56 protein-coding genes and 1 riboswitch (2 of these 57 only partly in view) are annotated in these 56,108 nt (G+C 57.7%); of the genes, 25 read left to right on the forward strand and 31 right to left on the reverse strand.

Translation table 11 applies throughout. The annotated features are described in order from the left end of the window. The 7 genes in view from ACN0RV_RS06740 to ACN0RV_RS06770 are tightly spaced (each overlapping or abutting the next) and all read left to right on the forward strand, a layout consistent with a single transcriptional unit that may run on beyond the window. A protein-coding gene (locus ACN0RV_RS06740; RefSeq protein ID WP_417346745.1) for a MerR family transcriptional regulator crosses the window boundary here: on the forward strand, positions 1 to 195 show its 3' end. It extends 612 nt beyond the left edge of the window; only the last 195 of its 807 coding nucleotides appear in the window; its start codon lies off the left edge, out of view; it ends in the stop codon at positions 193 to 195. Continuing rightward, the gene (gene phrB, locus ACN0RV_RS06745) at positions 188 to 1,579 is read left to right on the forward strand and encodes a deoxyribodipyrimidine photo-lyase (RefSeq protein ID WP_417346747.1); all 1,392 of its coding nucleotides are present in this window, start codon (positions 188 to 190) and stop codon (positions 1,577 to 1,579) included. The genes ACN0RV_RS06740 and phrB overlap by 8 nt, the downstream gene beginning before the upstream one ends. Then, positions 1,579 to 2,040: a nuclear transport factor 2 family protein gene (locus ACN0RV_RS06750; protein ID WP_417346748.1), complete on the forward strand. Its 462-nt coding sequence runs from the start codon at positions 1,579 to 1,581 to the stop codon at positions 2,038 to 2,040. The genes phrB and ACN0RV_RS06750 overlap by 1 nt, the downstream gene beginning before the upstream one ends. Next, positions 2,037 to 2,753: an SDR family NAD(P)-dependent oxidoreductase gene (locus ACN0RV_RS06755; protein ID WP_417346749.1), complete on the forward strand. Its 717-nt coding sequence runs from the start codon at positions 2,037 to 2,039 to the stop codon at positions 2,751 to 2,753. Before ACN0RV_RS06750 ends, ACN0RV_RS06755 begins: the two co-directional genes overlap by 4 nt. Next, positions 2,750 to 4,009, forward strand: coding sequence for an NAD(P)/FAD-dependent oxidoreductase (locus tag ACN0RV_RS06760; RefSeq protein ID WP_417346751.1), 1,260 nt, complete (start codon positions 2,750 to 2,752; stop codon positions 4,007 to 4,009). The genes ACN0RV_RS06755 and ACN0RV_RS06760 overlap by 4 nt, the downstream gene beginning before the upstream one ends. After that, a complete protein-coding gene (locus ACN0RV_RS06765) occupies positions 4,006 to 4,746 on the forward strand; it encodes a DUF1365 domain-containing protein (RefSeq protein ID WP_417346753.1) in 741 nt (246 codons plus the stop codon). Before ACN0RV_RS06760 ends, ACN0RV_RS06765 begins: the two co-directional genes overlap by 4 nt. After that, positions 4,739 to 5,965 carry a class I SAM-dependent methyltransferase gene (locus ACN0RV_RS06770; RefSeq protein ID WP_417346755.1) on the forward strand — a complete coding sequence of 409 codons (1,227 nt, stop codon included), beginning with the start codon at positions 4,739 to 4,741 and terminating at the stop codon, positions 5,963 to 5,965. Before ACN0RV_RS06765 ends, ACN0RV_RS06770 begins: the two co-directional genes overlap by 8 nt. An 18-nt stretch (positions 5,966 to 5,983) precedes the next feature. On the opposite strand, the gene ACN0RV_RS06775 is transcribed toward ACN0RV_RS06770, so the two are convergent. After that, a complete protein-coding gene (locus ACN0RV_RS06775; RefSeq protein WP_417346757.1) occupies positions 5,984 to 7,429 on the reverse strand; it encodes a hypothetical protein in 1,446 nt (481 codons plus the stop codon). A gap of 257 nt (positions 7,430 to 7,686) precedes the next feature. Further along, entirely contained in the window at positions 7,687 to 9,768 is a 2,082-nt protein-coding gene (locus tag ACN0RV_RS06780; RefSeq protein ID WP_417346759.1) for a hypothetical protein, read from the reverse strand. A 352-nt stretch (positions 9,769 to 10,120) separates the two neighbouring features. Here ACN0RV_RS06780 and ACN0RV_RS06785 point away from each other — a divergent pair, with 352 nt between their 5' ends. Further along, positions 10,121 to 10,744 (forward strand): Crp/Fnr family transcriptional regulator, encoded by a 624-nt coding sequence (locus ACN0RV_RS06785; protein ID WP_417346761.1) that lies wholly within the window; start codon positions 10,121 to 10,123, stop codon positions 10,742 to 10,744. Between the two features lie 38 nt (positions 10,745 to 10,782). Here ACN0RV_RS06785 and ACN0RV_RS06790 read toward each other — a convergent pair whose 3' ends face one another. The 6 genes from ACN0RV_RS06790 to ACN0RV_RS06815 form a co-directional block, all read right to left on the reverse strand. Further along, a complete protein-coding gene (locus tag ACN0RV_RS06790) occupies positions 10,783 to 11,247 on the reverse strand; it encodes a methyltransferase family protein (protein ID WP_417346763.1) in 465 nt (154 codons plus the stop codon). 132 nt (positions 11,248 to 11,379) lie between these two features. Beyond that, positions 11,380 to 11,709, reverse strand: coding sequence for a hypothetical protein (locus ACN0RV_RS06795; protein ID WP_417346765.1), 330 nt, complete (start codon positions 11,707 to 11,709; stop codon positions 11,380 to 11,382). Between the two features lie 171 nt (positions 11,710 to 11,880). Next, positions 11,881 to 12,723, reverse strand: a complete 843-nt coding sequence (locus ACN0RV_RS06800) for a mechanosensitive ion channel family protein (RefSeq protein WP_417346767.1) — start codon at positions 12,721 to 12,723, stop codon at positions 11,881 to 11,883. Positions 12,724 to 12,761: 38 nt separating this feature from the next. Continuing rightward, the gene (locus tag ACN0RV_RS06805; protein WP_417346769.1) at positions 12,762 to 16,472 is read right to left on the reverse strand and encodes an AAA family ATPase; all 3,711 of its coding nucleotides are present in this window, start codon (positions 16,470 to 16,472) and stop codon (positions 12,762 to 12,764) included. Next, a complete protein-coding gene (gene sbcD, locus ACN0RV_RS06810; protein ID WP_417346770.1) occupies positions 16,469 to 17,779 on the reverse strand; it encodes an exonuclease subunit SbcD in 1,311 nt (436 codons plus the stop codon). The genes ACN0RV_RS06805 and sbcD overlap by 4 nt, the downstream gene beginning before the upstream one ends. Positions 17,780 to 17,893: 114 nt before the next feature. Continuing rightward, positions 17,894 to 18,442, reverse strand: a complete 549-nt coding sequence (locus ACN0RV_RS06815; RefSeq protein ID WP_417346771.1) for an NAD(P)H nitroreductase — start codon at positions 18,440 to 18,442, stop codon at positions 17,894 to 17,896. A 149-nt stretch (positions 18,443 to 18,591) separates the two neighbouring features. Between ACN0RV_RS06815 and ACN0RV_RS06820 the strand changes: the two genes are divergently transcribed. Further along, positions 18,592 to 19,047, forward strand: coding sequence for a hypothetical protein (locus ACN0RV_RS06820; RefSeq protein ID WP_417346773.1), 456 nt, complete (start codon positions 18,592 to 18,594; stop codon positions 19,045 to 19,047). Positions 19,048 to 19,200: 153 nt separating this feature from the next. On the opposite strand, the gene ACN0RV_RS06825 is transcribed toward ACN0RV_RS06820, so the two are convergent. After that, on the reverse strand, positions 19,201 to 22,386 hold the full coding sequence (locus ACN0RV_RS06825; protein WP_417346775.1) for an HD domain-containing phosphohydrolase: 3,186 nt from the start codon (positions 22,384 to 22,386) through the stop codon (positions 19,201 to 19,203). 271 nt (positions 22,387 to 22,657) lie between these two features. Between ACN0RV_RS06825 and ACN0RV_RS06830 the strand changes: the two genes are divergently transcribed. Together ACN0RV_RS06830 and ACN0RV_RS06835 are read left to right on the forward strand one after the other, a co-directional pair. Continuing rightward, complete coding sequence (locus tag ACN0RV_RS06830; protein WP_417346777.1) at positions 22,658 to 23,020, forward strand: 5-carboxymethyl-2-hydroxymuconate Delta-isomerase; 363 nt, start codon at positions 22,658 to 22,660, stop codon at positions 23,018 to 23,020. Further along, positions 23,020 to 23,913: an NAD-dependent epimerase/dehydratase family protein gene (locus tag ACN0RV_RS06835; RefSeq protein WP_417346779.1), complete on the forward strand. Its 894-nt coding sequence runs from the start codon at positions 23,020 to 23,022 to the stop codon at positions 23,911 to 23,913. Before ACN0RV_RS06830 ends, ACN0RV_RS06835 begins: the two co-directional genes overlap by 1 nt. A gap of 69 nt (positions 23,914 to 23,982) precedes the next feature. Here the strand turns inward: ACN0RV_RS06835 and ACN0RV_RS06840 are convergent, their stop codons facing one another. From ACN0RV_RS06840 to ACN0RV_RS06885, 10 genes are all read right to left on the reverse strand, one after another. Beyond that, positions 23,983 to 24,576, reverse strand: a complete 594-nt coding sequence (locus ACN0RV_RS06840; protein WP_417346781.1) for a DoxX family protein — start codon at positions 24,574 to 24,576, stop codon at positions 23,983 to 23,985. A 68-nt stretch (positions 24,577 to 24,644) separates the two neighbouring features. After that, positions 24,645 to 25,484 (reverse strand): DUF6279 family lipoprotein, encoded by an 840-nt coding sequence (locus ACN0RV_RS06845; protein ID WP_417346783.1) that lies wholly within the window; start codon positions 25,482 to 25,484, stop codon positions 24,645 to 24,647. Positions 25,485 to 25,566: 82 nt separating this feature from the next. Continuing rightward, complete coding sequence (locus ACN0RV_RS06850; protein ID WP_417346785.1) at positions 25,567 to 26,355, reverse strand: phosphotransferase; 789 nt, start codon at positions 26,353 to 26,355, stop codon at positions 25,567 to 25,569. Then, on the reverse strand, positions 26,336 to 26,911 hold the full coding sequence (gene pnuC / locus ACN0RV_RS06855; RefSeq protein ID WP_417346955.1) for a nicotinamide riboside transporter PnuC: 576 nt from the start codon (positions 26,909 to 26,911) through the stop codon (positions 26,336 to 26,338). The genes ACN0RV_RS06850 and pnuC overlap by 20 nt, the downstream gene beginning before the upstream one ends. 34 nt (positions 26,912 to 26,945) lie before the next feature. Beyond that, on the reverse strand, positions 26,946 to 27,206 hold the full coding sequence (locus ACN0RV_RS06860) for a hypothetical protein (RefSeq protein ID WP_028109758.1): 261 nt from the start codon (positions 27,204 to 27,206) through the stop codon (positions 26,946 to 26,948). Between the two features lie 10 nt (positions 27,207 to 27,216). Further along, positions 27,217 to 29,334: a TonB-dependent receptor gene (locus tag ACN0RV_RS06865; RefSeq protein WP_417346788.1), complete on the reverse strand. Its 2,118-nt coding sequence runs from the start codon at positions 29,332 to 29,334 to the stop codon at positions 27,217 to 27,219. A 54-nt stretch (positions 29,335 to 29,388) separates the two neighbouring features. Then, positions 29,389 to 29,492: riboswitch (TPP riboswitch) on the reverse strand. Positions 29,493 to 29,636: 144 nt separating this feature from the next. Further along, positions 29,637 to 30,029, reverse strand: coding sequence for a YcfL family protein (locus ACN0RV_RS06870; RefSeq protein WP_417346789.1), 393 nt, complete (start codon positions 30,027 to 30,029; stop codon positions 29,637 to 29,639). An 11-nt stretch (positions 30,030 to 30,040) separates the two neighbouring features. Next, positions 30,041 to 30,472 (reverse strand): PaaI family thioesterase, encoded by a 432-nt coding sequence (locus ACN0RV_RS06875; RefSeq protein WP_417346792.1) that lies wholly within the window; start codon positions 30,470 to 30,472, stop codon positions 30,041 to 30,043. Further along, complete coding sequence (locus tag ACN0RV_RS06880) at positions 30,469 to 30,972, reverse strand: PaaI family thioesterase (protein WP_417346957.1); 504 nt, start codon at positions 30,970 to 30,972, stop codon at positions 30,469 to 30,471. Before ACN0RV_RS06880 ends, ACN0RV_RS06875 begins: the two co-directional genes overlap by 4 nt. A 174-nt stretch (positions 30,973 to 31,146) precedes the next feature. After that, on the reverse strand, positions 31,147 to 31,587 hold the full coding sequence (locus ACN0RV_RS06885) for a MarR family winged helix-turn-helix transcriptional regulator (RefSeq protein WP_417346793.1): 441 nt from the start codon (positions 31,585 to 31,587) through the stop codon (positions 31,147 to 31,149). A 103-nt stretch (positions 31,588 to 31,690) separates the two neighbouring features. Here ACN0RV_RS06885 and ACN0RV_RS06890 point away from each other — a divergent pair, with 103 nt between their 5' ends. From ACN0RV_RS06890 to ACN0RV_RS06900, 3 genes are all read left to right on the forward strand, one after another. Next, complete coding sequence (locus tag ACN0RV_RS06890) at positions 31,691 to 32,110, forward strand: MAPEG family protein (RefSeq protein WP_417346795.1); 420 nt, start codon at positions 31,691 to 31,693, stop codon at positions 32,108 to 32,110. Positions 32,111 to 32,278: 168 nt separating this feature from the next. Then, positions 32,279 to 33,199, forward strand: coding sequence for a glutathione S-transferase family protein (locus ACN0RV_RS06895; RefSeq protein WP_417346797.1), 921 nt, complete (start codon positions 32,279 to 32,281; stop codon positions 33,197 to 33,199). Between the two features lie 160 nt (positions 33,200 to 33,359). Then, positions 33,360 to 33,944, forward strand: a complete 585-nt coding sequence (locus tag ACN0RV_RS06900) for a hypothetical protein (RefSeq protein WP_417346798.1) — start codon at positions 33,360 to 33,362, stop codon at positions 33,942 to 33,944. Between the two features lie 53 nt (positions 33,945 to 33,997). On the opposite strand, the gene hinT is transcribed toward ACN0RV_RS06900, so the two are convergent. After that, complete coding sequence (gene hinT / locus ACN0RV_RS06905) at positions 33,998 to 34,348, reverse strand: purine nucleoside phosphoramidase (protein WP_417346800.1); 351 nt, start codon at positions 34,346 to 34,348, stop codon at positions 33,998 to 34,000. A gap of 184 nt (positions 34,349 to 34,532) precedes the next feature. On the opposite strand from hinT, the gene ACN0RV_RS06910 reads away from it, so the two are divergent. From ACN0RV_RS06910 to ACN0RV_RS06925, 4 genes are all read left to right on the forward strand, one after another. Continuing rightward, complete coding sequence (locus ACN0RV_RS06910) at positions 34,533 to 36,293, forward strand: M61 family metallopeptidase (protein WP_417346802.1); 1,761 nt, start codon at positions 34,533 to 34,535, stop codon at positions 36,291 to 36,293. A 19-nt stretch (positions 36,294 to 36,312) separates the two neighbouring features. Then, positions 36,313 to 36,876 (forward strand): Crp/Fnr family transcriptional regulator, encoded by a 564-nt coding sequence (locus tag ACN0RV_RS06915; RefSeq protein WP_417346803.1) that lies wholly within the window; start codon positions 36,313 to 36,315, stop codon positions 36,874 to 36,876. Positions 36,877 to 36,934: 58 nt separating this feature from the next. Continuing rightward, positions 36,935 to 37,462 (forward strand): YgjV family protein, encoded by a 528-nt coding sequence (locus ACN0RV_RS06920; RefSeq protein ID WP_417346805.1) that lies wholly within the window; start codon positions 36,935 to 36,937, stop codon positions 37,460 to 37,462. A 255-nt stretch (positions 37,463 to 37,717) separates the two neighbouring features. Then, the gene (locus ACN0RV_RS06925) at positions 37,718 to 37,891 is read left to right on the forward strand and encodes a hypothetical protein (protein WP_157509183.1); all 174 of its coding nucleotides are present in this window, start codon (positions 37,718 to 37,720) and stop codon (positions 37,889 to 37,891) included. A gap of 60 nt (positions 37,892 to 37,951) precedes the next feature. Here the strand turns inward: ACN0RV_RS06925 and ACN0RV_RS06930 are convergent, their stop codons facing one another. The 3 genes from ACN0RV_RS06930 to can all read right to left on the reverse strand — a co-directional run bounded on the left by ACN0RV_RS06930 (position 37,952) and on the right by can (position 39,654). Continuing rightward, entirely contained in the window at positions 37,952 to 38,446 is a 495-nt protein-coding gene (locus ACN0RV_RS06930; RefSeq protein WP_417346807.1) for a hypothetical protein, read from the reverse strand. Continuing rightward, entirely contained in the window at positions 38,446 to 38,913 is a 468-nt protein-coding gene (locus ACN0RV_RS06935; RefSeq protein WP_417346809.1) for a hypothetical protein, read from the reverse strand. Before ACN0RV_RS06935 ends, ACN0RV_RS06930 begins: the two co-directional genes overlap by 1 nt. Before the next feature lie 93 nt (positions 38,914 to 39,006). Continuing rightward, a complete protein-coding gene (can, locus tag ACN0RV_RS06940) occupies positions 39,007 to 39,654 on the reverse strand; it encodes a carbonate dehydratase (protein WP_417346811.1) in 648 nt (215 codons plus the stop codon). Positions 39,655 to 39,808: 154 nt separating this feature from the next. On the opposite strand from can, the gene ACN0RV_RS06945 reads away from it, so the two are divergent. Next, a complete protein-coding gene (locus ACN0RV_RS06945; protein WP_417346813.1) occupies positions 39,809 to 40,249 on the forward strand; it encodes a GNAT family N-acetyltransferase in 441 nt (146 codons plus the stop codon). Here the strand turns inward: ACN0RV_RS06945 and pdxH are convergent. Beyond that, entirely contained in the window at positions 40,246 to 40,884 is a 639-nt protein-coding gene (gene pdxH / locus ACN0RV_RS06950; protein ID WP_417346815.1) for a pyridoxamine 5'-phosphate oxidase, read from the reverse strand. The two genes, ACN0RV_RS06945 and pdxH, sit on opposite strands and share 4 nt — an antisense overlap. An 82-nt stretch (positions 40,885 to 40,966) precedes the next feature. Continuing rightward, positions 40,967 to 41,779, reverse strand: a complete 813-nt coding sequence (locus tag ACN0RV_RS06955; protein ID WP_417346817.1) for an AraC family transcriptional regulator — start codon at positions 41,777 to 41,779, stop codon at positions 40,967 to 40,969. A 136-nt stretch (positions 41,780 to 41,915) separates the two neighbouring features. Between ACN0RV_RS06955 and ACN0RV_RS06960 the strand changes: the two genes are divergently transcribed. Then, positions 41,916 to 42,827, forward strand: coding sequence for a DMT family transporter (locus tag ACN0RV_RS06960; RefSeq protein ID WP_417346819.1), 912 nt, complete (start codon positions 41,916 to 41,918; stop codon positions 42,825 to 42,827). 70 nt (positions 42,828 to 42,897) lie between these two features. Here the strand turns inward: ACN0RV_RS06960 and ACN0RV_RS06965 are convergent, their stop codons facing one another. The 6 genes from ACN0RV_RS06965 to ACN0RV_RS06990 all read right to left on the reverse strand — a co-directional run bounded on the left by ACN0RV_RS06965 (position 42,898) and on the right by ACN0RV_RS06990 (position 50,318). Continuing rightward, positions 42,898 to 44,088 (reverse strand): conjugal transfer protein TraF, encoded by a 1,191-nt coding sequence (locus tag ACN0RV_RS06965; protein WP_417346821.1) that lies wholly within the window; start codon positions 44,086 to 44,088, stop codon positions 42,898 to 42,900. A 245-nt stretch (positions 44,089 to 44,333) separates the two neighbouring features. Continuing rightward, a complete protein-coding gene (locus tag ACN0RV_RS06970; protein WP_417346822.1) occupies positions 44,334 to 46,397 on the reverse strand; it encodes a M13 family metallopeptidase in 2,064 nt (687 codons plus the stop codon). A 175-nt stretch (positions 46,398 to 46,572) separates the two neighbouring features. After that, entirely contained in the window at positions 46,573 to 47,109 is a 537-nt protein-coding gene (gene speG / locus ACN0RV_RS06975; RefSeq protein WP_417346824.1) for a spermidine N1-acetyltransferase, read from the reverse strand. 85 nt (positions 47,110 to 47,194) lie between these two features. Next, positions 47,195 to 48,415: a M24 family metallopeptidase gene (locus ACN0RV_RS06980; protein WP_417346826.1), complete on the reverse strand. Its 1,221-nt coding sequence runs from the start codon at positions 48,413 to 48,415 to the stop codon at positions 47,195 to 47,197. 69 nt (positions 48,416 to 48,484) lie between these two features. Continuing rightward, complete coding sequence (locus ACN0RV_RS06985; RefSeq protein WP_417346828.1) at positions 48,485 to 49,558, reverse strand: tetratricopeptide repeat protein; 1,074 nt, start codon at positions 49,556 to 49,558, stop codon at positions 48,485 to 48,487. A gap of 364 nt (positions 49,559 to 49,922) precedes the next feature. Continuing rightward, a complete protein-coding gene (locus ACN0RV_RS06990) occupies positions 49,923 to 50,318 on the reverse strand; it encodes a hypothetical protein (RefSeq protein WP_417346829.1) in 396 nt (131 codons plus the stop codon). A 932-nt stretch (positions 50,319 to 51,250) separates the two neighbouring features. Between ACN0RV_RS06990 and ACN0RV_RS06995 the strand changes: the two genes are divergently transcribed. The 5 genes in view from ACN0RV_RS06995 to ACN0RV_RS07015 are tightly spaced (at most 3 nt apart) and all read left to right on the forward strand, a layout consistent with a single transcriptional unit that may run on beyond the window. Further along, positions 51,251 to 51,994 (forward strand): outer membrane lipoprotein-sorting protein, encoded by a 744-nt coding sequence (locus tag ACN0RV_RS06995; protein WP_417346831.1) that lies wholly within the window; start codon positions 51,251 to 51,253, stop codon positions 51,992 to 51,994. A 3-nt stretch (positions 51,995 to 51,997) separates the two neighbouring features. Continuing rightward, a complete protein-coding gene (locus ACN0RV_RS07000) occupies positions 51,998 to 53,218 on the forward strand; it encodes an ABC transporter permease (RefSeq protein ID WP_417346833.1) in 1,221 nt (406 codons plus the stop codon). Continuing rightward, complete coding sequence (locus ACN0RV_RS07005; protein ID WP_417346835.1) at positions 53,208 to 54,440, forward strand: ABC transporter permease; 1,233 nt, start codon at positions 53,208 to 53,210, stop codon at positions 54,438 to 54,440. Before ACN0RV_RS07000 ends, ACN0RV_RS07005 begins: the two co-directional genes overlap by 11 nt. A gap of 2 nt (positions 54,441 to 54,442) precedes the next feature. Continuing rightward, positions 54,443 to 55,126, forward strand: coding sequence for an ABC transporter ATP-binding protein (locus tag ACN0RV_RS07010; RefSeq protein WP_417346836.1), 684 nt, complete (start codon positions 54,443 to 54,445; stop codon positions 55,124 to 55,126). Further along, positions 55,123 to 56,108: the 5' portion of a hypothetical protein gene (locus ACN0RV_RS07015; RefSeq protein ID WP_417346838.1), read on the forward strand. 169 nt of this gene lie beyond the right edge of the window; the window shows 986 of its 1,155 coding nt (coding positions 1-986); its start codon is at positions 55,123 to 55,125; the stop codon falls past the right edge of the window. Before ACN0RV_RS07010 ends, ACN0RV_RS07015 begins: the two co-directional genes overlap by 4 nt.

Here is a 56,108-nt window from a genome sequence, read left to right on the forward strand (position 1 = left end):
CCCACAGACACCCTGGATGGGTGCCAACTGCTGTCACCGAATCGGTTGATCCTGTGTCTGCCGGCGAAGCTGGCCGGTGACGAGCGACAACAGCTGTCAAAGCTCAAGGCGCGGGGCATCACCCTGAGGGTGGTGGGCCCCTTTGCTGCGCTGCACCGAGACGACCCCCTGTTCTGGGAGGCAGCTCATGGTTGATCTCATCTGGTTTCGAAAGGATCTGCGTGTCGAGGATAACCCGGCATTAACGGCCGCCTGCTCCGGCGACGCGCCCCCCGTGGCGCTGTTTATCAGTACTCCGGACCAGTGGCAGGAACACAACATGTCACCCATCCAGGTTGATCTGATGGAGCGTGCGGTCAATAGCCTGGCACAGCAATTGGCCGCATTGGGGATAGCCCTGCATCACCTGGCACTGTCGCGCTTCGATGAGATCCCCACGGCGTTGAGTCAATTCTGCCAACAGCATGGGATCAGCAGGATTCACGCCGGTGAGGAGCCGGAGTTCAATGAGAACAAACGAGACCGGGAAGTGGTTGCCGCAGGCCTGGAGCTCAAACTCCATCCGGGTCACTGCATCCTGCCGCCCGGGACGGTACTCAAGGCGGACGGGACGCCTTACCGGGTGTTCACTCCGTTCCGCCGTGCCTGGATGGCCAGATTGAGGGGACAGAATCTAGCCCCTGGGCAACCAACAACAGCCTGGCCCGCCCTGGCGGCTCCGGCCCCCATCGAATTTGACGCTCACAAGCTGTGCAGCGCCCACTGGCCAGTGGCCCCCGGAGAAGCTCATCGACGTCTGGAACACTTTGTCCATCAACGTATGAGTGACTATCACCTCAATCGCGACCGGCCGGACCTGAAAGCCACCAGCGTCCTCTCCCCCTACCTGGCTCTGGGGATGATCTCCCCCACTAGCTGCCTGCATGCCGCCCTCAGCCACGGGCCCGAAGCCTTGCAGGAACAGCCAGGAGGCGCGTTCGCCTGGGTGAGTGAACTGGCGTGGAGGGATTTTTACCGACACCTGCTCATTGGCTGGCCTAGACTGAGTAAAGGTATGAATTTCAATCCATTGGCAAATAAGGTCCAGTGGGAGAAAAACACAGCTGCCTTCGACACTTGGTGCCAGGGACAAACCGGCTTTCCTCTGGTGGATGCGGCCATGAGACAGCTAAAGCAGACGGGATGGATGCACAACAGGCTAAGGATGGTGACCGCCAGTTTTCTCACCAAGAACCTTCTCATTGACTGGCGCCTGGGCGAACGCTGGTTCAGCCAGCACCTTGTCGATGGTGATCTTGCCGCCAATAACGGAGGCTGGCAGTGGAGTGCCAGCACAGGCTGTGACGCACAGCCCTATTTCCGCATCTTCAATCCGGTGAGCCAGAGCAAAAAGTTCGATCCGGATGGCGCTTTTATCCGTAGATATTTGCCTGAACTGAATGACTTATCAGGCAAAGATATCCACCTGCCCCCTGCGTCGGTACGGCCTCCGGGCTATCCGGCCCCCATGGTTGACCTGGCAGACAGTCGACGCCGGGCATTGGAGCGCTTCGCCGTTATGAAGAGAGAGGTGTTCTGATGATTGGCTCATCCCCCACATCCGCCCAGGAGGGTACCGCCATCGAGTTGGTGGCACGCTTTGTGGCCCTTTACGAGGAGCTGGACCACCGCCAGCTGTATCGCTTGGGGGAGTTGTATCACCCACAGGCCTGTTTCATCGATCCGCTGCACCGGGTCGAAGGGCTGGATAACCTGACCCACTACTTTGAGGGCCTCTATCGAAATCTGCAGCAGTGCCGCATCACCATCCACGATCAGATGGTGTCCGACGACCAGGCCGCTCTCTACTGGACCATGGAACTCAATCATGCCCGCCTCAACGGGGGACGAACCGTCAGCCTGGATGGTCACAGTCATCTGAAATTCAACGCCCTGATCCACTACCACAGAGACTACTTCGACGCAGGCCAGATGCTCTATGAGCAGTTACCCCTGCTCGGCACCCTGATCAAAGCGGTAAAGAAGAAGGCGGCCCCATGAAGATACTCATCACCGGCGCGACCTCAGGCATCGGCAAACAACTGGCCCTGGATTACATCAGCGACGGCCATAGGGTGATTGGCTGTGGCCGTAATCAGGAGGCACTCGGGGAGCTGGCCGCAATGGGTGCCCTGTCACTGGGGTTCGATGCCGGCGATCGCGATCAGGTTATCGCCTCCCTCGGCGGCCTGGACGAACTTGATCTGGTGATTCTCAATGCCGGCACCTGCGAGTACATCAATCATCCTCGCCAGTTTGACGGACGCCTGCTGGCGCGGGTCATGCAAACCAACGTCATCGGCGTAGGGTACTGTCTGGAAGCGCTGTTGCCGCGGATGGAACGAGGCAGCCGGGTGGCGCTGATGGGCAGCATCGCCAACGCCCTGCCCCTGCCCAAGGCCGAGGCCTACGGCGCCTCCAAGGCGGCCGTCGAGTACCTGGCCAAAACCCTGGCCCTGGATCTGCGCCCTCACGGCATTGGCGTGAGTCTGATCCGCCCGGGTTTCGTGCGCACGCCACTCACCGACAAGAACGATTTTGCCATGCCCATGCGGGTGGAGGTATCCGAAGCCAGCCGGATCATCCGGCAAGAGCTGGCCAAGGGGGTCGAGGAGATCCACTTTCCAAAAGGGTTCACACGACTACTGAAACTTCTGGGGGGCCTGCCCGACAAGGCCTGGCAGCAGATTGCACTCAAGGGACTGAAACGATGAACAAACGCATCGCCATCATCGGCAGCGGCATCTCCGGGCTGACCTGCGCCCACCTGCTGTCCAGAAACAACGCCATCACCCTGTTTGAGGCGGGTGACACCCTAGGGGGGCACACCGCCACCATGGATGTGGAGATGGCGGGAAGGACCTGGGCCATAGACACCGGTTTTATCGTGTTCAACGATCGCACCTACCCCAACTTCAAACGGCTGATGGCCCAGCTCAGAGTGCGCAGCCATCCAACCGAGATGAGCTTCAGTGTCCACAACCCGTCGACGGGGCTGGAATACAATGGTCACAATCTGGATACCCTGTTTGCCCAGAGAAAGAACCTGTTAAGCATCCAATTTCTGAGTTTTCTCAATGAGGTGCTCAAGTTCAACAAGCTGTGCAAACAACACCTGAGCAAGGGGCTGATCGGCGCCGACCACACCCTGGGTGACTTCCTGCGCATCCACCATTTCAGCGACTATTTCGCCCGCCACTACATTCTGCCCATGGGGGCCGCCATCTGGTCATCCAGCATTCAGGGCATGCAGGCATTTCCCCTGCTGTTCTTCGTGCGTTTCTTCAATCATCACGGCTTGCTCAACATCAGCAACCGCCCCCAGTGGTACGTGATCAGCGGCGGCTCCCGAAAGTACATTGCCCCGATGATTCGGGGTATCGAAGACCGCATCCGCCTCAGCACCCCGGTGAAAACGGTGCGCCGACTGGGTGACAAGGTGCACCTGGAACTTGGTAACGGCGCCAAGGAGAGCTTCGATGAGGTGGTGCTGGCCTGCCACAGCGACCAGGCTCTGGCCATGCTCGCCGACGCCACTGAACAGGAACAGCGAGTGCTTGGTGCCATCCCTTACAAGAACAATCAGGTGATACTGCACAACGACACCAGCTTGCTGCCTGACAACCGGCGCGCCTGGGCGTCTTGGAACTACCGTTTGGACCGAGATCCCACCCTCCCGGCCAGGGTCACTTACAACATGAACATCCTGCAGGGCCTGCCCGAGCACGCCCCAACCTTCTGCGTCACCCTCAACCAGGGAGACGACATCGATCCGAGCAAGGTAATTCGCACCTTCAACTACGCCCACCCGGTCTTCAACAAGGAGAGCCTGGCCGCCTGCCAGCACCGCGACACCATCTGCGGCCACAACCACACCCACTTTGCCGGTGCCTACTGGCATAACGGCTTCCACGAAGACGGCGTACGCAGCGCCCTCGAGGTGTGCAGCCGCTTCGGAGCCACCCTATGATTGGCGGTTGCGGCTACTACCTGGGGTCGGTACGCCATCGTCGCTTCACCCCCAGGGAGCACAGGTTCTCCTACAGGATGTACAGCCTGGCGCTGGACCTGGACCATCTTGATCAGATCGACTGTGGCCCCTGGCTGGGCCACAACCGCTCTGCCCTTCTGAGCATCCGGGACAGCGATTATCTGGAAGGCAAAGGCTTTAGTCGGGACACCGTGTGGCAGAAGGTCAGCAGCCTCGGCGGCGTAGGGGAACAGGGGCCGGTACTGTTCGTGGGTCAGGGACGTTGCCTGGGCCTTTACTTCAGCCCGGTGAACTTCTACTACTGCTTCCGCCCGGACCTGAGCCTGGCCTACCTGCTGGCCGAAGTCAGTAACACCCCCTGGAATCAGCGCCACTACTACCTGGTGCCCGCCGATGGCGCCCAGGTAACCGACAAGGCGTTCCACGTCTCACCCTTTATGTCGATGGCGATGCGCTACCACTGGACTGTGGATACTCCAGAGCAGCACCTGAAGCTGCACATGGAGAACCACAGCGATCATAAGGCGTTCGATGTCACCCTGGCCATGACCCACAAGCCGCTCAATGACGCCACCGCTCGAGGCCTGGTGACCTCCATGCCTCTGATGACGTTCAAAATTCTGCTTTCCATCTATTGGCAAGCACTAAAACTGATACTGAAACGTATTCCCTTTATCCCCCATCCGGGGCAAGACACGGAGAAGCATCATGGATAACACTCTGACACGCCCTGCCCCGGCCTGGCTGGATACCCTGGCTAAACGCGCCCTGTTCTCCCTTCTGCCCGGCCTGAAGGGCGGCACCCTGATGATTCAGGATGAGGAACAACACAGGTTCGGCGAAGCCGGTGCCCTCTCGGCGGAGATTCGAATTCATCACCCCAGGGCTTACCGGCGCATCCTGCTGGGCGGGTCCATCGGTGCTGGAGAGGCCTTCATCCAGGGAGACTGGAGCACACCGGATCTGGTGCCTCTGGTGCAGTTGATGTCGAAAAACCTGACCGTACTGCAAGCGCTGGAAAAAAAGTTGGCCTGGGTAGGACGGTTGATCGACCTGTGGCGCCACAGGCGCAACCGCAACAGTAAAGGGGGCTCGAAGCGCAACATCGTCGCCCACTACGACCTTGGCAACGACCTGTACGCGCTGTTTCTCGATAGGCAACTGGTCTACTCCAGCGCCATCTTCCCCCAGGCCGATGCCACCCTGGAAGAGGCTCAGAATCACAAGCTGGACCTGATCTGTCGACGCCTGGAGCTGAAGCCGGGTGAAACCCTGCTGGAGATTGGCACTGGTTGGGGGGCCCTGGCCGTCCACGCCGCCAAGCACTACGGGGCAGTGGTAACCACCACCACCATCTCCGAGGAGCAGCACGCCTACGCCGCCCAGCGTATCGCCAATGAGGGACTGAATGACCGGATCACCCTGCTTAAACAGGACTACCGGGACCTGTCCGGACACTACGACAAACTGGTGTCCATCGAGATGATTGAAGCGGTGGGCCATGAGTTCTTGCGCACCTTCTTCCAGACCTGTCGAGACCGCCTCAAGCCGAACGGACGCTTGCTGATCCAGGGGATCACCATCGCCGATCAAAGGTATGATGCCTATCGACGCGGTGTCGACTTCATCCAGAAATACATCTTCCCCGGTGGATGCCTACCCTCGGTGGAGCGTCTGGCCCACCACATAGCCCGTGACACCGACATGGTTATCACCGCACTGCACGACATCGGCATGGACTATGGCCGCACCCTGGCCCACTGGACCAAGAGGTTCAACCAGGCCCTGCCCCAGGTACGGGCACAGGGCTATGGTGAGGACTTTATCCGTATGTGGCAGTTCTACCTGGGCTATTGTGAAGGGGCCTTCTACGAGCGGGTGATCAGTACGGTACACATGGTGGCGGACAAACCGGGCTACCGCCCCGGTCGATGATCGTCTGCCGGGCAGCGCTCAGTTGAGCTGACCCGGCGATGCTTTTTCTTCTTCCTGCTCAATTTGAGAGACAGATTCCTGTTGAATCGAGGCGATGCCGTCGGGAATTTCACTCTCGGCAATGTCGACAATCTGGGACCGGTTCATGGTGACCTTATAGCGGGCAAAGCTGGGTGGCTTGCTGTTCTCACGAAGCATCACCACCAGGTTGATCTGATAACGACGCTCAACAGAGTCACTGCTGACCTTGCCGTCCGACTCCTTGTAGATCTTGGCCTTTCCCCGATCCAGATTTCGAGCGAAGGGGATCAAGCTGAAGTCGATCTGCTCCTGAATGGTGGAATACCCCGCCAGGAACTCCTTCTGCGATATTCGTGAGCTGATGCCATAGTGCAGGATCTCGGCATCCACCTTATTTTGACTGTGGCGCCGCCTCAGGATCTCGCTCACCTTCTCCGGCAGCTCTTTCTTATTGATGAAATCGGCCCAGATCAGCTGGCGACCTATAACAGCCTGGCTGGTGGTGTCCCTCAGAATGCGGCTCCATCTGGGCCGCCCCTTTTGAACCTTTCGCCACAAGGCATTACGAAGATCATCTTTGAAAATTTCGCGAAAAGCATAGATCACCGCCAGAGTCAGAACCAGCGCCAGGGTTAAGCCACTCAACACCCCCTGGGCCTTGATGATCAATGTGGAGACAATCACCATAATCAAACCGGTGGCTATACCTGTGGTGAGCTTCTTGAGACCGACACCCAGAGTTTTAAGCTCCTCTTTGAGCACCACCCCCTGCTGGAGCAAACGACGAAGCAACAGCATCTTATTGGAGATACGGTTTGGATCGGCCTTGGTCTGTTCCGAGTTGTATCTCTTACCATCCCGGTACGCGCTCTCATCACGACACAAAGCCACCACTTGCTCAATCACATGGTTGTGTTCATTGGTTCTTGGCGCGTGAGACACCAGCTTGAGCAGTCGCTGTTCACAGAACCAGGAGAGATAGTTATCGGCGTTTTCGAAGTAGTGCTTCCACTTGGGCTCACTGGGCTCGTTACGACGAAACTTTTTCAGAAGTTGCGCTGCGATGTCGCACAGTTCACTCAGTGCCGGATAGAACTGGTCGGCCTCTTTTGTCTGGGCCAACTCCTTGCTGTCGGTCTCGATGGCGATGGAAAACTGGTAGGCAAACAGGTTCAGATAGAGTCGAAACTCCTCGACGGTGCGCTTCTTAAGGCTGGCAAAGCGACCTTGCACCAGGGGCAGGTGCAGCTTCGAGGAGTAATAGGAGCGCCGTCCGGCAACTGAACTGTGGCAATACATGCCGGCATCCAGGTTTTGCGGATTGACGCCCATATCTTTGGGCAACATGAAATACAGATCGATGCGGCGATGATCACCATTTTTCATCTGGTGAAGGATCTTGAGGGACTGCGACTCCTCCCGCTTAACCACAATTTTTGACACGGAATCTCTAAGCTTCTGAACAACAAAGGACGCATATCCTATTAGTTTAGCACTCTGTGTTCATTAACTTTTATCACGTCCTTCGCCGGTTTCAGCCACGAAAAGCCGAGCATCAAGACCGGAAACGTCTCACCCTCCTGAATTGGAGGGCAAAAATCTGGTGAGCAAAAGCGCCGAGTGAACGGCGCTTTTGAGGTTCCTACTAGGGCCGCCATGAACTGCCGGAGTAACTCAGCCCCCGGCTAGGGCGCCATATCCTACTGTCCTTTTGAACGCACCAGGGTTACATCAGACAGTTCAGCCACCACCTTTTCCTCTTTCAGCACAGAAGCTGTCCAGAGAATCAAACCGTGTTCTCCCGGACTGGTCCATCGGAAGTCATAAGTCTTGGTGCGGCCTGGCTCCAGCCCATCGATGAGCGCCGTGAACTGGGCAACCACCTCCCCACTCTCCTCACGAGTCCCGACAATGACTAGTTCGCCATATCCAGCCGCCAAAGCAGTATCCTCATTGCTTAATGTCGCGGCGATACGAACGTTATCCCTGTAAATGTTCACTTTCTCAGGAACATTAAGCTTGTCGATACTCAGACCATCAGGCAGGACCTCTACTGGACTCTCCTGATTAATCAGCAACTGCGCGGTAAACAGAGCGGTTGGTTTACGGTCTCCTTTAATGTATACCGCCAGATCGAAATCCTCAGTCATGGGCAAGCCATTGGTTGAAACCGGGTACTCGACGCCCCCCTGAACGCTGACTACCCCAGGTTGAATCTCAACGCCCAGGTTATTGGCAACATCGACCCAGCCTTTGCTGCTGGCCAGGGGAGACACCCCATTATCAGGATCCCAGTCGAGCAGGTTGATGACCGTGGTAACCGGCGCTCCTACCTCGTAGCGGATGTTGTCATGGGTGTATGGAGGCACAGTACACTCTGCCTGAGGGATCTCCAGCCCAGGGATATCCTGACCAAATTTGTTGGCTCTCAGCCGCCATCTGGGACCGGACACCAGTTCCAGGCCCTGCTGCACTATTTCGTTGGCGGTGAGTGGGTGCTCAAACCCTAGAAAATCAAACCGCCCAGCGGACGCCTCGGCGCTGTTTACATAAGACCACTGGAAGGGATCACGATCGATGCTGGTGTAATACGCATTGGTGTAACCCTCACTCAGGTCGGTAGAGCGCCTTGTTTCTAACGGAGGAGAATCTCCTGCAGGCACCACGGTGCTTCCTGGCTTATGACGAAAATAGGTGCTCTCTAGGATAAAATCGCCATCCCCTTCGAAACAATCCTTTGCGGAACGCCAGTTATCATCGCCATCCACCCAGTAAGAGGGCTTGCGCCCTGTGGCCGCTTCATTTTCAAGGTCTTCGGGTCGCAATTGGTCATTGGGGTTATTAGTAATCCAGTGTGTAACCACCAGCTTGGCACTCTCAATTGCGAAATCTGCTCCGGCGACCTTCCAGTCGGCAGGCAGTGGTATCCTGGCATAAAGACGAATATCGTTGGGCCGCTTGATCAACCCTCCCCAGCGATACAGCGCCTTACCGTCGTCTTTGACTGTGATGGAATAATCGGAACTCACCGCAATGTCCCTATCCACCCTCAAGTTGTCATTAGGAGCCAACTGTGAGAAGTCGATCAAAGACGTCTCTTCACCGACAATAATATGTTCATCGTCGAGGCCAGCTAAAGCACAGGTCGATTCCTCTCCGGAGGGAAACGCAAGCACGCCCTGCTCTCCACTTTCGGGGTCGGCATGCAGGTAAGGTACTGTTTCATGGCAAGTAAGAGAGTGCTCCATGACGGTATAGTGTTCCGTTGAGCATTTGACCGAGGTCCCTCCCAGTCCCTGACACCAAGTGCCTAATGGTGGCTTAACTTTATAAGTGTCAGTTTCCGCATTGGAGATCTTGACGCCGACAATCGCGTCACCTTCTGTGATATTGCCGATATAACCCTCGGCATAATCTCTTGGGGAAAGAGACTTGCCTTCGGCTCCGAGGAAATCCACCACATTAAAACCAAATTCGGTATCCACCGGGTACAGCGTAATGCTTTGCTTATCGACAATGGGATAGACATGAGGCAGTCCCGTAGCAGGATCAATCTCATTTGGGCAACTGACACCGCCAGGCAACCCGCAAATCGCGGCAGGGTCCTGAGAAAACGTCCGTCCCTTGAAGTCGATAAGAAGATCATCTATGGAAAAAGTATGGATTGGTGAGGCATACGCAGCCGCAGGCTCTTGTCCATGGCCAGCCACCGAAAAGAGTGAACAATAGATCAGAAAAGCGATCGGTGCAGGCGCATAAAGGTGTTTCAACAGTGTGCTCATCATAACCCCCTGATGTTCTGACTTAGAAACTGGCCACGGCAAAAATAAGGCGTAAGCCGGGCCTGAACGAAGAGGAGGAACAAAGCTCATTGAAAGTCTACACTTTCAACTAGATGCACAGGCACGGACACTCCCTCGCACCTATAGGGAGATTGCCCTCGTCTTTCGCATAACTAGATTTAAGAAAAGTTCAGGGAACGGCGGTTGATAATTCGCAATTTCGAGTTCAATTATCACTGAACTGCAGCCGCAATCTGTGCCAGGGAACCCGATCATGGAACGAAACAAACCCCAGCGAAGGCGGGGCCAAGCCAGACGCAGACTGGACAGGGTGGAGTGTGCCGACTGCCTGGTGCGCGAACGCCTGTTGTTTGCCGGGCTGGATGTAGAGTCCGATCGCTTTTTACTCTCTCCAATAGATCACTATCTACTGACCCCCGGCTACACCGTTTACCACCAGAATCAACGTGCCTCGGCTGTGTATTCCATCCGAAGTGGCAGCGTGAAGCTGTCATTGTACTCGTCAGAGTACGGTGAGAGGGTTGTCCGTTTGCTTGGAACTGGCTCAGCCATTGGACTGGAGGCACTACTCGAACAACAATACCAACACAGCGCGGTCGCCATTGGCTCAACCCAACTCTGCCGTATTCCGGTTAGAACACTGCGTCACCTTGGAGCTCAGCAACCGGCCCTTTATAGCCGTTTGATGCTGCAATGGCAGGAACAAAGCCTTCTGGCTGACAAACATCACGCCAACCTGAATCATGGCCCTATAAAAAACCGTGTAATCAATCTTCTATACATTCTTGAATCCCTTGTTTCCGAGAAACAAGCCACCTTTTATTTGCCGAGCAACCAGGACTGCGCCTCCCTGTTAGGAACAAGCGAGGAATCTGTAAGCCGCATAATGGCATCCCTCAAACGGCAAGGCATCATTCGTAAAGCATCCGCACACAGGTGGAGTTTGAACTTGTAATGATGCCTAAGCCTGAACATCTCAACAGGCTATTTCCCTCACAGCCAGCGCCTGACGTTTCTTCGGTAGATCTCAAACTGAGGGCCAAACAGTCCCTCCATCATTCGCTCCTCCGGACGGATCTGGAATCGATTCATGTAGAGCACAAAAGGGATGAGCAGCACCATGGCCAACAGGTGAGAAAGGAAGCAGGACCAGGCTGCCAGCCAGAGCAATAAGCCCAGGTACATGGGGTTGCGGCTGATCTGGTAGATGCCGGTGGTTACCAGGGTGGAGGCTTTCTCGGGTCGGGTGGGATCGACTGTGGTGTTATGTCGCTTGAAAGCGATGACGCCACTCAGGCCGACGACGGCACCAAGCAGCAAAAACAGTGCGGTAAGCTCGAGTCGGATAGTGTGGGGGAAGAGCTGTTCACCCAAAGGGATTTTGGCCACCAACCACATCAACAGGCCACTCAAAAAGGCGACAGCCACCGGCGGCAGCTTCAACTCCAACTTGTCCATTCACACTCCCTGTGCGTACTGCGAGAGGCCGATATCCATACAGTATGGCCTCTGAGTTTCTTTTGCGGCACAGAGTAGCGAAAACCTGAACGGAAGTCGCGAAGTTTCCTCATTTTTTATGTGGGAATGAATTCAGAGAGGGTTGACGCTGAGTTCGACAGACAACCCAGCCACTTTCACAGAGGTGGGGGTGTCGGGGCCGACGGTCACGTTGGTGGAGAAGCGGTTGTGGTTGTAGTGCGCCTCTGTGGTGATCCTTACCATCCCGGAATCACCCACAGGGTCGGCCAACAGCGTCAGACTGTAGCCGCCCCCCAGAGTGAGTATTTCAGGCTCACCAGGCTTAAGGCTCAGGGAATAATCCCCATAGTCAGAGGAGACCAACACCCGAGCACAATCCGGATTGTCGCTGGCAAACCCCAGCAGGGGGAGCAACAACAACACGGCCAGTAATCTGCGCACAGCTCCCTCTCCTGATGTAACAAACCTTGCTGACACCTTAACCGAATTAAATTCACATGCAAAACATTTGGGCTTATATCAAAGTCGTATTGCAGAAACTTGTCGGACTTAAAAAGAGAGGGGGAAGCCATGCCTCCCCCTCTCAAATCATCAACCCTTGCCTCTAACGGCTCATTTGTCCTTGTTCAGCAAAGTCACATGACGCTGAGGGAAGGGGATCTCAATGTCGTTGGCTTTGAGCGCCTTGAACAACGCCAGGTTGGTTTCAAACTTCGCCTGATAGAACTGCTCGCTGGGCACCCAGTACCGAACCCCAAGGGTGATGGCGCTGTCACCGAAACCGTCGATACCCACCTGTGGCGTCTGCGACTGATCCACCAGGGGACTGGCCGCCAACACGTCCAGCAGAGCGCCAATCGCCTGTTCGGGATCCGCTCCGTAGGCGATACCGATTTCGGTCTCCACCAACAGGGTTTCAAAGGAGTTGTGCAGCACCTCACCGACGATATGCTTGTTGGGCACCGAGATCTCCTGCCCCTCTTCGTTGGTGAGTATGGTCATCCCCAGTTGGATCTCTCTTACCACACCAAAGACACCCTGAACGGTGATGGTGTTACCCACGACGAAGGGCCGGGTAACGATGATGGTCACACCGGCGGCGTAGTTGGAGAGCATTCCCTGCAATGCCAAGCCGGCACCCAGGCCGGCGGCACCTATGGTGGCCACCAGGGGCGTTACGCTGATCCCCAACTTGCCCAGGGCGATGATCCCAATCAGGACGATCACCAACACCTTGACGATGTTGGCCACAAAGGTCGCCAAGGTAATGTCTATCTCATGGCGGGTCATCAGCGCCAGCAGAGCGCGGGAGACCCGGCCTCCCAGCCAGATACCGATGAAGAAGATCACCAGGGCGCCAAGGATCTGGAAGCTGTAGGTCACCAGGAACTCGGTCACCAATTGATAAACCATCTCCATCTGCGCCAATTCCTGGGTAAGGATGTTCTCATCCATAGTCTCTAACCTTCTCTATTTTTTGATTTAAATCCAGCTTAGTCCTGAAGCTCTACGGCGTCTTCCCGGGTCACCCTGAAGCGGGAGTCCAGCCGGCTGTACCCCAGGCCATTGACCTTGTTTACCTTGAGCTGCACCGGTATACGCTCTTTCATCGCCTCCACATGACTGATGACGCCAATCATCTTGCCGCTGGCGTTCAGGGTGTCCAGGGCATCCAGTGCGGTGTCGAGGGTTTCACCGTCCAAAGTGCCGAAGCCCTCATCCAGGAACAGGGAGTCGATGCTAGTCTTGTGGCTGACCAGATCGGACAGGGCCAGCGCCAGGGCCAGGCTGACCAGGAAACTTTCGCCACCGGACAGCGTCCGGGTGTCTCGCACCGCATCGCCCTGCCAGGTATCAAGGATTTGCAGTGCCAGCTCATCGCCCGCTTTGCGTTTCAGCTGATAACGCCCATGGAGCCGGTCCAACTGACCATTGGCCAGGTGCACCAGGTGATCCAGGGTCAGCCCCTGGGCGAACTTGCGGAACTTATCCCCCTCTCTGGAGCCAATCAGGCCGCTGAGGTAAGCCCAATCGTCAAATTGGCTGCGGGCAGATTCAATCTCCTCCAGCAGTCCCTGCAGACCGGCACGTCGCTCGTTGTCACTGTCGAGCTGGCTCTTGATGGCCGCCATGGCAGCAATCAGCTCTCGAATTGACTCATTGGTGGCCTCCACCTGCTCAGTCAGGCTCTCCAAGGTGGCATCGTCAGCCAAAGCCTGAGGCCTGCCCTGCTGGTGGTTGCCCAAGGTCGTTACCGCCTGATCCACCAGAGCCTGGGCGCCGGCCTTCAGCCGCTCCAGCTCTGTCTTAAGTTCAATCAGCCGCTGCTTCTCCTCATCGCTGAGCAGCGCTTCCTCAAGTTGAGTCTGACTGGCAAACACCGAGTGGGCCATCTCGTTCTGCAACAGTTTGCTGGACTGGGTCCAACGCTCAGTCAACTCGCGCTTGCTCTCCTCCAGTTGAGCCAGCTGCCCCTGAAGCGCGGCGCTCTCTTTCTCGGCCTCTCCCTGGTGGTTTCGGGCAACCTCCATCCTCTCGGTGGCCTGAACCAGAGCCTGCTCCAGGCGTTCACGTTCATCGCTGACGACCGCTGTGCCAAACAGCTCCTGACGACGGGCGCCAAGCTGGGTGCACTGCTCCTTAAGCTCGGTCCAGGCGCTTTGAGCACCCTGGTGCTCCAGTCCAGTCTGATGTTCGCGCTCGATAGCGCTCTGGTGCTGCTCCTTGAGCTGCACCTCCACCTGGCTGTGCTGGGCCAGGGTCTGCTGTGCCTGCTCCCACTGCTGTGCCTGAGCCTTGAGGCCGCCAAGCCAGCTGTCCACGTCACCGGAATCGGGCAGAGTCAGAGCCAGGGCCTCCAACTCGGGGCTCAGTGATTGAACCAGGGCATCACGGTTCTGGCAGAGCTCCTGACTGCGCGCCAGGGCGGTAGCCAGCCCCTGCTGAACCGATTCGGCCTCGGCGCTCAGCTGGCTGCTCTTAAGCTGCAACTGGTGGTTGCGCTCCTTCACCTTGGCCAGGGCCTCACTGGCCTGCTGACGGGCTGAGCTGGCCTGTTCCAGTTTCCCGACCTTGGCGTCCAGGTCAGCCCGGCGGGCGCGGCAGCTCTCCAGGTAGTTCTCCAGACGCTGGGCATCGGCGATGTTGGGGGCCGTGGTGATCTTGAGAGCCACGCACTGCTCACCCCACTGGAGGGTTACCTTGGTGCGCTTCTCTTCCAACTGCTTGAGCTCGCCCGCTTTGATCTCCAACTGCTCTTTGACCAACTTTTGCTGTTCGCCCAGGCGGGTACCCTGCTCTTTCAGGGAGTCCACCTTCTCTTTGAGCGCGGTCAGGCGTTGCTCGGTCTCACTCAGGGCGATGCCCTGATAGGCGGTTACCGCCGGGTGTTCGGTAGAGCCACACAGAGGACAGGCCTCACCAGCCACCAACTTGGCGCGCTCCGCTTCCAGAGAGTGGATTTTACGTTCCTGCTCCAGCAGCTTTTCCACGTCTTTAAGCTGCTGGTGTTCGGTCTTGTACTGCTGGCGCTTCTCGGTAAGCTCCTTGCCGATGCGCTCCAGCTCCTGTGTCAATTTTTCTGACAACTTCTGTCGCTCACCAAGCTGCTCCTGGATCTCGGCGTATCGCTCGCTCAGGGACTTGAGCTTACTGCGCCCCTCCTGACCGGCATCCAGGCTGGCCAGCTTGGCTTTGAGCGCATCCGCTGGCTGCTGTGCCAGCGAGGACAAGTCAGAGTCCGCTTGGGACAACATCTGGTTAGCCGACGCCAACTCCGTCTCCGCCTGCTTAAGCTCCTGAGTCAGAGGCTCCCTGGTCAGAGACAGTTCGCTTAGGCGTTTTTGCCCCTGTTCCAGCTCAGGTGTCAGGCGGGCTATGCCCTGCTCCAGAGTGGCCAGTTGCTCCAGCCGGCTTTGCCACCCTGAGAGCTTCTGGCTGAGCTGGCCATGGTTGGCGTTACTGTCAAGATAGGCCTGAGCCTCAGAAAGCTGCGCCTGAGCCTCGGTCAGTGCTGTCTTGCGCCCTTCAAGCTGCTCTTTGGCCTCTTTCCAGGTCTGAGCTCGGGCCTGCATCGCCTCTTCGGCCGAAGTCAGCCCCTTGGCCAGCTGTTCCAGTTGGGTATCCAGGGGGATCACCTGGTTGAACAGAGCCTCCCCTTCTACCTTGGCCAGTTGTGCCTTCTCTTTATCGGCGCTGGCCTCGGCGTGCTGCTGCTGTGCCTGCTGCTGACGCTCGGCGCACTGAGCTTTGGCATCAGCCAGTTCCGCCAGCTGGTCACGACAACGAGCCAACTGCTTTTCCGCATCCTGCACTTCGGTTAATCGTGGCCTCAGTCGTTCCGCCGGCTCACTGCGAGTCAGCCTTGCCAGCTTCTCCTGCTGACGCTCAAACTCCTCGGCAGCCTGGGCCTGTTTCTGTTTGGCCTCATCAATTGCTCTGCCCAGCTCGGCCTCTTTCTGCAACCAGCCCTGCAGTGACTTGAGATCACTGAGGCGCGCCTGCAGCGACTGCTCCTGAATCCGATCGGCGCCACGCTTGCCCTGAAGCGTCTCTCTCTGTTCGTCACTGAGCAGGTCTACCCCTTCTGCACGCGCTGAAAGGGTCTCCAGATGAGTCTTTGCCTGTTTGTGGTTGTCGAACACCTGGCGTGAGATGCGGCCGTAGATCTCGGTGCCGGTCAACTCCTCCAGCAGTTCGGCACGCTCATTGGCACTGGCATTGAGGAAGGCGGCAAACTGCCCCTGGGAGAGCAACATGGACTTGGTAAAGCGGCCAAAATCCAGCCCAGTGAGGGAAGCCACCAACTCCAGCTTCTCTTTGATCTTCTCTGCCAGGATGGCGCCATCGTCGATACGAACCAGCTCCACCACCGGCGGCTGCAACTTGCCGTCGGCGGCCAGTCGGGCACGGCGCTGACTCCAGAAGGCGCGGTACCCCTGGCCCTTCACTTCGAACTCCACTTCAGCCAGGGCTTCACCGGTACCCCGGGTCATCAGCTCATTTTGAGTGGGGGACACCGACAGCCTTGGGGTCTGGTGGTAAAGCGCCAGACAGATGGCATCCAGCAGTGTGGTTTTGCCTGCTCCGGTTGGGCCGGTGATGGCAAACAGGCCGTTTCCGGCAAAGGGCTCGGCACTGAAGTCCACCTTCCACTCCCCCTTCAGGGAGTTCAGGTTTTTAAATCTGAGAGACAAAATCTTCATGATTGCGCCTCCTCAGGCTGACTGGACGGCTCCGGCTGAGCGCCCTGCTCCTGCAGATCTGAAGGTGGAACTTGCGCTTGGTGTTCCTGTTCAGGGTCTTCCAGCTGTGCCAACACCTGATCGAACAGGCCCTGCAGCCGCTGTTGTCGCTCGGCGCCCTGCTCTCCCTCGAAGATCTCCTCCTGCAATCGGCGGGAAAACACCTCCTGCACGCTGAGTTCTGCCAGGGTTTCATTCTGCTGCTGCTCTAAAGCCTGTGCGCGCAATTTTCTGGCCCGACGCAACAGCAACACCTCCACCGGCAGATCCTCTGCCAGCGCTTCGATACGCTGCTGCAGATCATTGAGATACTCTTCGCTCTCTACTTCGATATCCAGCCAGACCGGTCGCTCCGCCGACGCGTCGACAAAGCCCTTGAGCTGCAACTCAATCTCGTTGAGGTTACCCTTAATCATCGCCATGGGCTGGAACCTGGGTACCGGCAGCGCAGTGATGCCAGTCAACAACTGACCGTCAAACTCCACCATAAGTACAGATTTCTCGCTGCCCAATTCATCAAAACTCAGAGGAATGGGGGAGCCACAATAGCGGATGTGCTCTTCGCCTCCCACTCGCTGGGGTCGATGGATGTGACCCAGGGCAATGTACTCGGCGGGTGGAAAATGGTCCGACGGGAAGGCGTCCAGGGTGCCCACATAGAGATCCCGCACCGACTCCGAGGTGGTGGCCCCCAGAGTGGTCAAATGCCCCGTGGCAATAATGGGGATATTCAATTCCCGCTCGGCGCGCAGTATGGCGGCACGCTCATACAGCCCCCGATAGTGATCGGCTATGGCCTGTTGCAGGCTCTGGCGCTTTTCTGCTGCACTCTCCCCGGCCTGACTGCGGAGAATTTCCCTTGGGCGCAGATAGGGTACGGCACACAACAGCGCCTGCAGTTCACCCTGAGCATTGGTCAGCTCAAGCAACTGCTCTCCCTCATCACCGCCGGCGATCACCGTGGTATTCAGATACTCCATCAACTGGCGACTCTCGTTGAGGGTCGACACCGAATCATGATTCCCCGCCAACACCACCAGTTGGCAGCCCAGCTTCTGGAAGGAAACCACCAGGCTGTTGAGCAGCGCCCTGGCGTAACTGGGCGGGGTTCCGGTATCGAATACGTCACCGGCAACGATCACCGCGTCAATCTTATGGGTGTCGACCTGGGCAAGCAGCCAGGCAAAAAATTCAGCGTGTTCCCGGGCTCGACTCTTGTTATAGAAGTGCTGCCCAAGGTGCCAATCAGAGGTGTGAAGAATGCGCATCGGCTAAACAGAAAAGGCTTCTTTGAAAACAGGAGGATAACCTTTATCCGGGCCGGTTTACAGATCGCCGTGGTCAAACGGGGGATCTTCTCCCCCTTCATTGCCAATGCCAGATTACAGGAAAGAAACGTAATCGGAGGGATCGGGCGATTTCTTATTAGGTGCCTTGGACAGGGGGGTCCCCAGATAGAGGAAACCGACGATCTGGTCGTCACCCTGAACGCCCAGCGACGCCTTTACTGTAGGGTCGAAGGCGTAGCTGCCGGTACGCCAGATGCCGCCAAGACCCTGTGCCTGGGCGGCCATCTGCATCGCCATTGCGGCGCAACCGGCGCTCAGGTGCTGCTCTATGGCGGGTACCTTGGGATGCTGCTGCACCTTGGCAATAACCGTAATCACCATGGGGGCCCGGGTCGGCAGAAGCCTGGCGCGAGCCAGCACCTCGCCACTCTCCCCTTTGGCCTTAGCCGCTTCGTAAAAGATCTCACCGAGCTTAAGCAGTCCCTCTCCCTGGGCAATCACAAACTGCCAGGGGGTGAGCGCCGCGTGATCCGGTGCCTTGACTGCCGCGGCCAATATGATGTCCAACTGCTGCTCATCTGGGCCTGGTTCGGTGAGCCTGGGGGCTGAGTGTCGTTGGGTGAGAAGGGTCAGCGCGTCCATTGCCGCTCCTGTAAATCAATATCATTTGCAACCCAGTCTACCAAAGCGATCCTTCATCTTCTTCGATTAACAGGATTCAGAGAGTCGATTGCCATTATCGATATATTCAACCATAGTTAATTCAACCCATTGTAATTATGGAGCTAACAATGAAAAAAGGAACACTCTTACTGGCTGCAGCACTGACCCTCACTGTCTCCCTCCCCTCCACTGCGTTGGCGGCCATCTCCGGCGCCAATAACCCTGAAAAACAACAAACAAAAGAAGCACGCAAACAGGCGAAAGAAGCCCAGAAACAGCAACGAACAGCTGATCGAGAAGCGCGCAAGAAGCGCCAGGAATATGAGAAAGAGGCCCGCCTGGCAAAACAGGAACAGCGAAGGGAGTTAGACCAGGAGGAGCGCGAAGCTCAGAAAGAACAACAGGAGCAGAAGCGGGAAGCCCGCAAAGAACAGCATGAGTATGAGAGAGAAGTTCGTAAGGAACGGGAGGAGTATGAACGCGAGGCCCGAAAAGCGAGCAATGAGGAAGAGCGAAAAGCTCGCAAAGAGCAAAAAGAGAAAGAGCGTGAAGCTCGTCAAAAGGAGGCTGAGTTCGAACGTTAAATCATCGAGCCGACCAAGGCAGCTTGCGATTTCTGCCGAAAACACTGAGCCCCGAAAATCGGGGCTCTTTAGTTACCACGACGTGTTAAGCCGACATACCGGTCAAAGCATAAACGGCCCTGATTTCCGCCAAAGCCAGCATCACATTCATCACTAAGCCGGTTCCTTATCCTCGGCCCGCTCCTCATTCAGGTACCTGCTCAAATCCACCTCATCCATCTGTGCGGGCTTCAGGAAGCGCTCGGCGTACTCCATGTACACGCCAGTTGAGAGGAACAGGCGGAACACCTCACCATCCACGTGATCGTCCTTCACCATCTTATGAAGGATATTGATGGCACTGCTGAGGGACTTAGCTTTCTTGTAGGGCCTGTCGTCAGCGGTCAAGGCTTCAAAGATGTCCGCCAGCACCAGGATGCGCTCACCCACAGAGAGCTGATCGCCAGTCAGGCGTCGTGGATAGCCTGTGCCCTTGAGGGTTTCATGGTGGGTCGAGGCATACCTGGGCACATTGGCCAGCTCCGGTGGGAAAGGCAGGCTTTCCAAAATCTTGATGGTACTGACCGTATGTTCATTGATGCGGAAGCGTTCCTCGTCATTGAGTGTGCCTTTGCGTATGCACAGGTTGTAAAGCTCACCCTGATTGTTCTGCAGCTCTGTGGGTTCCAACTTGATGCCGAGGCTGGGGTCATAGCTCTGCTTGCGCTCCCAGGCGATGCGATGCTCCGGTTTATCAGACAGCAGATTTTCGGTAACAGGCAACTGGACCTGAGACTCGCCGCGACGCCTCTCCTCCAGGGGCCCCAGGCCCAGGCAGTCGTCGAAGTGACGCTGCCAGGTTCGCGTGGCGATACCGCGCAGACGCTCGATGCTCTCATCTTCCATGAATTCACCGCCCACATTACATCTGGCGACAAATTCAAACTGCTCCGTCAACAGCCGCTGAGCCTGATCGCGCCTGGCCCTCAGCTCAGGTTCATCCTGGGGGGTTGCCATCACCGCCTCGAGATAGCGGATCTCTTCGTCACGCCACAGCACCTCAAACCTGGTGCGGATCTCATGAATGCGGTTGTAGCTGGATTCCAGCTTACTGCCCTTGTCGACCACATGCTCCGGGGTACTGATCTTGCCGCAATCATGCAGCCAGGCCGCCAGCTTGAATTCGCGATGCTTGTCCTTGTCCTTAATGGAGAAGGCACTGAAAACCTCTTTCTGACTGATGCTTGCCTCTCTGGCCAGCATCAACCCCAGCTCCGGCACCCGGTAGCAATGGCCTCCGGTGTAGGGGGACTTGTCATCAATGGTTTGGGCGATCACCTCGATAAAGGAGTCCATCAGCCGCTGCTGCTGAGCCTCATGCTCGGCGATAGCTGCCGACATCTCCACCAGCGACGTGGAGAGTTCATCCACCTCCTTGATGATGGAGGGTTGCCTTTGCACCTGCTGGTATTGGCGACGCATCACCTTCTCGTTCTCTTTCGCCAGCTGGCGTATGGGGTTCACTATGGGATTGGCCAACAGGTAACAGAACGGCAGCAGGGCCAAAATGCAGATGGCGGTCGCCGTCGCGGACACCAACACCTCCCGGCGACTGGCTTCCAACACGGTGCCCACGTCCAGGGCCAAGGCGAAGAAGTGGTCCTCACCCACCCGCAGTGGTTCTATGTAGAGGAAGCTGTCGCGCCCTTCCAGCGGCAAGCGGTTCAGTTTCCCCTGGAGCAAACGCTCCTGTGCCGTGGTGATCAATGCTTTGTAGGGAACGGTGAGAGAGTCCTGCTGACGGATCTCAGTCATATCCCCCAGCCAGCGCTGGGAGAGGTATTGCCTGTCCCCCGGGCCCACCTGTGCCAGGGCCCGTTCAAACAGTTCGGCAAGTGGCGCCAGTTCGGGTTTGAATACCGCCCTTAAACCCGCATCAAAATTCACCGGCCCGATCTCCAGATTTGGCTCGATGTGCAGGCCTTCGAGAAAATAGACCCGCTTGGTGTAATCCAGGATGATGCGGGTCTCTATGGTGGCGTCTGCCTCACCACCGATTACCGCCATCAAAGCGTCGGCGACACTGGCCGTTTCAAGAATACGGATTTGTGGGTAAGCACGACGAATCTCGGAAATGATGGACCAACCCGCGGGGATCGCCAGCACGGCGCCATTGAGCGTCTCGAGGCTGGTATAACGTTGACCCTCCACCCGAGTCGCCAACGCCATGGGCATCTCCACCATGGGGGAGGAGAACTGGCCCCAGTGACTGTTGCTGCCGGTTCGGTACACCGGTGTCAGGATCTCAAGGTCACCCCGTTGGAAATGCTGCACCAATGTCTCCCAGGACACCCCATTGATGAACTCAACCGACAACCCCAGGCTGCGAGCCAGCATCTGCATCAGTTCCACCGTGTAGCCCCTGGGCTGACCGGCGATGGAGTAATCCAATGGTGCCCAGTCCGTTTCATTGGCTATGCGCACCGTGCCCAGACTGTTGAGGTAGTTTCGCTCCTGTTCACTCAGAGGCAGCGTCGGCAACTCTCTGCGGGGCATCTCCGTAGCAGCGTCGCTGGAGGCCACCAGCTTGCCGCTAAGGTCATAGAGAAACACCTCGCTGTGCTCGATGGGCGTGCCAGTAGCCATTTGCCTGGAGAGAAACTGTGACATGGTGGACAGGGCAATGTCCACGGCGATCACCGCGCCGCTCTCCTCCATCACCATGGAGAAGGTCTGCCCGGGAGCCTGCAGATGCTGAAACAGATAGGGTTTGGTACGACTGGCGTTGATGGTATCGGCTATCTGAAACCAGGGGCGGGTTGTTGCGTCATAGCCGCTGGGCTCCACCAGCTGGTGGCTCACTTCGAAGGCCTCATTGAGAAACAGGGTATGCTTCACCCGCTTCCCCTGCTCCTGATGAATGCGCACCTTGGCAAACCGGTCCGTCAGGGATGCTCCCAACTGCTCTCGAATCTTCGGGCTGGCCTCCAGATTGATAAGTTCATAGAAGTCGCCATTGGCCAGACCCAGGTAGACGGCATAGAACTCATTGTTGTTCTGCAGCAGATTGGCAAACAGCCGGTCGGTCGCATACTCATCGACCTGACTGCCGTCGACCAGCGCCGAGTTGCGTGCCAGAATCTCCACCGAATGGGCCGCCTTGGTATGCAGGCCCTCGACCTTATCCTGGGTGTTTTTCGCCAAAATCTCCGCCTGCGCGGTCACCGCCTCGGTGGCGATGTTGGACGAGAAGAGATAGTGAAGGGTAATGGCGGTGGCGGCGGTGATCAGGGTGCCGATGATAAACACAAACACCACGGTAACCCTGATGGAGATACCCTTGATTCCAAAGCGTGACATAGTGGTCACCTCATTCCCTGAGTTCGACAATCCCAAGTCAGGCACAACCGATAAAAATCACGCAAAATCAGCGATACTTTATGGATTGACCATGCATCTGCAGCCAAAACCCAGGCGCAGCCAGGGAATCCCTCCCTGCTCAATAATTACGCTACCGCTAATGAGTTGAAATAGAAAGCCGCAAAGTATCAATATTTTGTGATTTATGGCTGAGGCGTGACTTCGGCCATAGTAGACTGGGCCGTCTTGCCATCATTCATCAGGAGATACCATGCCCCATTTTGTTATCGACTGCGCCCGTGAGGTGCTGGAGATTCAGCCCGAAGAGGTGATACTCAGTGCCATTCACAGGGCAGCGGTCAGCTCCGGACTCTTCAATGAACCGGCCATCAAGGTGCGCATCAACCCCTACTCCACCTATCTGGCCGGCGGCAAGCAGGAACCCTTCATTCACCTGTTTGCCCACATTCTGACGGGCCGAACCCAGGAGCAGAAGGCGGCGCTGTCCCGTCTGGTGGTGGCAGAATTGGCCCGCCTGTTTCCGGAACTGCCTAAGATCGCCGCCAACGTCTATGAGATGGACAAGGGTGACTACGTCAGCCGGCAGATGCTGGAAACCGGCGACAGCCACTGATGACTATCCTGGTGACCGGCAGCGCCGGACGAATTGGCCGGACCATCTACATCCATCTGGCCAACCTGGGATACCAGGTTCGGGGCGTTGACCTGACCCCCTGCTCTACCGCGGATCTGGTTGGGGATCTCTGCGACGACACGCTGCGCCGACAGGCGCTGGAGGGGGTCACAGCCCTGGTGCACAGCGCTGCCCTGCATGCCCCCCACGTTGGGCTGGCGCCAGTGCAGCGGTTCCAACAGATCAACGTGACCCTGACTCAGCAGTTGGTAGAAGAAGGAGTTAACCTCGGGCTGCAGCAGGTGGTCTTCACCAGCACCACCGCTCTCTACGGCCACAGCTCCAAACCCACTGAGGGTCGGGCCGCCTGGGTGGATGAGCAGGTGAGCCCTCAGCCCAGGACCATCTATCACAGCACTAAGCTGGAAGCAGAACACTGGCTAAGAAACTTCAGTGAACAAACCCGTCTGCCTGTGACCGTGCTGCGGATGTCCCGCTGCTTCCCCGAGGCGGTGAACATGATGGCGGTGTACCGCCTCAGCCGTGGCATCGATGCCCGGGATGTGGCCTGCGCCCATGAGTTGGCCCTGCGCCGTTCTCTGCCCGGCTTTAACCTGTTTAACCTGTCCGGCTGCACGCCCTTCTCCCGGCAAGACACCCAGACTCTTTATGAAGATGCCGCGTCTCTGATTCGCCAAAAACAGCCAGAGCTGGCCGATGAGTTTGACCGAAGAGGCTGGACACTGCCCACCTCTCTGGACCGGGTGTACGACGCCGGCGCTGCCAACCGCGCACTTGGCTGGCAACCCAAGCATGGCTTTGAGTCAGTACTGGCCCTCTACGACCAGGGTTTGGCCGAAGTGCTTCCCCCGGGGTGGCAGGCCGCCAGATAGGCAACGCCCTAAAACGACAAAGCCCGGCGCTGAGTGCGTCGGGCTTTTTGTTGATGTGAGTTTAACGCCTTAGGCCTTCTCTTTCGGTCCGAACACGTGGTCCAAACTGGTGTATTTGCCGCCCCCCATAAAGTAGAGCGCCAGCAGCATGACAAAGTAGGTAATGGCAAACTCGATGCCGTTATTCAGCACCACAAACTTGCCGGACGAGATAAGCCAGTCGTAGTTGCCATGTTCCTGTAAAATGGCCTTGGCACGCTCCAGTTTCTCAGGCGCCGCCATCACCTGCTCATTGGCCAGCCAGCTGGAGGCATCGGCAATGGCCAACCAGCCGTTTTCCCAGTGCACCGCAAAGGCGGCCACCAGCATGGTCACCATCAGTGGAATGCTGATCAGCCGGGTGAACAGGCCCACAATCAGCAGGATCCCCCCAAGGAACTCGGTACCGGCAGCCAGGGCAGCCATCACTTCGGGAAAGGGCAATCCCAACCCCCAATCCGGATTGCCGAACCAGGCGGCGGTGTCCTCAAAGTGGCTCAGCTTGTTGTAACCGGCCTGGATGAAAACCGGGGCCAGATAGAGGCGAAGTGCCAGAGGCGCCAGGCCTTCGACAGACTGGGTCGCGCGGAAGAAGCTTTGCCATAAGTTAATCAGAGCCTGCATAACCATATTCCTTTGAAGTTACTACTGACTAAGATGACCGGCGTGGTTGCTCCTTGCTTTCATCAAAGTTAATTTTTCGATAAATCAGCCAGATCATCTATCAAAGAGCCTAGCTCACGATTCAGCTTCTTGCGCTGCTTTCCGGTCAGGCTAGCGTTGATGGACTCCAGGGCATCGGCAAAGTTGTGCTGATTCATGCTCAGTTGCTCCTTGTAGCCCGCAGGCCGGATCTTGTCCGGAGTCACCAGCAACAGCCTTAACTCGCTCCTGAGCAGGGCACCGTCGCCTCGGTGACGCAGCGCTTCCCCAAAACGCTCCTGCCAGGCCTGACGATAGGCCACCCAGAGGTCCATGGACTGATGGCGCTCATAGTTGAATTTGCTGACCGCCTCTCTCTGCAGTGGCGTCAGTTTGCCGACCCAGCGCTTAAGGCTCTTGGCGGTGCGTTTATTGGATCGACTGAGCCGCTCATCAAACTCCTTCTTCAGGTAGCGGTCGATGTCCTTCTGATTCTCCTTCTCCAAGGTGGACAGCAGTTGCTCCACTTTCTCATCGGTCAGGGTCTGCATCAGGGGAACCAGTCTCGGCATCAGGTGATCGAAGATCCTCAGCCAGTGCTGCTCCAGACTTCGAATGTGGCCGAGGGCGTCCTCTGAAGTGAGGTGGTGATTAACCTGATTTCGGAGAGTAACCAGTTGGTCGCGGTATTTGGGCAGCTCTTCGCGTCGATGCCACAGCAGCATCTCATCCACCATGGCTTCAAACTGCCTTTCCTGAGTACGGGAGAGATCCACATAATCGGCGACCTCCCACTCGATGATCCAATCCAGCCAGTTATAGACAAACTTGGTGCTGCATCCTGTCAGTACCAAAGCCACCAGGGTGACAATTAGCCAACGTCCCTTCAAATCCCTCTCCTTGCATGAGGCTGCGCCATGTTAACTCATTGTTAGAGCTGAACTCTGAGCATTAAGTTCCAGGCAAACAGGATCAGAGGCTGAGCAGAGTCTCCGGGCCGGCGACCAGCAGTTGCCGGTATCTGTGTGCCCACCCCTGAATCAGCTGGGGCTCCCCACCCTGCTGCAGCGCCTGTTCACACCACTGCAGCGAGGTTAACAGATAGAGGTGACCGGCCGCGCGCAGTGCCCGCTCCTCTGTGGGGTCGGTCACCACCTTACGAGCCTGGTAGTAGGACTTTGCCGCATCGGCCATCTCCGGCCATTCCAGCATCAGGCAGGCCAGATCCCACAAAGGGTGACCAAAGCCAGCGTACTCAAAGTCGATGAGACGAAGCTCCTGCCCCTGACTGAGCCAGTTGCCGCGGCTGGGATCATGGTGGGTCATGCCAGGGGGCAATTTGCTGCTCAGCATCTGCTGCTGCCAAGCCTGAGCGTCGACACCGAGGGAGGTGGCGTAATCCAGGAGGCCAACGTCGATGGGTAATTGATGGAAGCCAACCAGGGTGCGAACCGCGGCTTGAGGCGTCAGGCTGTCCGCTCTGCTCCCCCAGCGCTGTGCCACGGCAAACCGATGGTCAGGGTCCCAATGGTACAGCCCGGGTGCGAGGCCAGCGTCCGCTGCCTGGTGCCAGATACTCCGCTCCAGCCGGCGATCGGCACTCATACGCGCACCACGGTCGTGCACCCGCAGCAGCGCCTGGGGATCGCTGGGCTGAATCAGGTAGAGGGCATTGGCACTGCCTGTGCCAAAGGGGCGCAGTGTGGCGCCGGCGTAGGCCGGCACCTCACTGAGTAGAGTGTCAGGCGAAGGCAGGCTCACCCTGACTCCGGTAGGCGTTGCGCCAGGTGAAGTAACTGGCCAGGGCCAGGCCCACGTAGAGGACGAACAGGCCACTGGTGAGCACCATCTGCTTGCTCATGTAGAGATAGATGGAGACGATGTCGATCACCACCCAGTAGAGCCAGTTCTCCACCACCTTGCGGGCGGTCATCACGGTCCCCACCACCGCGAAGCAGGTGGTGGCGGAATCCAGGTAGGCCAGGTCGGCGTGGGTGTAGTTGTCCATCACATAGCCCAGCCCCAGGGCCACCAGGGCGGTGATGCCGATAAGACGGACATGGCGGGACAGGCACCAGGTCTGGTAACTCAGCCCCTCACCGCGACCGCCGTAGCGCCACTGCCAGAAGCCATAGAGGGCCATCAGCAGGTAGTAGCCATTCAGTACCGACTCCATCAGCAGCGAGACCTTCCAGAACAGCACCACATAGATAAACGTACTGAAGAAGGCCGCTGGCCAACACCAGATGTTGCCGCGCATCGCCAGCAGCAAGTATGCCAGGGCCAGCACCACGGCAACCCCTTCCCAGGCGGTCATGGCGCCGGCCTGAGCCAGCGCCTCGTTGATGAAGTTACTCACTGTGGTCAAGATTCACGCCACCGGGAATAAACTTGCAGACAAACACCCCTTTGCCCCACTCCTGGTGGGCCGCCTTCATCTCGGTGGCCAACAGCGCCATGATGGTGTCGTAGTCACCGCACAGCTGAGTGCTCATGCCATTGGTCTTGCGCTGAATCTCCGGGTAGGCGTCCAGGCGCTCGATAAACCACTTGATGGGCAGCAGGTACTGGTCCTTTAACGGGTAGAGGCTGATCTCCACAGCAAGTTGCATCGGTGTCTCCTTAGAAGTAGTCGTAACGGAAAGTCAGGCCAAACTGGCGGGGATCGCCATAGCGCACATACAGGTGCTCCTGCCAGCCGTCGTTGGGTTCATTGCCAAAGGTAAAGCCACGCACGCCATACTTCTCGTCGGTGAGGTTGCGCCCCCACAGGTAGAGAGCCCAGCGCTCCGCTTCATAACCGATCTTGGTGTTCCACAGCACATAGGAGTCAGACTCGGCGTTGCTGGTGGCGGAATCTGAGTAGTAGTAGCTGTCCTGACCGTTGGCCACCAGATTAGCAAACCACCCCAGATCATGACGATAGGTCGCCCCAAGGTTGAACTGGTAGCTGGGCGAATGGGCCAGTTCACGGCCACTGAGGTCAACGGGCGTGCCGTACTTGTCGTTGTAGATATAGTCGTCGTAGGAGGCGTCCAGCAAGCCCAGGCTGCCGTAAAGTTCCAGGTTGGCGGTCAACGCCAAGCTGAAATCCGCTTCCAGTCCATAGCTGGTGGAGCCGGTGGCGTTGGTGGTGTACAGGAAGAAGCGCTGCGGATTATTGGGATCCTGGACGGAAGCCTCAACCTGCTGGTCCTGGCGATCCATATAGAACAAAGCCAGATTGGTGGACAGGGCACCATCGAGCCAGCCACTCTTCACGCCGACTTCGTAGTTGTACAGGGTCTCGTTATCGAACTCCTTGGCACCCGGCAGGTTGGCAGGCACTTCCATGTTGAAGCCACCGGCCTTGTAGCCACGGGCTATGCGCACATAGCCCAGGTGGTGGTCATTTAGGTAACGGCTGGCAGAGAGGTGGCCGCCCCACATGGTCTCGCTGGGAGAAAACGCCTCGCCGCTGTCATCACTGTAATCGCTGCTGCGGTGTTCTATACGCAGGCCAGCGGAGAGGGTCCACTCGCCCAGTTCGCTGTCCAGCTGACCAAAGATGGCGCTGTTGGTGGCCTCGTAGTCGGACTTGAGGAACACATCCTCCCAGCCGTTGTAGAAGCTCTCCAGATCGTTGGATTCATCCAGCTTCATGGCGTACACGCCCACCAGCCAGTCGGTGGTGCCACCGAAGATGCGGCCCTCTTCACCGGACACCAGGCGCAACTCCTGGCTGTAGGTGGTTCGCTCCTGCTGCTTGTCCCACCAATAGTCATACTGGCAAGGCACGGGCTGACCGGTTTCCCAGTCTTCGCACTGCAGGTTGCTCCAGTAGTCCGGGTTGGCCCAGTCGCCATCATAGGCATGGCGAGCCTCGGTATCGGCAAAGCTGGTGACGGACACCAGGGATACGGCACTGCTGGCCGCCCAGTTGAGCTTCAGGGACGCGCCGGTGGTGGTCTGGCTGTCCTCGCCGGGCTGGTCGGTCAGGGTGTCAAAACCGTTGTTGTCCAGAGTCCAGGCGTCGTAGCCGTTATCCAGGTCGGCATGGAGCACCGTCAGATCCGCGGTCAGGCTGTCGCTGGCCAGCCAACGCAGCTTCAAACGTCCGGTCAGTTCATCACGCTCATTGGTGTCATCCCTGCCCAGATAGAGGTTATCGCGAAACCCATTTTGCTGAGTCTGCTGAACAGACGCACGGTAGAGCAAGGTGTCGCTGGCACTGCCACTGGCATAGGCGCCCAGGGCCATCAGGTCATCCTCGCCCAGAGTCACCTCTGTGCCCGCTTCGAAGCTCTCAGTGGGATCGTTGCTCTTGACGTAGATAAGGCCCGCCAGGGCGTTGGCGCCGTAACGGGTGCCCTGAGGACCGCGCAGCACCTCGACCTGATCCAGGTCGAACAGGCTGGCCGCCATACCAATGCCGGACAGGTCGATGTCGTCGACAATAAAGCCGACGGAGGCGTTGGGGGCTCCCTGGTACTCCTCCTGTTCACCCACGCCACGAATCTGGAAATAACGGGGACGGGAGGAGGCGCCGGCCCAGCTCAGGTTGGGGATATTCTTCAGCACATCTTCGAAGTGCTCGCCCCCCTGCTCCTGCATACGGGCGGTGTCAACTACGGTGACACTGGTGGGCAGACGAGCGATGTCGGCGTCACGAAAATCTGCGTTGACGGTAATGGTTTCAATCTCTTGGGCCTGGATGGAGCAGGAGACCGCAAGGGCAACAATGGAAAGCTTGGTGCGCATATCCTTTAGACTTCTCTATTACTAAAAGGGAATACGACCGGATTTGGGGCAGGGACTTCAAGGCTGGGCCTTTCCTACGCCGGTATTATCCGGATCAGGTTCGCGGGTTTTCCAACTGGAATCTCAGTATCTTCACAGACACACCCCGAGGCAGATTGCAGTATACCCCGCCCCCGCTCCCTGAATCCACGCCCAATGGTGTCGACGCAGCATTTTTGCGCAACAACGAAGGCGAAGAAATGGCCTAATAAACGAAAAAAGCCACTAAAATTAGTGGCTTTAAAAATTTTATCGACGGTCAGTTATTCATCCACAACCCGACGAACGCTGAGCTCAAACTCCACCGCGCCCGGGCTCAGGGCCACGGCACTGACCTGACGACGCTCGCCACCGGCCAGGTTGATTGCCCGCCAGCCCCGGTTGGCCGACTCCATCTCCTTGCCGGTTTCATCGAAGAACACAAAGCGGTATTGCAGGTAGAGATCGCCGGAGGCCTTGGAGATCAGCTCCGCCCGCCCCTGCAATCGTCCGGCCAGTATCGATTTGTTCAGTTGCGTCACCGACAGATCCCTCGCCAGGGCGCTGTTATCCACCTTCAGCTTCTCAGCATCTGAGCGGGCCACCAGTCCTGAGGTGGTGGTGGTGCAGCCACTGAGCACCAAACCAAGAACCAACATCGATATCCAATGACGCATAACTGACTCTCCTAATCGATCAGGAAGTGTGCCCTCGCCGTGGCAATGGGCTGTTTACGGTTAGTTTGCCAACAGCTTACCGAAACGTTGGCCACTCGGCGACCCTGACGGGTGATGCGGCATTCGGCGAAGGTCTCCCGTGCGTAACCGGCGCGCAGATAATCGATGGAGAAGTCCACGATCTTCGGCACCCGGGTGGTATGCAGGACCACCATCAGTTGCACCATGGCAGACATCTCCATGAAACCGGCGATCACCCCGCCATGGAGTGCCGGCAACATGGGGTTGCCCATGTTGTCCGGGTTGTTGGGCAGGCGAAACACCAGCTCCTCCCCCAGCTGCTCACAGTTCATCCCCAGATGCTGAGCATAGGGGATCAGAGCCAGCAACTCGGTGTAATCTCTGTCGGCGACCGCCTGCTGGACAACGGGTTTAATGTTCATGCCTTCTCCTCCCCAAGCAGAGCATCACGGAAGGCCTCGGTCACCAGTTCTGGGCCGATGCGCATAAAGGAGCAGACCACCTGGGCGATGGGATCGTCGATGGACTCCTGATAGGCGATGCCTCGGGTAAAGGCGACGGAGGAGGTCAGTTTGAAGCACTCCACCATGGCATAGACAGGCTGATCCGGTTTGGCGGCCTTCATATAGTCCACCCGAAGATCCAGAGTGGGGCACAACTCCAGTTCCTCCTCACGGGCGTAGATGGCGCAGATCACCGCCGCACCGGAGGCGGTATCCATCAAGGTGGTGATCACACCGCCATGGAGGACCTTGGACTCAGGGTAACCCACCAGCTCAGGCGCGTAGGGGAGACGCAGCAGAACGTGGTGCTCACTGGCCTCCAGACAATCAATGTTCAGCTTGCGACATTGCGCCAGTTCATTGACGAAACGACCGGCCAGATCGGTCAGGGGGAAAAATTCAGGGTTAACAGGTTGCATCACAATGCTTGGAATTCCTTATCTTGGGGCTCTATCTAAGCAACATCAGTGTGCTTTTCTGCCTAAAAAACAGGGTTCAAGACAGCGATTAAGGATATCACTGAAGCTCGTTTACCGCTATTTGGCGGCTGTTAGCTCCAGTTTCCGATGTGGAAATCTAACGCTCCACCCAGCTTAGCCCAGCCGGGACAGCAGTTGCTGACAAAGGCTCTTGAGCTGGGCCGCCTCCTCCGGGGCCAGTCCGGCGCGACAGGCCATCGCATGGGGCACCTCCTTGGCTCGCTCTTTCAAGCCCTTGCCCTCACCGGTCAGGGTGATTACCCTGACCCGTTCGTCCTGCTGACTGCGGCCTCGCACCACCAGTCCCTTGCCTTCAAGCCGTTTCAGAAGCGGCGTCAGAGTACCCGAGTCCAGGTTCAGTTTCTCCCCGAGGGCCTTCACACTCATGCTCTGGTGCTGCCAAAGCAGCATCATCACCATGTATTGAAGGTAGGTGAGATCCAGCTCGTCCAGCAAAGGACGATAGGCCCTGACCACCGCATTGGCCGCACTGTAAAGAGGAAAACAGATCTGATTGTCGAACATCAGCTCCGGGCAACCTGTGTCCTGATTCATGAATAACCTCACAATATAATTGCGCACAATATAGTTGATCTCTCCTGTGGACTCAATTAAGGTTGTGCGCAATTGAGTAGCCCACTATTTTAATGGAGTCCCCATGTTCGACAACTACAGCCTTTCCCTCGCCGCCCTGCTGCTGATGCTGGCGACCATGATGATTCAAACCCTGGTGGCGACAGTGGCCCACCGGAAACAGGCTCACTACGTTCCGGGAATCGTGAGCGATACCCTGAGTCACGACTCCTTTGTGTTTCGCAGTCACCGCACCTATCAGAACTCCCTGGAAAACGTGCCCCTGATGGCACTGAGCCTGCTGACCGCCATCGCCACAGGACTGGATCCCCTGACCCTGGGTGTGATCGCCTGGGTCTTTGCCCTGGCGCGGATCATTCACACGGCTCTCTACTACGCCATCGCCACCGAGCGTAATCCCAGCCCGCGAAGCTACTTCTTCATGATCGGCCTGCTCAGCAATCTCGTACTGCTGGTTCTGATTGCCATGGCATTGCTGAACTAAGCTGGCCTGCCAGGGAGAAGGGCGAAAGTGCAGCACGCCCAGGATCCGCGCCGACGGGGCCCGGTTGATTGAGGCCTGAATTTCAGGGCTTTCCATTTCATCTGCGACGATCTACAGTCGCTGTAACAGGCTAATTTTTGAGCTTTTAATCTGAACTGGAGTCATTTTATGGCCAGCTCCCTGATTCTGCATCATTACCAGCTTTCTCCCTTCTCCGAGAAGATACGCCTGATGCTGGGGGCGGCTAATCTGCCCTGGCAATCCCTGTTGGTCTCTCCCCTGCCCCCCAGGCCGGCAACCGACCCCCTCACAGGGGGCTATCGTCGCATTCCCGTCGCCCAGTTTGGCGCTGATCTGGTGTGCGACAGCCAATTGATCACCGAGGAGATAAGCCAGATGAGCGCCAAGGAGTACCTGGCCCCCTCCAACGCCAGTCAAGAGGCGCTTGAGCTCGCCACCTTTGCCGAGTCCACCCTGTTCTTTGATGCGGCTTCTCTGGTGCCCCCCAGGCAGGCACTGACCGAACTCAGACGGCACCTGTCGCTGTTCGATACTGCCCGTTTCATCTGGGACCGTCTCGGCATTGCCCGGGAGACCCGGGGAAACCTGTCGGTGGCAGAGGGGGCAAAACGATTTCGCAACAGCCTGGCAAAACTGGACGAACAGATTCAGGGCGAGTTTCTCTTTGGCGATCAGCCCGGCCATGCAGACTTTGCCCTGTATCACCCCTTGTGGTTCCTAAGTCAGGTCGGCGCCGTGCCTCTGTCACCCAAGCTGACTCGCCTCAACGCCTGGTACAGCCGCATGAATCAGTTTGGTCACGGCCCTCACAGCCCCATCAGCGCCAAAGACGCCCTCGCTGTGGCTGCCGCTTCCCAGCCCAGGGGAGTCCTTCCAGAGTTTCGCGATCACCCGGATGTGGGCCATGAGGTGGTGATTGCCCCCACCGACTACGCCAAGGTAGGCACCCGGGGGCATCTGGCTGGGGTCAGTGAGCAGCGCTGGATACTGCGGCGGGACACCGGCCGGTTCGGTACCGTGCATGTCCACTTCCCTCGCAGAGGCTATCGGATCAGGCGCAAGGACTGAGGCCATGGTTAGACAACTCTGATGGTGGGGGCTATACCCTATTGCAGCAAAGTTAAGGCTCTGACTTCCCTAACGATGATTCAGTCTCGATTCAGTCGGTGGGTTGTAGCCTTTGCTGCCCGTTTTCAAGCCCAAAACTGTCGTTCAACAGGAGCATGAGATGAATCGCTTGAAACTGAATACACTGGCTCTGATTGGCGCCTCCACCCTGCTGTTTGGCTGTGCCACCGGCAATACCCCGGAAGCCAAGAAGGCCCATGCCCACAAGGAGGCGCAGTCCGCCCTCTCCAAGATCGTGGCCGAACACCCACAAGCAGAAACCGATTTGAACAAGGGCGTGGCCCACCTGATCTGCACCGGCAGCGACAGTTACCTGTTTGCCCTCTCCAGCGGTGGCGGCATCTGCGAACTGAACGAGGGCGGCAAGCTCTCCTACTGGCGATTTGCCTCCGCCGGTGCCGGAGCCGGCATCGGCTGGAAAAAGGTGGCCTATGTGCAGATCTTCCTCAACCAGGAAGCGGTCACCCGCTTCAAGGATGCCGGCTTCGATGGCCAGGCCCGGGCTGAGGCCAGTGCCAAACTGGAAGACACCGACAGCCAGGCCTCGACCAATCAGTCTATGGATGTGGAGGGGATCATCACCTATCAGGTTAACCTGATGGGCGCCGCCGCCCAGGCCACGGTGCAGGGGTTCAAGTTCTGGCAGACGGACTTCACCGAAGATTTCGTGCAGAACGCAGGCTAACACCTTGCAGAACAAAAAAAGCAGCCAACTGGCTGCTTTTTTTGAAGGGTGTTTTACACCGCCAACATCGGCCCCAGGGGCTTGCCGCCCAGCAGGTGCATATGGATATGGAACACCTCCTGACCGCCATGCTGATTGCAATTGATGATCAGGCGATAGCCATCCTCATCGATACCCGCTTCCTTAGCCAGCTTGGCGGCCACGGTCACCATTCTGCCCAGGGCGGGCTCATCGGCAGCCTTAACGTCGTTCAGGGTGGGGATCAGCATATTGGGCACGATCAGCACATGCTCAGGGGCCCTGGGGCTGATGTCCTTGAAGGCGGTGACCAAATCGTCCTGATAGAGGATCTCTGCCGGGATCTCTCGACGGATAATTTTGGAAAAGATGGTTTCTTCGGCCATTTTACAGGCTCCCGCTAGTCGGTTTTGTCCAAGAATCTCAGTATACTTGGCAAATCAGAGTTAGGGAAACCACCACACAAGGATTCGGCCTCCGATCCGCCCCACTCCTATGGGAGTACAAGGGTTTACCCTCAAGGACCGCGTCCGCAAACCACTTCGGACCCAGCCAAAGGATATCCAGACCATGTTGCTCTACCGCATCTGTCCCATCGACCCCCACGCCCATCTGTTTGAAGTCACCCTTGAGGTCGGCAGCAGCCATCCGGGCCAACGCTTCTCCCTACCCAGCTGGATTCCCGGCAGCTACATGGTACGGGATTTCGCCCGCAACCTGATCGAGGTTAAGGGCTTCGATGGCGACCGCCAGATCAGACTGACTCAGCTGGATAAGCAGCGCTGGCAACTGGAAGAGGATTGCGACGCCCTGACCCTGAGCTATCGGGTGTACGCCTGGGATCTGTCCGTCCGCAGTGCCCACCTGGACCAGACCCATGGCTTTTTCAATGGCACCAGCGTGTTTTTGAAGGTGGAGGGCCGAGAGGTGGAGTCGGTTCAGTTGGAGATCCTGCCCCCTGCCGGCGAGCAATACAGTGACTGGCGAGTGGCCACCGCCATGCCGTTGGCGGACAACACCGAACGCTACGCCTTTGGCCGCTACCAGGCCGCCAACTACGATGAGTTGATTGACCACCCGGTGGAGATGGGCACCTTTACCCTGGCCAGCTTCCAGGCCCGGGGCGTGCAGCACGATCTGGTGCTCACCGGCCGTCACTGGGCCGACACCAACCGCATCTGCGCCGACCTGCAGAAGATCTGCGAAACCGAGATCGATCTCTTCGGCGGTCAAGCCCCCTATGATTACTACCTGTTCATGACCATGGTCCTGGGCGAGGGGTTTGGCGGCCTGGAACACCGGGCCTCCACCGCGCTGGTCTGTGGCCGCGGCGATCTGCCTGCCAAGGGCGAGTCCGACATGACCGAGGGCTATCGCACCTTCCTCTCCCTCTGCTCCCACGAGTACTTCCATAACTGGAACGTCAAACGGATCAAACCTGCCCGCTTTGTGCCCTATGATCTGGAGCAGGAGAGCTACACCACCCAGCTGTGGGCTTACGAAGGGATCACCTCCTACTACGATGACTGGCTTACCTACCGGGCAGGCTGTGTGGATCGTGACACCTACCTGACCATGCTTGGAGAGCTGATGACCCGGGTCACCCGGGGCAGTGGCCGATTCAAGCAGAGCCTGACTGACAGTTCCTTCAATGCCTGGACCAAGTTCTACAAACAGGATGAGAACGCTCAGAACGCCATCGTCAGCTACTACACCAAGGGTGCCATGTTCGCCCTGTTCCTGGATCTGTCCATCCGCAAAGAGACTGGCGGCCAGGCCAACATCGACCATCTGATGCAGAGGCTGTGGGCCGACTTTGGCAGCCAGGACATAGGCACCGAAGATGACACCCACCAGCAGATCGTCAGCGAACTCATTGGCCGGGATGCCTCTGATCTGTTCGCCTGGCTCCACACCACCGATGATCTGCCGCTGACTCCGCTCCTTGCGGAGTTTGGCATCGAACTGAGTCTGCGCGCGGCCACCTCCAACAGCGACAAAGGCGGCACCAGTGGCGGCGGCCTGACCACAGAGCTCGGCGCCAAATACAGTGTTGCCGGCCTGGGGGTGAAGATCGTCAACGTAGCCGAAGGCGGCAATGCCCACAAGCTGGGCCTGGCCGCTGGCGATAATCTGGTGGCCGTCGATGGCCTTCAGGTGGGCGGCGATCTGGACAAGCGCTTGAATCGCTACGGCGTGGGAGCCCGCCTCCAGTGCCACTGGTTCCGCCGGGATGAACTGATGACCGGCGAGCTGGAACTGACCGCCGCCGCTCAGTCCACCAGTGTGCTGTCGGTTATCGACGAGGAAAAGGCGGCCAGGTGGCTCTGACCTCTGAGGCCCTTGTGCTGTGATAACTGAGCAGTTCAACGCCTTTCTCGCTGAGCTGGGGGGTGCCCATGGCACTCCCCTGCCCCAGTTGCCCAACTGTCAGGCTCAGTCCCTGGGACGTGGCTCGGTGCTCTTGCCCCAGGGGGCTCAACAGACCCACGCATTTTTCCTGGGCAGCGGCGTCCTGCGCGCCTGTCACTACTCCGACGACGGCCAGGAGCATTGCAAGGAGTTCTATTTTCCCAACGAACTCTGCTTCCTCTATGCCAGCTGGCTGGATGAGCGTCCCGCCGACTATCAGCTGGAAGCCCTCTCCCGAGTAGAGGTCCTCAAGGTGCCCCTCTCCCTGCTGGCCCTGCCCCAGTGGCAGCACCTCGCGCTGGCTCTGATGAAGCAACAGCTGCTCTATAAGGAGGAGAAGGAGGCGTTTTTCCTGCTGAATACCCCCCAAGAGCGCTATCTGGCTCTGCTCCAGCGCTGGCCCGAGTGGGTAGACAGCATCAGCCAGGCCCAGTTGGCCCGCTATATTGGCATCAGCCCCATCAGCCTGTCACGGATCCGCCGGCGCATTAACCAAAGTTAATGCGGGGACCCGGCTAAAGGGGGACACTGGCACCACTGTATGAACGGTTGGAACCAAGATGTCCCCCTTTCTCCTCTCCCAGGCGCTGGTGGCCGTGGCCATAGCGCTGGATCTGAGCTCTTTCCAGTTTCGCCAACGCCGCCGCATTCTCCAGTGCCTGTGCCTGTCTACCCTGCTGACCTCGGTGCACTTTGGGCTGCTGGACCAGTGGACCGGCGCCGGACTGATGCTGCTGGCCAGCGCCCGCTTCGCCGTCAGCATGGTGAGCACCGCCAGAACTTGGCAATGGGTGTTTGTCGCATCGGGGATAGTGATTACCTGGCTGACCTGGAGTGGTGTGCCAAGCCTGCTCAGCGGCGTCGGCAGCACCATTCAGACTCTGGCGGCCTTTCGTCGCTGCGACCGCCAGCTCAGGCTGACCATGCTGGTGGGCATCAGTTTCTGGCTGGCACACAACATAGTGATTGGCTCCCCCATGGCCATCGCCCTGGAGTCGCTGTTTATCCTGTCCAACCTGGTGGGGTACCTGCGCCACTACGGCCTGCCCGTTTTGGGGAACCGTCGGGGTGCTCAGCCCAAAGGCTGACGCACACAGACTGATCGCCCACGGCTGAGGCATCAGCCGCTTTTCTTGTGGCCGAGCCTGAAGCCCCCAGACCAGCTAAACTGGTTCTTCGAATGGTCTGTTCGGAAATAGTGTTGTTCAATTCCATGGCGATCACCGCCTGATTTTGGTACAAATCAGAGAACAGGTTCTGAAGCCACAACACTGAACTAAGGTCGACTGGCAATTTCCTTAGGGGCGCCCATACTTGAGTTCAGTAGGTTAAGGAGGTTACTGATGCAGTCCAGAACTGAACTCAATACCCTGTTACACAGGCGCTTTAAAGACGCCCAAACCATCTCGGAGCTGCGAGAGCGTCTGCGCGATATCGAAGAGGAGCTGCATCAGGTGTTCGCCGATGAACTGGCGCAGTTCGTTGCTCCCGAGGAGGAGCATAAAAAGGTATCCTGAGCACCAGAACCCAAAACGCCTCGCAATCGCGAGGCGTTTTTAGTTGCTGCGGTGTTCGGATCAATGCACGGCCTGGTAGATGGCACTGTGCCCCTTAACCCAGTCGCCGTCTTTCAGGTAAAACGCCTGCTGGTGCATCTCGCCATCCACAAAACGCACCTCTGACCGCACCTCCTTGATCCCCTCGCCCGCACCGGCGACCTGCTCATGAAAATAGAACACGCCATCTTCGGCGTAGGCGGTGCCCTTGGTGTAGAAACCTGCGGTGGTGAAGTAGTAGAACACCAGACTGTTGGCCTGCTCATCCCAGACCATCATGGTCTCCCCCTCATACTGCCCCTTGTTGAGGGAATGGGTAATGCGCACCGCCTTACCCTGCAGGGCCGGTTGCCACTGGGACACGTCGATCACCGGCTTGTCCGGTGTCGAGTCGGAAAACTCACCGCGCCACACTTTACCCAGGAAGGGGCGCAGGGGCTCCAGCTTGGGGTCCAGGTCCCAGCCCCAGGCGGGCTGGACCAACAACAGGAAAATCAGAGCAATCCATCTGGCCATCATGCTGTCCTTTTCTGGTGATCAAAATAGCGGGTCAAAGCCTTGTCCCAACGCTGAACAAACTCCTCCCAAAAACCCTCATCCAGACGCTCAAGTTGCTTCTCGCCCCTTGGGCCGATGGCGGTGTACAGGTAGCTGAGTTGAATGACGCACCCCTGGGGGGCCGGGCAAACGCCGATGCGGATGCGGGTGAGCAGTTGCTCTGGCAGGGTTTTGAGCAGCTCCAGCTGCCCCATCTCGGGATCAGAGTCCAGTACATACCAGGTGGCCTGTCCGGCGGGCTCCTGAGTGGTGAAGACACAGTCCGACTCAACGCGGCCACTGTTGCTCCACACCATCAGGGGATCCCACCCAGGCACCCATTCACGCTCACGCACCGGGCACATCAGCGGAAACACCTCTGATGCGCTGTGACTGCTGCGGATCTCGCCGCGATACTGCTTGGACTGGCGGGGACGGACGATCATCTTGCACTCCATGGAAAATGGCGAAAAAAGAACAACTTTTTTCGCCGTTTACCTTCGCTCCTAAGGAGACTATAGCAAGAAATTAGCGCCAGGCTACTGGCTGTTGATCGCCTCAATGGCCGCTTTGCGCGCTTCCCAGACCTGGCCACGGCCATTGACGGTCAGGCCCAGGTCGGTGATCAGGCCCCCTTTCAGGTCGTAGATCCAGGCATGAACGCTGAGATCCTGGCCTCGGTCCCAGGCGGCTTTACAGATGGTGGTCTGGCAGACATTGGCCGCCTGCTCGATGGCGTTGAGTTCACACAGGCGGTTGCCCCGGTCTTCCGCACCCATCTCATCCAGCAGCAACTTGTGGTCTTCGTAGGTGTCACGAACATGACGCAGCCAATTACTGGCCAAGCCCAGGTAGTCGCCCTGCATGGAGGCGTTGACACCGCCGCAGCCATAATGGCCGCAAACGATGATGTGCTTCACCTTGAGAACATCAACGGCGTACTCGATGACCGACAGGCAGTTCATGTCACTGTGAACCACCACGTTGGCGATATTGCGGTGAACGAAGATCTCCCCTGGCGCCAGATCGATGATCTGGTTGGCAGGCACCCGGCTGTCGGAACAACCGATCCACAGATACTCTGGCGACTGCTGCTCTACCAGTTGGCTAAAAAACTCTGGATTCTCTTTCTCGACTCGCTCGGCCCACTGCTTATTGCGCTCAAACAGATGATCAAGATCTGCCATCTTTATACCCCGTTGCTTTAATATTGCGCTGCATTATAACGAAAATCATTCGTGTAACTGGTCGAAACACCCGATGGAAACATTCGGGATTTCTGGCGTTTTTCAGCGGTTTAATTATCATTAAACCAGATTTGGGCAAAATTTGGACCCCTTAGTGAGCCAAATTCAACTACGCTCGGCCAACAGGGAAGACATCCCCGCCATCCAGCTGGTACGCAACGCCGTGCGAGAAAACCGTCTGGCGGTGCCCGGCAGCATCAAGGATGCCGATGTGGCCAGTTACCTCAAGGAACGCGGCCGAGGCTGGGTCTGTGAGGTGGGCGACCGCATCGTTGGCTTCGCCATCGCCGATGCCATCGACGCCAGTATCTGGGCCCTGTTCCTGCTGCCGGAGTGGGAGGGCCAGGGTCTGGGGCGGCGCCTGCTGCAGGCCGCTTGCGACTGGTTATTTGCTCAGGGAGTGAAAGAGATCCGTCTCTCCACCGACTCCCATACCCGGGCCCACGGCTTCTATCGGCATCTTGGCTGGCGAGAAATCGGCGCCAAATCCAACGGCGAGATCAGGTTGGCGTTTCGCCGCATCAATCCCCTTTAGGGCGCCAGCCGCTCCACCTGCCAGCCCGCATCACCTGCAGTATAGAGGAACCTGTCGTGCAGGCGGCGATCCCCACCCTGCCAGAACTCCACCGAATCCGGTTTCACCCGGTACCCTCCCCAGAAATCCGGCAGAGGCACCTCTCCCTTGGCAAACTTCTGCTTAAGTTCGAGAAACTTGGACTCCAGCACCTGCCTGGCGGAGATGCGGCTGCTCTGCTGGGAGACCCAGGCGCCGATCTGGCTGTCCTTGGGGCGGGTGACGAAATAGGCCAGCACCTCCCTCTTGGTCAGGGCCTCTGCCTCACCGGTGAAGTGCACCTGACGCTCCAGCTCATGCCAGGGCATCAGCAAACTGACCTTGGGGTTTTGGGCCATGTGCTCTGACTTGCGGCTGCCCAGATTAGTGAAAAACACCAGGCCATCCCGGTCAAACTTCTTCAGCAGGACGATTCGCTGGAAAGGTTGGCCAGTACTGTCGACGGTGGCCAGGCTCATGGCGGTGGGGTCAGACAGGCCCGCTTCACTGGCCTGGTTCATCCAGGTTTCAAACAGAGCCATGGGGTCTTCGGGGAGGTCCTTGCGACGCAGACCGCCCTTCAGGTATTCACGACGAACATTGGTGTAATCAGCCACTCTCTACTTCCTTGATCTTTAACTTACTTTTGCCGACGCTGACGCCGACCTTCAACCATTCTACTGCGCAGTGTCGGTTTTGCTAAGCACCGCTCTGGCGATTTCTCTGGCGACGGTATTGCTCCGGTGTGGTTCCGGACAGCCGGCTGAACATGGTGATAAAGGCAGAGGGGCTGGAGTAGCCCAGCTCCAGGGCCACCTGGTTCACCTTCATTCCCCGGCGCAGCATTCCCAATGCTTCGAGGAATCGCAGCCTCTGGCGCCAGTCGCTGAAACTCATTCCCAGGTGACGATGGAAGTGCCGGGTCAGGGTGCGCTCGGTGCTGTACACCCGTTCCGCCCACTGTGCCAGAGTGCGCTTGTCTGACGGGTCCTGCTGCAGTGCAGTAAGTATGGGCTTGAGCAGGGGATCGTCACTGTGAGGCAGATAGGCGGCCATGGGCTCCTCTCTGAGCAGTTGATCCACCAGCACCATGGCCAGACGATGATCTTCCGGCGTACTGGCATATTGCTGCTTGCGATCGGCAAAATCCTCCATCACCGCCCGGAACACACCGGACAGGCGGATCATACAGGCCTTGCCCGGCAGCCTGGCCGAGAGTTCAGGACGCAGATAGAGGGCCCGGTAACTGACCTTCTGCCGACTGTAACTGGTGTGCTCCACCAGGGGGGGGATCCAGATGGCGTACTGAGGCGGAGACAGGAAGGGGCGGCCATCCACGGTGATTTCGATCACCCCCTGCTCAACCACGTTTAACTGACCCCAGGCGTGGCTGTGAGGCAGGAAGGTGGTGTCGGCAGCGATATCTTCCCGGTGGAGATAGATATCACTAGCGGAAGTTTCAAATGGCAGCGGATATCGCTCCAAAACTTCGCTGGCAAGCTCCTGATCCATAACTGTTCTGTACCGATCACAAAAAACTGTCCTGAGAGCATAACACCTTGTCAGAAAATCGTTATATCTATTTTTGCTGTCACATTTACAATGCGCTCCCGTAGTAGATAACCCTTTTCGTGTGGAGTCGTTGCCTGTGAGCAAATCCGCCTACCTCTTCCCCCTGGCGACCGTGATCGCCTGGGCAGGAAACGGTATAGTCAGCAAGATGTCCGTGGATGTGGTCAGCCCCGGAACCATCGCCTTCTATCGCTGGTTGCTGGCCGCCCTGGTGCTGCTTCCCTTCGTGGCGCCCACCCTGTGGCGCCAGCGACGTGCCATTCGTAAGCACTTCTTTAAGCTCAGTGTCCTCGGTGCCCTGGGCATGGTGGTGCTTCAGACCCTGACCTATGTGTCCGCTCAGACCACCTCTGCCACCAACATTGCGCTGATCGGCTCCGTGGTTCCCATGATGACCATGGCCTGGGGCGTGCTGCTGAACCGGGAGGCGCCCACTCAGGGCATGGTAGCCGGCTCACTGATCTCCTTCCTGGGTCTGTCCGTGCTGCTGACTCAGGGGCATCCCCTGGACCTGCTGAACCAAAGCCTGAATCAGGGTGACGTGCTGTTGCTGCTGGGTGCGGTCTGTTACGGCCTCTATGGGGTGTTGCTGCGCAGGTGGAAGCTGCCCTTCTCCACCTGGCCCTCCCTGTTTCTGCAGATGAGCATGGGTGCCCTGTGGCTGCTGCCGGTCTACCTGACCCAAGCAGACAAGAGCGTGTCCATGGAAGCCTGGCCCATGGTGCTGTTCGCCGCTCTGGTGGCCTCCCTGTTCGCCACCTACAGCTGGCTGCGGGGTATTCAGGCCCTGGGCGCCAACCGTTGCACCGCCTTTATGAACCTGAACCCGCTGATTGGCACCGGCCTGGCGGTCTGGCTGCTGGGCGAAAGCCTATCCCAGGCGCACTATCTGGGCGGCAGCCTGACCCTGCTGGGGGTGTTTCTGACCCAGAGGCTCAAGTCCCCTGCCCGGCTGCGCCGCAAGCGCCAGCCGCTGCCAGAAAGCTGAATTTCAGTAAAAGAAAAGGCCAGCCCCAGGGGCTGGCCTTTCTGTTTCTGTACTGACAACCCGGGGAGGCTTAGAACTTCCAGCCCAGCTGCAGTGAGGCACCGCGCTCTTCGTCATCGCCGAACTGCGCTGCCAGATCCAGGCTGAAAGTATCCCAGGGAGTGATGCCCAGGCCGACGGTCAGCAGATCGTCGTAGTTATCAGACAGGTCAGTAACGTAACCGCCACGCAGCTGAAGGTGGGTCCAGGTCAGCTCCAGGCCAGTGCGCACCAACTGGCGCGCCTGCAGAAGTTGAGGCGCATTGCTCTCCACCACGAAGGACTCGTCTTCAACCAGGTCCGCCTCTAGGGTGGCGCCGAAGATTCCCTTCTGCCAGGCAACGGCTGCGGCATAGGTCGGCTCCAGGGTAATGGTATGGCCTTCAACATTTTCGATGGAGTGCTCCACCAGGTTGTAGCCCACCAGTCCAAATCGCCAGTTGCCATAGCTCTTGTAGAAGCCCAGATCCAGGTTGAAGCCTGAATCATCACTCAGATACTCATCCTCGAAGTAATCATCGTTGTCGTAGTTGTTGATGTTGGCGCGGTAGAGATAGGTATCCAGACGCTGGTATTTGGGCGATACACCAATGCTGAACTCGCCGATGCTGGGCAGCTTGAATTCACGGGCCAGGTTCAGTGCCACCTCAGACACCACCACGGCGTGGGCCACACCCTCGGACTGCAGCTGATCCGGGTCGAAGACGCCGGTCACCAGAGCCTGCTCTACCAGAACCCGGTCGTTATCGTCGTAATCGAAGTCACCATTACCCACCACGTAGCCGCCGATGGTCAGGCCCCAGGCCAGACTCTTGGAGGGGGCAAAGATCCCCAGGTCCAGATTGGCCTCACCGATCAGGCGGGTGTCGTCCAGGGCTTCAAGCTCGCGCAACAGGGCGTCGGCATCGGCCTGGGTTGGCGGATCATTGGGATCCATGGCGTTGATCTTATCCTCGAAGCGCTCGATGGCATCCTGTGTGTCATCCACCTGGTCCAGGGCATCCTCATACTCCTTGGCCAGGGCACTGACGCCCAGGCGGATGTAGAGGTCATCGCTCTCTTGGAAACGGGTTAACAGGGCGGGGTTCAGAGGGGCGCGGGTGAAATCGCCGCTGGCGATACCTGTGTAGCCGGCCCCGGCACTCTTGGCATCCATGCCAACAACGGCACTGGCGGGTGCGGCAACGGCCATCAGGGCCAGACTCACTACGGATAACTTCATCATCTCTACCTATCTGCGTGGTATTTATTGTGCTGCCCTATGCAGCGATGTAGGACCGGCCGGTTATCACGACAAACGATCCCTGGTACTACAGCGACAACCTGACTCTTTCCCTTAAATTGGCTTCAAATTTCAAACCACAGCGTCGGGTCCAGGCTGTTATTCCTGTATCGGCCTTCCCGGCCAAAGTGTTAATACAAAAACACCCTGCCGAGGCAGGGTGTTGAATTGTAGCAAGATTTAATTTACCAAATCTTTACGCGCTTCTCGGGTGGCAGATACATGGCATCGCCTTCCTTCACGTCAAACTGGGAGTAGAACTCATCCATGTTGGACAGAGGACCGTTGGCACGGAACTGGGAAGGAGAGTGCGGATCGGTGGCTACGCGGTTACGCAGCGCCTGCTCCTTGTACTTACCACGCCAGATCTGGCCCCAGCCGATGAAGAAGCGCTGGTCGCCGGTCAGGTCATCCATTACCGGGGCCTCTTTGCCTTCCAGAGACATCTTGTAGGCCTTATAGGCAATGGTGGCACCGGACAGATCGCCGATGTTCTCACCCAGGGTCAGTTTGCCGTTCACGTTCAGATCGGGGAACACCTGATAACCGTCATACTGGGCAACCAGGGCGCTGCCGCGTTCCTTGAACGCCTTCAGGTCGGAGTCGGTCCACCAGTTCTTCAGGTTACCGTCCTTGTCGTAACGGGAGCCCTGATCATCGAAGCCGTGACCCATCTCGTGGCCGATGACCGCACCGATGCCGCCGTAGTTCACCGCATCGTCTGCGTTCATGTTGAAGAACGGAGGCTGCAGGATGGCTGCCGGGAACACGATCTCATTCATCACAGGGCTGTAATAGGCGTTTACAGTCTGTGGGGTCATGTGCCACTCGTAGCGGCGGATTGGGCCGCCCAGCTTCTCCAGGTCCTTGTCGTGGGACACCAGGGAGGAGCGAATGGAGTTGCCAACCAGATCGTCCGCCTTGATCTCCAGGGCAGTGTAATCTTCCCACTTGTCTGGGTAGCCGATCTTAGGTGTGAAGGCGGCCAGCTTCTCTTTGGCCTTCACCTTGGTTTCCGGGCTCATCCAGTCCAGCTCATCGATGCTGGCGCCATAGGCCTTACGCAGGTTTTCTACCAGCTCGCTCATGCGGGCTTTGGCTTCTGGCGGGAAGTGCTTCTCTACGTAAACCTTACCCACAACCTCACCCAGGTTGCCGCTCACCAGGGAAACAGCGCGCTTCCAGCGCTCCTTCTGTACTTCCTGGCCGTTCAGCTGACGGGCGAAGAAATCAAAGTTTTCGTCGTCGAACTGCTTGGGCAGCAGGCTGGCGTAGGAGGTCAGCAGGTGCCAGTTCAGGTAGGTCTTCCAATCCTCAACGGAGTTGTCAGCCAGAACCTGACCCAGGGTCTCGATGTAGCTGGGCTGGTTGATGATGATGTCAGGCTGCTTGTCGCCACCGATCACCTTCAGGTAACCGTTCCAGTCGATGTTGGCAGACAGCTTGGACAGATCGGCCACCTGGTACTTGTTGTAACGCTTGGCGCTGTCGCGGCTCTCAACTCGGGTCCAGTGACCTTTGGCCAGGGCGGTCTCGATGTTCAGGACGGTCTTGGCGGCATCGGCGGGGTTGGCCACACCGGCCATGGTGAACATCTTCTCCATGTGGGCCAGGAAGCCTTCACGGATCTTGACGAAACGCTCGCCTTCGTTGAAGTAGTAGTCACGGTCGGGCAGAGACAGACCAGACTGCCAGATGTGGGTGGCGTAGCGCTCGGAGTTCTTGGCATCCACGTTGACGTAGAAGGCCATGGGGGTGCCGGCGCCAATCATCTGGCTGTGGGCAAAGTAGGCCACTACGTCATCGCGGCTGTCGATGGCGGCAATCTTGCTCATCTCAGGCTTGAGCGGGTTCAGACCCAGCTCTTCGATGGTGGCGGTGTCCATGAAGGAGCGGTACAGATCGCCCACCTTCTGCTCGTCGCTGCCCGCTTTCAGGTCAGGCATGCCGGCCAGCTCTTCAATGATCACTTTAACGTCATCGCGGGCCTTCTCACGCAGGTCATAAAAGGCACCGGAGCTGGTGCGATCCGCCGGTACCTCGGTGGTCTTCATCCAGGTACCGTTCACGTAAGAGTAGAAATCGTCCTGGGGACGGACGGTGGTGTCAAAGTTCTGGAACTCGATGCCAGAACTCAGCTGCTTCTGAACGGCTTGAGCAACAGCAGTAGGCTGGGAAGTTTCATTTTGGGCACAGCCTGCTACCAGCAGGGCGGAGGCGCACAGGCCACCAATAATCACGCGTTTCATCAGCATATCCTTATGATATATGGAGCTAATAGATTCAAAACCCCACGATACTAGCCTTCAAAGGATCACAGGTCAAAACCCACTTTGTTACAACCTTATTCCAAGCTGATGATAATTCGGTCAACAGGGTAAAGAGCCGCGACAACCTTCCCGGTCACCGGTGCCGACCGCCCCTCTACTCCAGCAGAGTGGTGTGCAATGCAAGATACTGATGTTGCAAAATGTACATTCGCTTAACATCACAGTAGCGACCATTGATAAAGTACTCCTGGACTAGGTGGCCCTCCTCCAGGAAGCCGCACTCCCGATACAGATGCAGTGCCCGCTCATTCTCCTCCGCCACCAGCAGATAGACCTTGTGCAGGTTGAGGATGGTAAAGGAGTAATCCAGGGCCTTGTGGATCATCTGCCTAGCCAACCCTTTGCCCTGATGCTCCGGCGCGATGATGATCTGAAACTCGGCGCTGCGGTGGATGTAGTTGATCTCAATCAGTTCCACCAGGCCGATAAGCTCACCATCCACATCCTCCACCACAAACCGCCGTTCGGCATTGTCATGAACATGCTTGTTGTAGAGCTGCTCCAGCTCATCAAAAGACTCGTAGGGCTCTTCGAACCAGTAGGCCATGATATTGCGGTTGTTGTTGAGATGATGGACAAACTTGAGGTCATTGCGCTCCAGGGCCCGAAGCGCCAATTTGATGTGACTCATACACAGGTTCCGTGTGATGCCTGACTACCAAGTTACTCTATGTGAGCGTCAGGGGCGACGACTTTTCGCCGCCCCAAGGGTCCTATTATCCCCTTTGGTAGCCGAAGGGGTCATCGACACTGTAAGCCGGCTCGGTAAACCAGCGCGGCCCTTTCTCTGTGACGTAGAAGTGGTCCTCCAGCCTGACGCCAAACTCACCGGGCAGCACCAGCATGGGCTCATCGGAGAACACCATCCCGGGCGCCAGAGGCTGGCTCTCCCCTCTGACCAGGTAGGGGCCTTCATGGATCTCCATGCCGCAACCATGGCCGGTACGATGGGGCAGACCAGGAAGACGATAGTCCGGCCCAAAGCCATAGGCATTCAATACCTCACGGGCAGCATAATCCGCCGATTCGCAGGGACGGTCCGGTTGGGCCGCCTCAAAGGCCGCCAACTGGGCGGCCTTCTCCGCCTCCCAGGCCAAGCGCTGGCGCTCATTAGGCTCTCCGAAGCAGTAGCTGCGGGTAATGTCCGAATGATAGCCCTCAACAATGCAGCCGGTGTCGATCAACACCCAGTCCCCCTCCTTCAGCACCTGCGGCTCCTTGACGCCATGGGGGAAGCTGGTGGCAAGGCCAAAGAGAACGATGCAGAAGCTGGAGCCGCCTGGGGCACCGACTCTGCGGTGGGCCTGGTCGATAAACGCCACCACTTCGGTGGTGGTGATGCCGGGTCGAAGGATCCGGGCTGCCGCCTTGTGCACCTCCAAAGTCATGCTCTTGGCACACTGCATGATGGCCAGTTCTGACTCACTCTTGCGGGCTCGCAGAGACTGAAACAGGGGGCCTCCATTAATCCAGTCCAGATCACCACCGGCCAGCCTCAGGCCGTCATAGAGAAACAGGGGAACCGATGGGTCAACCGCCACCTGACCGGCCGCAATACCGTGGTCATTCAGCAGTCCGGTCACCAATTCATAGGGAGACTCGTGCTCATGCCATCCGGCGATGGGCGCAGCAACCAGCATGAAATCCTTGAGGGTATCCCACTCGAAATGAGGAGCAATATAGATAAGGTCGCCTGTGTCCATCAGCAGCGCCCCGACCATACGCTCACTGGGATGCCAGTTGAGGCCGGTAAAGTAACTCAGGTTGACCCCGGCGTTGATAAACAGCGCGCCAATCCCCTCTCTCCTCATGGCGGACACTGCCGCCGCCTGCCTCTGAAGGTACTCCTCCATGTCGATGGGGCGCAGCCCTTGGGTCATGGGTTTGAGTAACTGCAGTTGCTGTTCAGGGCTGGATCCACCCACGCCTATGGTCATATCGACTTCCATTGCACTTGAATATTGTATGCAATATTAGATCAGCACCCTGTTCCCACTCAACACCATTTAACGCTCTGGTTCGGCGAGTATTGCCAGCTTTGCTCGATACAGGTCCTCCTGCTCATCCTCATGAGTATGCTGAAGCGCCAGGGCCAACGCCTGTTTGGCCTCCTCTTTGCGACCCAGTTTGAACAACGCCTTGCCCTTACCGGCATAGCCGTGGTGAAGATAGGGTGCACGCTCTATGGCTGTGTCGTAGTAACGAAGCGCTCGCTGATAATCACCGGACTCAAAGCTCTGGTCACCCAGCGACAACCAGCGAAACGGGCTGGGGTCTCTGGACTGTTCGATTCTCCGGGTCAACTGCTCAGCCTCCTCCGCCCTGCCCTGCCTGCGAAGCAGCAAACGGTAGTTGGAGAGCAGATCCAGATGATCAGGGTCAGCCTCCAAACCATATTGATAGCTCTTCTCGGACAGCGCCTGCAGGCCCATGTTGCGGTAGATCACCCCAAGCAGATTGATGTTGTCACCACTGTGTGGATCCCACTCCAGTGCCTGGGTGACCAACCAGCCAGCCCGGCCCAACTGTTCGGTGGTCAGCGCCTCTGCCGCCAGATTCCTGAAGTACATTCCCATAAAGGCGGCGTGGCTCACTGCCCCCTTTTCCCAGTTGTTGGCCGTTGGGAAGTAGTCCACCACCACACTGGGACGCCTGGCGTAGAGTACGCCCTCCTCGGGCTGAAAATTCGGGTCATAAAGGCGGGTACGCACATGGTTGGAGATAAGGCCAAACTTCTCCCTCTTCAGATAGACCGGGTTGGTCGTCACCCCAAGGTACTCCACCTCTATGCCAGCCAGGTTGGCGTACGCGGTCGTCAGGATCGCCAGGGAAAGGCAATTACCCGCCCCTTCTTGCACCACCTCGGAAGCGGTGTAGGTCGCCCCATAGTAGGTGAAGTTGTCCATGCTGTACTCCAGATAACGATACAACCTTCGGTGTGCCGGCACCTGACGGTTTTCCGGTGCTTCATAGAAGCTCAGGAATCGCTGCTGTTCCTCTGGGGGAAGCAGGAACAGCTCCGCCTCTTCCTGCATGACAGGCCTGGGGCCGAACTGGCTGGAATCAATCAGTGCAAACACCGCGGGTGTTGACGAGGGCGTTGGACTGGCCGGTAGCTGAGGCGAGTTACTGCAGCCCGCCATAAGGCCGGCACAAAGGAGTAAAATCTGGTACTTCATAATCATCCCTGCAAATGTCTATGGCCTGGGCCGCACATCCTGTGAGCATGGGCCCAATAGGGCAAACTCGCTACTTGCGAGCGTTGAATCGTTGGGGATTCTGACCGGCGATCTCCACATTGAGTCGATGCCCGGCCGGCAACTTCTGAGTAACAAATCGTTGCCAGCGGAAAAGAGTGACGAGACAGGGAGGCGGTGTCAAGAGAACCGTCAGCCGGTCGATTACCTCCTTAGGCAACCGACCAAGGCCGCGGTATCAGCAGGATCAGTTGAGAGAATAAACCGCAAGAATTCGATAGGGACCGGGTTCGCAACCTTGAAACTGATCGGACGCCAGCAGTGCCTTGGCATCCTCCAGGCTAGGCAGCAGGCACTGTTCATTCACCTTCACCCTTTCTGCCAGGTGGCTGCAGGAGAGCAAAGAGCATTCAGGCTGATCCCCCATGGAGAAGCTGACGATATCAAAGCCCTCCAGGGTAGGTGCCTCCGGCATCTCAATGGTCACCGCCCGTTTACTGTCCACGGCAAATGCCTCCCACTTTCCAAGGCAGTCATTCCACTGCTGGGGGTAGAGCTCATAGTAAAAAGCCTGGGGCTGTGCCCCATCATCATCTGCGCCGAGCCGCAGCACACGTTCCGCATCAGAGCGGCGATTGAGCATCCAGTACCCATTTAACAGAGATTCATCTTGCTCGGCACAGATAAGGTTATGGGAGTTACAACCACTGACTGAGAAAAGCTTTTTTACATTTGTGTTTTTTAACCAATCTGGCCTAGCGATTATGCGCTTGGCCATATAACCCATAGGTACCATTTTAATAGTCCTTATATCTGGAATCTTCAGGCTGACCTGTAGAAGTATCCGCCTGTCATTTTATTTTTGGACTGGCGCCCTTCTTCCTTAATGCTTGGCCTGCATATCAATTAAATCAGCAGCTAACATAAAGAATATTTATTCTTTTTCTTCGGATAACCATGCCAAAACCTTCTTAATCACGCAATAACCAACCATTACAGTAGCTTACGCATAGAAAAGCGAAGCCATTTCTATGCGTCAGACGCAGAATCACTGCGGTGAGAGTTGAAGACCACAAGAGAGATATCAATAAACTTTCATTAGAAAATCATAAATTAACTAACCAGAATAAGATTAATATCGAATGTCCTAAATTAAAGTTAACTAATTTAAGCCAACAAATAATTAAAGCATTAATCCAAAACTGGCTTTCAGCGACCAAAGTCTGTCGCAACAGTGCAGCTTACAGCAAGAAATAATTTAGCCACGGTCTCACCCGGGCGAAGCAAAATACACCCCACCCATTCACTTGCGCTTGAATTATATGATCGATTTGACTAAAGCACTTCAGTCTAACCACAGAATCCAATAAAGACAATGTGATTAAGTCTCTTTTCAGCCATTCTTAAATTGGTGTTTTTTCACTCTACTGTGGTGGACCAAACTACAGACATATCAGTATATTGGTCCTAGCAGCCCGACATTCGTTTGCCGATCCACCTGTTGGCTCGACAGACTGCGGCCACACAACAGACACAAAAGGGCGCTATTGCCACAGCCCCACTCCAGGAGGTCTCATGCATCGATTCCTACTCATCATGCTGTTGGGCTGCTCCCTGCCCTGCCTGGCAATAGAGGCTCTGGAGATAGTCCGTCTGTCCGATCAGCAGATGCGCGGCGACTCCAGCTACTCAGAGATGACCATGACCATAGTCAGACCAGAGTGGAAACGCACCATGACCATGAAGAGTTGGACCAAGGGCCAGGATCTCTCTCTGGTGCTGGTGACGGCACCGGCCAGAGACAAAGGCAGTGCCTCTCTGAGGCGCTACCGGGAGATGTGGAACTGGGTCCCGGGAATAGAAAGAGTCATCAAGATCGCCCCCTCCATGTTGGGCCAGTCCTGGATGGGTTCGGACTTCACCAATGATGACCTGATCAATCAATCGTCCATCGTGGTGGACTACCGGCACCAGTTGCTGGGTGAGGCCCTCATCGAAAACCAGCCCTGCTGGGTCATTGATGCCATCGCCCGTGACGACGCTCCTGTGGTCTGGTCCAGAGTCAAGCTGTGGATAGCAAAGGAGAGCTTTCTGCAGCGTCGGGTTGAGTTCTACGACGAGTTCAATGAGCGGGTCAATACACTCACTACCTCAGAGGTCAAAACCCTGGGAGGACGCCAGATTGCCACCCTTATGGAGATGGCGCCTGCCGATAAGCCTGGGCAACTCACCAGAATAGAGACCCACCAGGCCGAATTTGACTTCCCCATAAAGGAGGCGTTTTTCTCCCAGTCCCAGATGAAGCAGCTTAGGGACTGACCCATGTTGCTGACCCTGGCATGGCGTAACCTGTGGCGACAGAAGCGGCGCACCCTGCTCACGGCGTCCGCTCTGGCGCTGGCGCTGCTGCTGTCACTGCTGACCCGCAGCCTGCAGGAGGGCACCTACGACAGCAACATCGATAATGCGGCCCGCCTCTCCACCGGGCTGATTCAGATTCAGCACCCCCAGTTCCAACAGAGCCACAGCATTGACCACCTGGTCCCTGGCTCAACCTCCTTTATCGAACCGGCCCTGAGCCTTGATGAGGTCCAAACCGCGCTGCCACGCCTGGAGGCCTATGCACTGGCCGCCGGCGAGCACGCCTCCAAGGGAGTTCTGGTGGTGGGGGTGCCGCCGGAGCAGGAGGATCGCTATTCCGGCCTGGCCGGTCGCGTGGTGGAGGGAGAGTACCTGCAACAGGATCAGGTGCTGATCGGAGAGGGGTTGGCCCGGCACCTGGGGGTGTCGGTGGGAGACGAGGTGGCGCTCTATGGTCAGGGCTACCGAGGCCAAACCGCTGCCGGGCTGTTTCGGGTTTGCGGGATAGTACGGTTTGCCATGCCGGGTTTTGACTCTGCCCTTGCCTACCTGCCCATAACCAGTGCTCAACACCTGTTCAGTACCCGAGATCTGATCAGCAGTTGGCTGATTCACCCCGATGAACTCAAGACGCTGCCCACCCTGTTGCCCAAACTGGACAGCCTCTACCCAAACCAGAGGGTGCTGGATTGGCAGACCCTCTCACCGGAGATGGCCCAGCAGATCCAGATGGACAGGGCCGGCGGTCAGTTCATGATCTTTCTGCTGTACGGGGTGGTGGGGTTTGGCCTGTTTGCCACCCTGATGATGATGACCCTGGAGCGCCGCCGTGAGTTTGCGGTGATGATGGCCACCGGCATGACCCGGTTTCGGCTGGTCTGCCTGGTGATGATCGAATCCCTGCTTATTGGCGCCCTGGGCATCCTGTTGGGCCTGGCATTGGCCCTGCCCCTAATCGCCTGGTTTACCCGGCATCCCATCCGGCTAAGCGGCGATGCGGCCAGGATGATGCTGGAGCTGGGGTGGGAGCCGGTCATGCCCATGGTATTGTCAGTACAACTGGTGGGCGGTCAGATAGCCATTGTGTTGTTTTTACTGATTATCTGCCTGATCTACCCCATCACCCGCATAGTGCGGCTGACGCTGGTGAGTGCACTCAAAGGGGGGGATGATGCTGATTAAAATGGCCTGGCGTAACCTGTGGCGAAACCCGCTTCGCACCGGCATTCTGCTGGCCACCATGGTATTTGGCCTGACCGGGGTTATCACCCTGATGGGATTTCTCACCGGCATGTACGCCAATATGATAGATAACGCCATCGCCTGGCAAACCAGTCACCTGCAGGTGCAACGGACCGGCTATCGGGACAATCCTGAGATAGACCAGACCATAGTGACGCCAGAACCCATTCTGAACGCACTGCGACAGGACCCGACTGTGGCCGCCGCTTCGGCGCGCTTCCTGACCCAGGGGATGGTTGCTTCGGCGCGCAGCACCCGGGGTGTGCTGATTCGCGGCGTCGCTCCCGACGATGAAGCACAGGTAACCCCGGTGGCCGATCACCTGACGGAGGGGCAGTGGCTCGATGATGGGGGGCGTAACCCGGTGGTGGTCTCCCAACGCACCGCCGATCGGCTGAAATTGCGCCTCGGCTCCAAGGTGGTGATCACCTTTACCGACGCTTCTGGTGAGGTCACCGGCGCAGCCTTTCGGGTCCGGGGACTGTTCCAGACCCCCTCCAGCCAGTTTGATGACAACAACCTCTATGTTCGCCGCGGCGATCTTCAAGACCTGGCGGGCCTTGATGGGGTGCATGAGATCGCGGTGCGCCTCACTGAGTCCGACTTCAGGGATCCGCGGGATCTGGACGCCCTGCGCCATGAAATTGAGTCCATGAGTGCCCCAGGCAACAGCATCGACGCCTGGGGCGAGATCCAGCCGATGCTGGCCTCCATATTGTCTCAGAGCGGCGTCAGCAATGGCATCATTCTGGGGGTGTATGTCACCGCCATGGGGCTCGGCATCATCAACATCATGCTGATGTCGGTGTTCGAGCGCACCCGCGAGTTTGGCATGCTGATGGCCATCGGCATGCCCAAGGGCCAGGTGTTCCTGCTGATCCTGCTGGAAACCACCCTGCTGGGCGGGTTCGGCGGGCTGCTTGGGGTCGCTCTCAGCGCCCTGCTGATGATGATACTGGCCCACACCGGCATCAACCTGCAGCTGATGGCCGACGGCCTGGCCGCCTTCGGGGTCGACACCCTGCTCTACCCCAGGGTGGAGACGGTGGAATACCTGACGGTGTTCATTACCGTCGCCCTGACGGCCATGCTGGCCGCCCTCTACCCAGCCCGCCAGATATTGCGCAAACAACCGGTAGACGCCATGTCGGAGAAACACTGACCATGACCATAGTGATCGACCAGCTCTGCAAGACCTACAACCCGAACAGCGACTTTCCGGTCAAGGCGGTGGATCACGTCGACCTGACCATAGATCAGGGGGAGTTTGTGGCCATCATGGGGCCTTCAGGCTCAGGCAAAACCACCCTGCTCAACCTGCTCGGTGGGCTGGACAGCCCGACTCAGGGCCAGGTCACCATCGACGGGCGGCGCATCGACACCCTGAGCCATGATGAGTTGATCGCCTTTCGCCGGGATCAGGTGGGCTTTATCTTTCAGGATTACAGCCTGCTGCCTGTGCTGACCGCCCTGGAAAATGTGGAGTTTGTGATGCAATTGCAGGGCCACAACGCCAGTGAATGCCGACAGCGGGCGGAATCTCTGCTGGACAGGGTGGGACTGGCGAATCACATGCATAAGCGGCCCGCCAAGCTTTCCGGAGGACAGCAACAGCGCGTCGCCGTCGCCCGAGCCCTTGCGCCAAGCCCGAGGTTTGTGATGGCCGACGAGCCCACCGCCAACCTGGACGCCCACAGCACCTCCGAGCTGCTGGACATCATGCAGCAGCTCAATCAGCAGGAGGGCACCACCTTTATCTTCTCCACCCATGATCCCCGGGTAATCACCCGAGCCCGGCGGGTGGTGGTGATGGAGGATGGCCGCATTACCGAGGACAGGCGCCAATGAAAGCCTGGCTGCTCCTGCCCTGTTTGGCCCAGGCACAGGTCCCCGGGCTAACTCCCCAGTCTCCCTGGTCGGTCTCTGGCTACTTCAAGGGGATGACCACACTGACCCAGCCCAGTGGCGCCCCCAGCCAGAAGGAGCACCTGCTGCATCAGAGGTTTGATCTCGAGTACCGGGGACTGGCGCAGTGGCAGTTCAACCTGGGAATGCGCAATCGCCTCCTCTACAGTGACGCCCTATCCCAACCCGGCTACGGCGATCTGGTTGGCGCCGATCCCGGCTACTGGGATCTTTCCAGCAACTGGCTGGAGCGGGATTCCCTGTTGGGCACCTCGATTCTTGATCGCCTCTACGCCACCTGGCAGGGAGATCGATGGCAACTGAGAGGCGGACGCTTTCGCATCAACTGGGGCATGACCACAGTGTGGAACCCCAATGATCTGTTCAACGCCTACTCCATCTATGACTTTGATTACGAGGAGCGCCCTGGCAGCGATGCCCTGATGGTCACCCGTCAACTTGGGTTTGCCAGCGAATTGAATCTGGTACTCAGTCCGGATGATGATCCCGACCGTCACAGCTACGCCCTGCGTTACCTGTTCAATGTGGAAGGGTGGGATGGTCAGATTCTGGCGGGAAAGTCCGGGTTGGATGATGTCGCCGGGCTGGGGTTTGCCACAGACATTGGGGGCGCCGGAATTCGAGGCGAAGTCAGCTATTTCAAACCTCGGGAGCAGGCCCCCCAGGGTCCACAAATGAGATCAACCTGGGTAACCAGCCTGGAGAGCGATTACAGCTTTGCCGGGCAAAGTAACCTGCTGGCCCGCCTGGCACTGCTGCACATCAGCGACCCTCTGTCCGCCGCCTCTGCGGCCGAGTACCTCAGGCTGCCGCTCTCTGCTCGTACCCTGAGTTTCACCGAGTTTACCGGCTATGGCGAGCTGGGTTGGGATCTCACCGCCCTCACCCGAATGGTGCTCTCCGC

The sequence above is a fragment of the Ferrimonas sp. genome, assembly GCF_048263965.1.
Taxonomy (GTDB): domain Bacteria; phylum Pseudomonadota; class Gammaproteobacteria; order Enterobacterales; family Shewanellaceae; genus Ferrimonas.

Excerpts from the sequence above, each read along its gene's own strand:
- ACN0RV_RS06825 (WP_417346775.1), bottom strand. The coding sequence starts at position 22,386 with ATGTCACGCTTTGGAATCAAGGGTATCTCCATCAGGGTTACCGTGGTG.
- pnuC (WP_417346955.1), bottom strand. The coding sequence starts at position 26,911 with ATGACCGCCTGGGAAGGGGTTGCCGTGGTGCTGGCCCTGGCATACTTG.
- ACN0RV_RS06820 (WP_417346773.1), top strand. The coding sequence starts at position 18,592 with ATGAAAAAAGGAACACTCTTACTGGCTGCAGCACTGACCCTCACTGTC.
- ACN0RV_RS06980 (WP_417346826.1), bottom strand. The coding sequence starts at position 48,415 with ATGACCATAGGCGTGGGTGGATCCAGCCCTGAACAGCAACTGCAGTTA.
- ACN0RV_RS06830 (WP_417346777.1), top strand. The coding sequence starts at position 22,658 with ATGCCCCATTTTGTTATCGACTGCGCCCGTGAGGTGCTGGAGATTCAG.
- ACN0RV_RS06970 (WP_417346822.1), bottom strand. The coding sequence starts at position 46,397 with ATGAAACGCGTGATTATTGGTGGCCTGTGCGCCTCCGCCCTGCTGGTA.
- ACN0RV_RS06910 (WP_417346802.1), top strand. The coding sequence starts at position 34,533 with ATGTTGCTCTACCGCATCTGTCCCATCGACCCCCACGCCCATCTGTTT.
- ACN0RV_RS06885 (WP_417346793.1), bottom strand. The coding sequence starts at position 31,587 with ATGAATCAGGACACAGGTTGCCCGGAGCTGATGTTCGACAATCAGATC.
- ACN0RV_RS06755 (WP_417346749.1), top strand. The coding sequence starts at position 2,037 with ATGAAGATACTCATCACCGGCGCGACCTCAGGCATCGGCAAACAACTG.
- ACN0RV_RS06870 (WP_417346789.1), bottom strand. The coding sequence starts at position 30,029 with ATGCGTCATTGGATATCGATGTTGGTTCTTGGTTTGGTGCTCAGTGGC.
- sbcD (WP_417346770.1), bottom strand. The coding sequence starts at position 17,779 with ATGCGCATTCTTCACACCTCTGATTGGCACCTTGGGCAGCACTTCTAT.
- ACN0RV_RS06805 (WP_417346769.1), bottom strand. The coding sequence starts at position 16,472 with ATGAAGATTTTGTCTCTCAGATTTAAAAACCTGAACTCCCTGAAGGGG.
- ACN0RV_RS07000 (WP_417346833.1), top strand. The coding sequence starts at position 51,998 with ATGTTGCTGACCCTGGCATGGCGTAACCTGTGGCGACAGAAGCGGCGC.
- ACN0RV_RS06930 (WP_417346807.1), bottom strand. The coding sequence starts at position 38,446 with ATGGCCAGATGGATTGCTCTGATTTTCCTGTTGTTGGTCCAGCCCGCC.
- ACN0RV_RS06790 (WP_417346763.1), bottom strand. The coding sequence starts at position 11,247 with ATGGACAAGTTGGAGTTGAAGCTGCCGCCGGTGGCTGTCGCCTTTTTG.
- ACN0RV_RS06920 (WP_417346805.1), top strand. The coding sequence starts at position 36,935 with ATGTCCCCCTTTCTCCTCTCCCAGGCGCTGGTGGCCGTGGCCATAGCG.
- ACN0RV_RS06895 (WP_417346797.1), top strand. The coding sequence starts at position 32,279 with ATGGCCAGCTCCCTGATTCTGCATCATTACCAGCTTTCTCCCTTCTCC.
- phrB (WP_417346747.1), top strand. The coding sequence starts at position 188 with ATGGTTGATCTCATCTGGTTTCGAAAGGATCTGCGTGTCGAGGATAAC.
- can (WP_417346811.1), bottom strand. The coding sequence starts at position 39,654 with ATGGCAGATCTTGATCATCTGTTTGAGCGCAATAAGCAGTGGGCCGAG.
- ACN0RV_RS06955 (WP_417346817.1), bottom strand. The coding sequence starts at position 41,779 with ATGGATCAGGAGCTTGCCAGCGAAGTTTTGGAGCGATATCCGCTGCCA.
- ACN0RV_RS06890 (WP_417346795.1), top strand. The coding sequence starts at position 31,691 with ATGTTCGACAACTACAGCCTTTCCCTCGCCGCCCTGCTGCTGATGCTG.
- ACN0RV_RS06815 (WP_417346771.1), bottom strand. The coding sequence starts at position 18,442 with ATGGACGCGCTGACCCTTCTCACCCAACGACACTCAGCCCCCAGGCTC.
- speG (WP_417346824.1), bottom strand. The coding sequence starts at position 47,109 with ATGAGTCACATCAAATTGGCGCTTCGGGCCCTGGAGCGCAATGACCTC.
- ACN0RV_RS06865 (WP_417346788.1), bottom strand. The coding sequence starts at position 29,334 with ATGCGCACCAAGCTTTCCATTGTTGCCCTTGCGGTCTCCTGCTCCATC.
- ACN0RV_RS06880 (WP_417346957.1), bottom strand. The coding sequence starts at position 30,972 with ATGCAACCTGTTAACCCTGAATTTTTCCCCCTGACCGATCTGGCCGGT.
- ACN0RV_RS06990 (WP_417346829.1), bottom strand. The coding sequence starts at position 50,318 with ATGCTCAATCGCCGCTCTGATGCGGAACGTGTGCTGCGGCTCGGCGCA.
- ACN0RV_RS06935 (WP_417346809.1), bottom strand. The coding sequence starts at position 38,913 with ATGATCGTCCGTCCCCGCCAGTCCAAGCAGTATCGCGGCGAGATCCGC.
- ACN0RV_RS06925 (WP_157509183.1), top strand. The coding sequence starts at position 37,718 with ATGCAGTCCAGAACTGAACTCAATACCCTGTTACACAGGCGCTTTAAA.
- ACN0RV_RS06765 (WP_417346753.1), top strand. The coding sequence starts at position 4,006 with ATGATTGGCGGTTGCGGCTACTACCTGGGGTCGGTACGCCATCGTCGC.
- ACN0RV_RS06750 (WP_417346748.1), top strand. The coding sequence starts at position 1,579 with ATGATTGGCTCATCCCCCACATCCGCCCAGGAGGGTACCGCCATCGAG.
- ACN0RV_RS06760 (WP_417346751.1), top strand. The coding sequence starts at position 2,750 with ATGAACAAACGCATCGCCATCATCGGCAGCGGCATCTCCGGGCTGACC.
- ACN0RV_RS06840 (WP_417346781.1), bottom strand. The coding sequence starts at position 24,576 with ATGCAGGCTCTGATTAACTTATGGCAAAGCTTCTTCCGCGCGACCCAG.
- ACN0RV_RS06875 (WP_417346792.1), bottom strand. The coding sequence starts at position 30,472 with ATGAACATTAAACCCGTTGTCCAGCAGGCGGTCGCCGACAGAGATTAC.
- ACN0RV_RS06860 (WP_028109758.1), bottom strand. The coding sequence starts at position 27,206 with ATGCAACTTGCTGTGGAGATCAGCCTCTACCCGTTAAAGGACCAGTAC.
- ACN0RV_RS06995 (WP_417346831.1), top strand. The coding sequence starts at position 51,251 with ATGCATCGATTCCTACTCATCATGCTGTTGGGCTGCTCCCTGCCCTGC.
- ACN0RV_RS06900 (WP_417346798.1), top strand. The coding sequence starts at position 33,360 with ATGAATCGCTTGAAACTGAATACACTGGCTCTGATTGGCGCCTCCACC.
- ACN0RV_RS06800 (WP_417346767.1), bottom strand. The coding sequence starts at position 12,723 with ATGGATGAGAACATCCTTACCCAGGAATTGGCGCAGATGGAGATGGTT.
- ACN0RV_RS06780 (WP_417346759.1), bottom strand. The coding sequence starts at position 9,768 with ATGAGCACACTGTTGAAACACCTTTATGCGCCTGCACCGATCGCTTTT.
- ACN0RV_RS06965 (WP_417346821.1), bottom strand. The coding sequence starts at position 44,088 with ATGAAGTTATCCGTAGTGAGTCTGGCCCTGATGGCCGTTGCCGCACCC.
- ACN0RV_RS07010 (WP_417346836.1), top strand. The coding sequence starts at position 54,443 with ATGACCATAGTGATCGACCAGCTCTGCAAGACCTACAACCCGAACAGC.
- hinT (WP_417346800.1), bottom strand. The coding sequence starts at position 34,348 with ATGGCCGAAGAAACCATCTTTTCCAAAATTATCCGTCGAGAGATCCCG.
- ACN0RV_RS07005 (WP_417346835.1), top strand. The coding sequence starts at position 53,208 with ATGCTGATTAAAATGGCCTGGCGTAACCTGTGGCGAAACCCGCTTCGC.
- ACN0RV_RS06835 (WP_417346779.1), top strand. The coding sequence starts at position 23,020 with ATGACTATCCTGGTGACCGGCAGCGCCGGACGAATTGGCCGGACCATC.
- ACN0RV_RS06770 (WP_417346755.1), top strand. The coding sequence starts at position 4,739 with ATGGATAACACTCTGACACGCCCTGCCCCGGCCTGGCTGGATACCCTG.